General features: G+C 46.6%; 38 protein-coding genes. 5 read left to right on the forward strand and 33 right to left on the reverse strand.

Translation table 11 applies throughout. The features are described 5' to 3' along the window. Window positions 1–258: IS3 family transposase (locus E1757_RS33710; RefSeq protein ID WP_165972235.1), on the forward strand; the 258-nt coding region annotated here is incomplete at its 5' end. A gap of 236 nt (window positions 259–494) precedes the next feature. Here E1757_RS33710 and E1757_RS33715 read toward each other — a convergent pair. Beyond that, a complete protein-coding gene (locus E1757_RS33715; RefSeq protein WP_133236557.1) occupies window positions 495–944 on the reverse strand; it encodes an NUDIX domain-containing protein in 450 nt (149 codons plus the stop codon). 405 nt (window positions 945–1,349) lie between these two features. Here E1757_RS33715 and E1757_RS33720 point away from each other — a divergent pair, with 405 nt between their 5' ends. Further along, on the forward strand, window positions 1,350–1,532 hold the full coding sequence (locus tag E1757_RS33720; RefSeq protein WP_133236559.1) for a hypothetical protein: 183 nt from the start codon (window positions 1,350–1,352) through the stop codon (window positions 1,530–1,532). A gap of 164 nt (window positions 1,533–1,696) precedes the next feature. On the opposite strand, the gene catA is transcribed toward E1757_RS33720, so the two are convergent. The 4 genes from catA to E1757_RS33740 form a co-directional block, all read right to left on the reverse strand. After that, window positions 1,697–2,356 (reverse strand): type A chloramphenicol O-acetyltransferase, encoded by a 660-nt coding sequence (gene catA / locus E1757_RS33725; protein ID WP_133236561.1) that lies wholly within the window; start codon window positions 2,354–2,356, stop codon window positions 1,697–1,699. Window positions 2,357–2,862: 506 nt separating this feature from the next. Further along, window positions 2,863–3,672, reverse strand: a complete 810-nt coding sequence (locus E1757_RS33730; protein WP_246079704.1) for a histidine phosphatase family protein — start codon at window positions 3,670–3,672, stop codon at window positions 2,863–2,865. 529 nt (window positions 3,673–4,201) lie between these two features. Next, window positions 4,202–10,480: a cadherin-like beta sandwich domain-containing protein gene (locus tag E1757_RS33735; protein ID WP_133236563.1), complete on the reverse strand. Its 6,279-nt coding sequence runs from the start codon at window positions 10,478–10,480 to the stop codon at window positions 4,202–4,204. 108 nt (window positions 10,481–10,588) lie between these two features. Then, entirely contained in the window at window positions 10,589–11,791 is a 1,203-nt protein-coding gene (locus tag E1757_RS33740) for a HupE/UreJ family protein (protein ID WP_133236565.1), read from the reverse strand. A 296-nt stretch (window positions 11,792–12,087) separates the two neighbouring features. Between E1757_RS33740 and E1757_RS33745 the strand changes: the two genes are divergently transcribed. Together E1757_RS33745 and E1757_RS33750 are read left to right on the forward strand one after the other, a co-directional pair. Further along, window positions 12,088–12,846 carry an SDR family oxidoreductase gene (locus E1757_RS33745; RefSeq protein ID WP_133236621.1) on the forward strand — a complete coding sequence of 253 codons (759 nt, stop codon included), beginning with the start codon at window positions 12,088–12,090 and terminating at the stop codon, window positions 12,844–12,846. 329 nt (window positions 12,847–13,175) lie between these two features. Beyond that, complete coding sequence (locus E1757_RS33750; RefSeq protein ID WP_342774632.1) at window positions 13,176–13,628, forward strand: TetR-like C-terminal domain-containing protein; 453 nt, start codon at window positions 13,176–13,178, stop codon at window positions 13,626–13,628. Here the strand turns inward: E1757_RS33750 and E1757_RS33755 are convergent. Then, on the reverse strand, window positions 13,564–16,407 hold the full coding sequence (locus tag E1757_RS33755) for an alpha-L-rhamnosidase (RefSeq protein ID WP_133236569.1): 2,844 nt from the start codon (window positions 16,405–16,407) through the stop codon (window positions 13,564–13,566). The genes E1757_RS33750 and E1757_RS33755 overlap by 65 nt on opposite strands. 184 nt (window positions 16,408–16,591) lie before the next feature. Next, the gene (locus tag E1757_RS36785) at window positions 16,592–16,900 is read right to left on the reverse strand and encodes a hypothetical protein (RefSeq protein WP_133236571.1); all 309 of its coding nucleotides are present in this window, start codon (window positions 16,898–16,900) and stop codon (window positions 16,592–16,594) included. Between E1757_RS36785 and E1757_RS33765 the strand changes: the two genes are divergently transcribed. Continuing rightward, window positions 16,799–17,563 (forward strand): AraC family transcriptional regulator, encoded by a 765-nt coding sequence (locus E1757_RS33765; RefSeq protein WP_425464883.1) that lies wholly within the window; start codon window positions 16,799–16,801, stop codon window positions 17,561–17,563. The genes E1757_RS36785 and E1757_RS33765 overlap by 102 nt on opposite strands. A gap of 4 nt (window positions 17,564–17,567) precedes the next feature. Here E1757_RS33765 and E1757_RS33770 read toward each other — a convergent pair whose 3' ends face one another. From E1757_RS33770 to E1757_RS36315, 26 genes are all read right to left on the reverse strand, one after another. Then, window positions 17,568–18,047 (reverse strand): DinB family protein, encoded by a 480-nt coding sequence (locus tag E1757_RS33770; RefSeq protein ID WP_133236575.1) that lies wholly within the window; start codon window positions 18,045–18,047, stop codon window positions 17,568–17,570. Window positions 18,048–18,244: 197 nt separating this feature from the next. Next, on the reverse strand, window positions 18,245–19,825 hold the full coding sequence (locus tag E1757_RS33775; RefSeq protein WP_133236577.1) for an alpha-N-arabinofuranosidase: 1,581 nt from the start codon (window positions 19,823–19,825) through the stop codon (window positions 18,245–18,247). 13 nt (window positions 19,826–19,838) lie between these two features. Further along, the gene (locus E1757_RS37390; RefSeq protein WP_220446576.1) at window positions 19,839–20,102 is read right to left on the reverse strand and encodes a DUF6171 family protein; all 264 of its coding nucleotides are present in this window, start codon (window positions 20,100–20,102) and stop codon (window positions 19,839–19,841) included. 19 nt (window positions 20,103–20,121) lie between these two features. Further along, entirely contained in the window at window positions 20,122–21,654 is a 1,533-nt protein-coding gene (locus E1757_RS33780; RefSeq protein ID WP_133236579.1) for an alpha-N-arabinofuranosidase, read from the reverse strand. A 55-nt stretch (window positions 21,655–21,709) separates the two neighbouring features. Beyond that, on the reverse strand, window positions 21,710–22,555 hold the full coding sequence (locus E1757_RS33785; RefSeq protein WP_133236581.1) for a carbohydrate ABC transporter permease: 846 nt from the start codon (window positions 22,553–22,555) through the stop codon (window positions 21,710–21,712). A 2-nt stretch (window positions 22,556–22,557) separates the two neighbouring features. After that, window positions 22,558–23,517, reverse strand: a complete 960-nt coding sequence (locus tag E1757_RS33790; RefSeq protein WP_133236623.1) for a carbohydrate ABC transporter permease — start codon at window positions 23,515–23,517, stop codon at window positions 22,558–22,560. A 67-nt stretch (window positions 23,518–23,584) separates the two neighbouring features. Then, window positions 23,585–24,901 carry an ABC transporter substrate-binding protein gene (locus E1757_RS33795; RefSeq protein ID WP_133236583.1) on the reverse strand — a complete coding sequence of 439 codons (1,317 nt, stop codon included), beginning with the start codon at window positions 24,899–24,901 and terminating at the stop codon, window positions 23,585–23,587. Window positions 24,902–25,074: 173 nt separating this feature from the next. Continuing rightward, window positions 25,075–26,703 (reverse strand): response regulator transcription factor, encoded by a 1,629-nt coding sequence (locus E1757_RS33800; RefSeq protein WP_133236585.1) that lies wholly within the window; start codon window positions 26,701–26,703, stop codon window positions 25,075–25,077. Continuing rightward, window positions 26,681–28,543: a sensor histidine kinase gene (locus E1757_RS33805; protein ID WP_133236587.1), complete on the reverse strand. Its 1,863-nt coding sequence runs from the start codon at window positions 28,541–28,543 to the stop codon at window positions 26,681–26,683. Before E1757_RS33805 ends, E1757_RS33800 begins: the two co-directional genes overlap by 23 nt. A 339-nt stretch (window positions 28,544–28,882) precedes the next feature. Next, complete coding sequence (locus E1757_RS33810; RefSeq protein ID WP_133236589.1) at window positions 28,883–29,899, reverse strand: zinc-dependent alcohol dehydrogenase; 1,017 nt, start codon at window positions 29,897–29,899, stop codon at window positions 28,883–28,885. Window positions 29,900–29,923: 24 nt separating this feature from the next. Then, window positions 29,924–31,051, reverse strand: coding sequence for an ABC transporter substrate-binding protein (locus E1757_RS33815; protein ID WP_165972411.1), 1,128 nt, complete (start codon window positions 31,049–31,051; stop codon window positions 29,924–29,926). Between the two features lie 456 nt (window positions 31,052–31,507). Next, on the reverse strand, window positions 31,508–33,088 hold the full coding sequence (locus tag E1757_RS33820; RefSeq protein WP_133236593.1) for a response regulator transcription factor: 1,581 nt from the start codon (window positions 33,086–33,088) through the stop codon (window positions 31,508–31,510). Continuing rightward, on the reverse strand, window positions 33,066–34,847 hold the full coding sequence (locus E1757_RS33825) for a cache domain-containing sensor histidine kinase (protein ID WP_133236595.1): 1,782 nt from the start codon (window positions 34,845–34,847) through the stop codon (window positions 33,066–33,068). Before E1757_RS33825 ends, E1757_RS33820 begins: the two co-directional genes overlap by 23 nt. Before the next feature lie 57 nt (window positions 34,848–34,904). Further along, complete coding sequence (locus E1757_RS33830; RefSeq protein WP_133236597.1) at window positions 34,905–35,750, reverse strand: carbohydrate ABC transporter permease; 846 nt, start codon at window positions 35,748–35,750, stop codon at window positions 34,905–34,907. Further along, complete coding sequence (locus E1757_RS33835; protein ID WP_246079705.1) at window positions 35,751–36,665, reverse strand: carbohydrate ABC transporter permease; 915 nt, start codon at window positions 36,663–36,665, stop codon at window positions 35,751–35,753. 18 nt (window positions 36,666–36,683) lie between these two features. Then, a complete protein-coding gene (locus E1757_RS33840; RefSeq protein WP_484217469.1) occupies window positions 36,684–38,612 on the reverse strand; it encodes a DUF8034 domain-containing protein in 1,929 nt (642 codons plus the stop codon). A gap of 469 nt (window positions 38,613–39,081) precedes the next feature. Next, a complete protein-coding gene (locus tag E1757_RS33845) occupies window positions 39,082–41,262 on the reverse strand; it encodes a carbohydrate-binding family 6 protein (RefSeq protein WP_133236601.1) in 2,181 nt (726 codons plus the stop codon). Between the two features lie 62 nt (window positions 41,263–41,324). Then, the gene (locus E1757_RS33850; protein WP_133236603.1) at window positions 41,325–41,837 is read right to left on the reverse strand and encodes a cache domain-containing protein; all 513 of its coding nucleotides are present in this window, start codon (window positions 41,835–41,837) and stop codon (window positions 41,325–41,327) included. Window positions 41,838–42,098: 261 nt separating this feature from the next. Continuing rightward, window positions 42,099–44,429, reverse strand: a complete 2,331-nt coding sequence (locus tag E1757_RS33855) for a glycoside hydrolase family 95 protein (protein ID WP_133236605.1) — start codon at window positions 44,427–44,429, stop codon at window positions 42,099–42,101. Between the two features lie 30 nt (window positions 44,430–44,459). After that, window positions 44,460–44,867: a Rieske (2Fe-2S) protein gene (locus E1757_RS33860; RefSeq protein ID WP_133236607.1), complete on the reverse strand. Its 408-nt coding sequence runs from the start codon at window positions 44,865–44,867 to the stop codon at window positions 44,460–44,462. A 5-nt stretch (window positions 44,868–44,872) separates the two neighbouring features. Beyond that, window positions 44,873–45,970, reverse strand: coding sequence for an amidohydrolase family protein (locus tag E1757_RS33865; RefSeq protein WP_165972412.1), 1,098 nt, complete (start codon window positions 45,968–45,970; stop codon window positions 44,873–44,875). Between the two features lie 55 nt (window positions 45,971–46,025). Beyond that, entirely contained in the window at window positions 46,026–47,108 is a 1,083-nt protein-coding gene (locus E1757_RS33870) for an amidohydrolase family protein (RefSeq protein ID WP_133236611.1), read from the reverse strand. Window positions 47,109–47,140: 32 nt separating this feature from the next. Continuing rightward, a complete protein-coding gene (locus E1757_RS33875) occupies window positions 47,141–48,022 on the reverse strand; it encodes a carbohydrate ABC transporter permease (RefSeq protein ID WP_133236613.1) in 882 nt (293 codons plus the stop codon). A gap of 28 nt (window positions 48,023–48,050) precedes the next feature. Further along, window positions 48,051–49,016, reverse strand: coding sequence for an ABC transporter permease (locus E1757_RS33880; RefSeq protein WP_133236615.1), 966 nt, complete (start codon window positions 49,014–49,016; stop codon window positions 48,051–48,053). A gap of 64 nt (window positions 49,017–49,080) precedes the next feature. Beyond that, the gene (locus E1757_RS33885; RefSeq protein ID WP_133236617.1) at window positions 49,081–50,592 is read right to left on the reverse strand and encodes an extracellular solute-binding protein; all 1,512 of its coding nucleotides are present in this window, start codon (window positions 50,590–50,592) and stop codon (window positions 49,081–49,083) included. A gap of 80 nt (window positions 50,593–50,672) precedes the next feature. Further along, window positions 50,673–50,896 (reverse strand): hypothetical protein (locus E1757_RS36315; RefSeq protein WP_220446560.1); only part of this gene is annotated, 224 nt, incomplete at its 5' end.

The following is a 50,896-nucleotide window of genomic DNA, read 5'->3' on the forward strand; positions in this document are numbered from 1 at the left end:
CAGGAGCGGCTTAAAACATATAAGATGAAAGGCAGCATGAGCCGCAAAGGGAATTGCTATGATAACGCTTGTATAGAGTCATTCCACAGCGTGTTGAAGAAAGAGCTCGTATATTTAGCGAAGTTCAAGACCCGCAAAGAAGCTAGAGAACGGATTTTTGAGTATATTACATGCTTCTACAATGGAAAGCGAATCCATTCCTCCATTGGGTATTTTACACCCAATCAGTACGAACGTATGTACCGCCTTGCTGCGTAATTCTCTCGATTCTATGTGTCCAATCTATTGACAGAAGTCCACTACATCTAAACAATATCCCTTTTTTCCTACTTTAACTGGTTAAGGTGTGAGGCATCGTTTAGGAAATGAACGACTCGCTCATTCTCGGTTATTTCAACGAAATGAATAGCTGTATCTCCACTCTAAAACGAAAACTCTCTTGTAATTGCCCATGACGTATTAAGAGAATCTGCATATCCACATTCCTTTCCTTGTTATAGACCAATGTTTCGCTTATGACCTTTATAATTTCCTGCATCGGGGAAACCGTTTTCAACTATTTCTATGAATTTTTCAGAAAAACCATATGAAACCAAATCATGAATCGGTACCATTTTTACATCGTGAATAGGTGTGGATTCATATTCGTTTGAGGGTAACGTCAATACACCAGATGTTTTTTCCAATAGGAATGTTATGTGGAGCACTGAAGGGTCAGCCTCGGGAAGATCGCATACGTAAAGAAGCTGTCTAACCTTTATCTCTAGTCCTGTTTCTTCTTTCATCTCTCTCATTATGCCATCTGCCAACGATTCACCACACTCCAGTTTCCCTCCCGGTAAGGACCATTTTCGGTCAGATGTGACGTTTTGTTTGACTAACAGAATTTCATCGTTTTCAATAAATAGTCCAGTCACTCTTACACATATGAGATTGTTATCCATCCTTGTTTACCCTCTCCTTCGATCCAGAAATATAGAAACAAAATATCATTATATCTAGTATTTCAAGATTATGGAAGGGAGTTGCCAACATTTTCGTGAACTATCATGCCCGTTAGTTTAATCCGTGATCCTCATCAATAATCCATGAGAACTCTTTAGCAATGGCGTGTTCTAATATGCCGTTTAACCAGATTCGATCTCCATGAAGTTCTTTGCAAAATGTTAGGTACCTGTCTTTTTCGAAACCCGGATTACCAATTAAGTATTGTTCCAAATACCCCGACTTTACATTTTTCGTGTAATCGCTTCAATGGATACTTAATGACTTTAAACATTCATTTGTCTATCGTATTACCAATCTTTCATGCATAAGCTAAGTATTATCGCTAGAGGAGGTGAAACGCTATGTCTAAGTTTCTGAACTATCTCGGCGGAGTCATTGGTGGTTTAAGCCTAATTTACGTCCTAGCTTCGGAATTACTGCAAGGCCTAGATCATCTGCTTAACATAATAGGCATCATAGTTGTGATTGTGTTCGCCGTTGCCTTAATCATTAATGGTGCGCGTTCCTTGATAAGCAAAGCGTAACTGGTTAGCTTGCTACTAAGATATAGAGATATCGGCATTTGATGGAAATAGGATGCCCAGAGAATCTGCCCGTTACTTTAATCAGAACAGGGAGCAGCTGCCGCGCGGCAATCTGCTCCCTAGTTATTACGCTATCGTACCCGTTAGCGGAATATGGTGGCTAATTAATTGTTTGGCAACCATTCCCTACAGGTATCTGCACGTAATTGCAATTCATTAAACAGCACGCTGGCGTGGTAGCCGTCGCAAACGGCATGGTGGAATTGGCCCGATAATGGCAACAGTATTTTCTTGTCATGCTGAAAATATTTCCCAATTGTAAAGATGGGTAGTAAATAGGTTCCCTCATTATACACGTTCAGGTTAAAGCCCGTGAAGCTGACCCACGGAATGCTAGAAATAGGGAAGGTGTTAGGTGGCTCGTTTGCTTTAGCAGCAAAATGTTTAACACTTCCGTAAATTTTCATATCATCAAGATAACGGCTATAGAAATCATTAAATTCTCCACTGTACAAAGTCCAGATACTTGAAAAAGTCTTATCATCATCATGAAAAATTGTAAAGCTGGGAGACAAGCAGTCCCAATAACCTAATCTACCGTCAGAATCAAAACAAGTGCGAAATTCACTGTGGCGGTTTACTACCTTAGTTATCATGTGGATTAATGCTGGGTACAGCTTAATCCCCTTTTTCTTAAGTTCTGACAGCAGTCGGGTAATGTCAATATTTGCCATCATGCTGTAGGTGCATCTGACATTGTTTAAATAATGTTCAAAATAGGGTTTTCTACTCCAGTTATCAATGGCAATCGGATTGAAAATCATTTTTTATAACCTCCTAAAATTATTGCATTTTTTATTTTAGGAGGTCTGCTCGACTGTTTTAACCATATCCACATCACATTCCTTGAGAAATTATTCTGTAACGATGAGTATACCATCATCATAGCCCAAACATCAAAAAAATTGCTTACAGCTGATTGCTATCTCTGAGCCAAACCTTTATTGCATTAATCCTGCCCGTTACTTCAACAAACGAAGAAGAAGGAGCTGCTGCGTAGGAAGCTTCTCCACTGTCGTGATCCGTTAGCTCAAATTGCAAATTTAATCCCAATGCTTCTTCTGTATTCCTGTTAAAATCCTTTCAACAGGAGCCCATCCAATTAATTGGGTTGGCTCCATCCCGGAGCTGGTTTGAGACTCTCAATTTCCAAGTAGTTATCTATTCTAACTTTACCCCAAGCGTGTATTACATCTCCATTTCCAAGAGATAAACCTACATGTCCCCAATGTTTAAATTCACCTTCGACCATACCGGAACAGGAATAAACTTATGACTTTAAATGTTCCACCGATGCAAAGACATCTAATTTGTAATTTCCGTTTTCATAAATTAGCTTTGTTATCGAGCACTCAGGAACCAGGTCGCTTTGTACTGCCACAAAATGAGGGTGCCAAACATTCAGTTGGTTTTCGGTAAATGTATGAACAAGAAAATCAGTTATTAATCCTCCATGTGTCACAATTACAATATTGCTTTCAGGCGGGTGTATCTTTGCCAATTCTAATAATAAAGAAGATAAACGTGCGCTTGCCTGCTTCGCATTATCGCCTACGGGCGGTATATAGTCGGGATCGCGTGTGCATCGCTCCCACATCGCGACAAATTCATCAAATGTTTGTTCAGGCAAATCCCCCCAGTTAGCGCGTTCCCGCAAACGACTATCCTCCGAAATAGTTAATTTTGTGTTTAATGCAATAAATTCGGCGGTTTCTTTAGCTCTTCGGAGCGGACTCGTAACTATGGTTGTTATCGGTAAGTTACATAAACTTCGAGCTGTCGATTGTGCTTGTAATATACCTTTGGGGGTAATCGGGACGTCTCCCATTGCCTTTTCTTTTATAGCATGCCTTACAAGAAAGAAAGTTGTACTCATCCTACAGGCCTCCACCGTTTTTTTATATGCACGACTATTGTAAGCCTTTACAACTAACCATAAGAGACTGTCGATTAATAGGGATAAGGGCTTGGAGAATGGCTTCAGGGCGAGTTTTTTATAATGATGAAAGTATAAGTTTTCAGCGGAGCTGAAGCTTTCTATCATTTCAAGAAAACCTTCATTTAAATCGCGGTCGCTCATCCTTGAAAGGCCTCGATAGAGGATTTCTTATAATGATGAAAGTATAAGTTTTCAGCGGAGCTGAAGCTTTCTATCATTTCAAGAAAACCTTCATTTAAATCGCGGTCGCTCATCCTTGAAAGGCCTCGATAGAGGATTTCTTATTGACTTGATACCGAAAAGTATAATGAAAGCACGGCAATAAAACGTGTTTGAGGTTCGAAGTCATCTCCAAAGCCTGTTCCCATCCTTTAATCGACAGTCTCCATAATCTCCCAAAACTCTTCCCTTCAATATTTTCGGGATCATACTGCGTTATCCTTCCATTCAACGTAATAAAAACCGCCAATAATTAAGTCAGCAGCCATGGATTGTTATTAATTGCGTTCTCGTATCTCGTCAGCTCAACAAAGGCGTCCACCGCGCGGCTTGAAAGTTGCTGTAAAGCCTTAATCATTATGGTTTTGCAGGATGAGAGCGTTTGACAGACAAGAAAAAGGCTGCTTCTCAGCAGATGTTCTGCTGAGAAACAGCCTGATTTAGCAGGTGTTTACTTCTTTAGCTGCAATGCCCTAAGAATGAGAGTGACCGCTTCGGCACGGGTGGAGTTCTCTTTCGGTTTCACCGTACCGTCTGCATATCCGTTGATCAATCCTTTCGCAGACGCCGCAGCAAGAGCAGGACGAGCCCAGTCGGATACTTGGCGGCTGTCCGAGAAGCTAATGCTCTGGTCCGCCGGATCAATCCGGGCGGCACGAACCACAATCGCCGCCATTTGTTCGCGGGTGATCAGGTCGTCCGGGCCGAAAGCGTCCTCGCTGTACCCGGTAACCACACCAAGCGCTGCAGCCGTCGAAATCGAACTCTTGGCCCAATGAGCGGAAGTATCGCCAAAGCTCTTGCCATCTTGCGCTGTGAGACGAAAAGCTTTTACGATGACGGTAACAAATTCGGCTCTCGTGATGCTGTTGTCCGGCTTAAAGGTATGATCCGGATAGCCGTTAATCGCTCCGCGACTCACCAGTTCCCGAACGCTCGCTTCGGCCCAATGCCCCTTCATATCGGCAAACTCCGCTTCCGTCGTTTGAGGCTGCCCAGTCTTCGTTTTGTCCGAAGCCAGCACGGCAAATTTCGTAAAATGGGTGACCGATCCCGACGCCGTCGCTTCAGTCTGGTCGACTTTCAGGTCATCCAGCTGTACCCACGTGCGGGTTTGTTCGTTCAACCAATAGAGGCCAACCGTCGACTCGTCAAAATTCACCTTCGTCTTGTCGAAAGGCAGCGTAATAACGACAGGCTTGCTGAAATCGCCGTCCTTGTCTTTCTTAATCTCGTAGACTTCGCTTAACAATCTGAATGCTTTGTCAACGGGCAGAAGCGAGGTGTCGCTGACTTTTTCCACGGTCACTTGAACGCTGCCGTCCATTGCCCCGGCCGGCACCTCGATTTTGACCCCGTTCAAAGAGAGCGTTCCGCCGCTGCTTGCCGCAATCGTTCCGGTGTTGGCAGGAACGCCGCCTCCGCCTCCGCTTCTTCTATTGTTGGACGTTTGGTTAACCTGCGTGTAGCTGACAAATTTGGTAAAGTGCTTCGTCCAGATTACAAGGTCATCGCCAACCGTAATGGCTGCGTCTCCGCCCGAAGCAATTTCACTGTCTGCCGCTGCTTGGGTATCTGCCGAGACCTTCCCCGTAATTGGTGTAAACACACCGTCTCGTATGTATCCGGCCAGCTTGCCCCCCTGGTTCGGGAGGAGCAGACGCACCGCTTTGTCGAAGGTCAACATTAGATTCGGGGAGCCTACTTCAATGACGGCACTCACGTTGCCATTGATGACCGATACGCTGCTATTGCTCAACAATTCCGGCAGTGTGATGAAGCCGTCCCAATCGGCTGGAGCCGTAATTTTCGTTCCGGCCGGAATCGTTACCGTCACATGGCCTAGTGAGACGGCAGCTTGCACTTCCACTAACGGGAGCGTAGCTTCCTTGTTCGATCCCGCCATTACCGGCGTTACCATAACCTTGGCATTTGTTACGCCGAGGGGAACGGCAATCGTTACCGGTTCATTCGTGATCTCAATCGGCGTCGTGGAATTAGCCGTTTGAACGGCGGCTCTTTTGATTCTGATGGTATACAACTGTGTCGTCGTGTCGTCTTGGGCTGTAACTTCTACCTTAACAAGAGTATCGCCGACATTTAATTGAATTTTTTTCGACGTTACTTCCTCCGAGTTTATCTTCACTTTAGCATGCGCTTCCTCGGGAACAGCCGTTACCGTCAGGACGTCAATACTATTGCCCACCTGTACGGTGTAGTCGGAGACCTTCTTGTTAAACTCAAGAGCTCCCGCGCTGGCTTGTAAAGATTGAAGGTACGCGTTGCTGCTGCCGGCGGCGGCCCGGTTCACTGTCACGCTATAGATTTTGCTCGTCCCGTTTTGAGCGGTGACCGTCAATTCAATCCGGTTTCCGCCTTCATTGAGCGGAAGCGGAACCGATGCCTGGCCTCCGGTTAAACTCACCGGACCGAACACGAGCGCATTCGCGTTGTTGTACACGCTCGCCGTTACACTGGAGCTGATATAAACGTTCGCCGTTACGGAAAGATTCGATACGTTATTCGCCACATTAGCCGTATAACGAAGTATCTCGGGTGTGAACGCCGGACTTAACGTGCCGCTCGACAGCATCAAGCCGCTCAATTCCGTTTCGTCGCCCAAATCTGTGTCGTTGCCCGACGCAGCCCTCGTCACCGTCACCGTATATGTTTTCGTCGACCCGTTGTCCGCCGTCACCTTAACCTTCACCGCGTTATCTCCCACGATCAGGCTTCTTCCGCCGGTCACTTCAACCTTGGCATTCGGGTCAATGGTCGTATAAGTGACCGCTACGACCGTCTTGCCGTTCGGTACATTTACCGCATAGTTCAACTGATTGGCGTTAAATCCGTTCACCGGTATGCCATCGATTCTGAGATCGGCCAAATCGGTGTTTTTAATTCTGAAGCGCGGGTAGTCTTTTCCTTCGTCGATTACCCATATATTGTTGAAATCCCAACCGGCATACGTATCTTTCCGTTTCATTTCCGCCGTTGTTTTCCCCGTCCCGAACGCGCTGACCGATTGTTTGGAAGTATTCGTATCCCAGTAGGAATTCGTGATGGAATAGGCTGTACTTCCGGCCATATAGCCGCCGACCAGTCCGCCGAAGCTGCTCGATCCGGTAACTTCTCCCACAGAATAACTGTTCGTAATTTTCCCGGCCGTACTGCCGCTAAAGTCCAAATACCCCGTAAGTCCGCCGACATTCTGATTGCCTGCTACTTTTACGTTGGCGCAGCTGTTGGAAATCGGCGATCGTTGACCGGCTCCCACCAATCCGCCGACGTAACTGGAGCCAGTGGCCGTTCCGGTTACGCAGCTGTTCAGGATTGTTCCGTTTCCGCCCATATAGGAGACCAGTCCGCCGACATAGCTCTTCCCTTTGATATCGACGCCTTCCAGCCGGACATTTTTGTAAACCGCACTGTTCGAGTAACTGAACAAGCCGACATGATCCAAGTCGGGACGATTAATGGTCAGCCCTTTGATCACATACCCGTTTCCATCGAACGAACCGCTAAATTTATCGCTGCTGTTTCCAATCGGCAGCCAGCCTTTGCCGTCGCCGTAATCATAGCCGGTTAAATCGATGTCCGCCCCCAGCTTGTAATAGACGGACAGGTTATTCCGAATAAAGTTAAGGTGCGTTGGCGTCTTGACGATATACGGATTGCTCTCCGTCCCTTCACCGTCCATTTTTTCTTCAGGCTTCGGCACATAGCTCCCGCGCGTAACGACCAACAGATAAATGTTCGTCGTACCGTCTTCTGCCTTCACCGTCACTTTTACGGTATTGTCTGCAATCTGCAGGTTGCTAACGGTGTTGCCTGTCAGCCTCGAACCGCCTATGACGCTTACAGTTGCCGCGGCCTTGGAGTCTGCGGCCGTCAAGGCCTCAACCTGCAGCTCGGTCGTTTCGTAAGGTACGTTCATCGAATAGTACCATTTACCCGGTGTGAATCCGCCAAGGGTTGCCTGATTTACTTTGAGGTCGCTTAGCTCCTTGAATGACGACTTGACCGTCGCATCCCGATTCACCGTGATCGTATACGTCTTCGTCGAGCTATCCTGCGCCGTTACGGTCACCTTGATCGTGTTCGAACCGGTTTCCAGTCTGCCGGTGCCGCTGATTTCCATCTTGGAATTCGGATCGGCCGCCAACGTTGCCGTTACATAGGCTTCCGACACATTATTCAGTACATTTACGGTATACTGTTCGGTACCGGGAGCAAATCCGGCTACTGTTGTTCCATTCAATTTCAAATTCGCTAACTCCGCGTTCGAAGCTGCCGCCAGTCTCGCATTCCTCAACCGCGGATAGTCGGTTCCCTCTTGAATTTCCCAAACCGAGTTAAAATCCCAGCCCGCAAACGTTTCTTTTTGCTTCATTTGTGCCGTAGTTTTGCCTTCTCCGCCCTTGGCACTTGTCGTTCGTACGGTCGTTTCGGTATCCCAATAAGAATGTTTGGCTGTCTGTGCGGAAGAGCTGCTATTGGCCGATCCGATCAGACCGCCGCCCCCTTGTCCGTTTTCGATCGAAACCGGTCCGGCAGCATAGCTATAAGTAATTCTGCCGTCGTCAGCCGAACTGGAGGATCTGCCTGCAAGTCCTCCCGTGGTCGAAGAGCTGCCGGGGCCGCCTTTAACTTCTGCGAAGGAGTAGCTGTTCGTAATGACGGAATGCTGGAGATCCCCCACAAAACCGCCGGTCATCGCCCCGCTGTCGGTTCCGGTGACAACGCCTGTGACATAGCTTCTATCAATCAAATTTAGAGTGCCGTTCGTTAAACCTGCCAATGCGCCAACATATTTCTTCCCTCGGATGGATACGTTCTCCAAATAAACATGTTTAATGACGGCACCGTCCACATAACCAAACAGACCCACATAATCCAGGCCGCTCGCATCGCCTCGATTTACGGTTAAATTGGAAATCTTGTAACCGTTGCCGTCCAGCGAGCCTGTGAATTTGGTCGAACTGCTGGTCCCGATCGGCATCCAGCCCTTGCCGTCTCCCGTAGGATCGAACCCGGACAAATCGATATCGGCCCCAAGCTTGTAATATGCACCTAATTTATTCCGAATTTTATCGAGATGCTCGACTGTCATTACGATGTACGGATCTGCCGCAGTCCCTGAACCCACCATGTCCGAATCGGGATCCGGTTCCGCATGTTTGATAACCGTAATCGTATAAACTTTCTCCGTACCGTCCTTCTGAATGACTTTTACTTTAACGGTATTGTTTCCTAACTGAAGATGGTCCCCGCCCTCTACCTGGACGGATGCCTCCGCGTTCGCTTTCAGTTCAGCAGATACGGTCACCTTATTCGCGAAATGACGCACATTCATCGTATAATTCAAAGTGTCGGTGCTGAAGCCGTTGATCGGTATGCCGTCCACCTTCAAGTCGCTTAAATCGGATGGGGCGTTCGGATTGGCCTCGCTGGTTCTGGGCTCAATTGTAAAAGAATCCAGAACGTCGCCGATATTGCATTGGACATCGTCTCGTCCATCCAGCGGTCCACAGACAAACTCGCCTTTAATTTTATCCGCTTCAAACGTCAGTTTCACTGCGCCATAATTGAAAAACCTTGCCGCCGACCATTCCGGCTGCTCGCAGATCTTCCATTTACAGCCGCTAGGTTCGTAAATATGTAATCCCGCTCCGCCTCCGCCGGCAATAATCGTAACGATATCGTCCGTCACCTTCAGATTCGAACGCTCGTAATGGTGATCATGTCCGTTTAAATTCAGCACAAATTTAGAAAACGACGCCGCCATTTTCTTGACCGCTGCCTGCAGATTCGGATCGCTGTCATAATAGCCGCTTGACCAAGTTGGCCTATGTACGAATGTGACGATAAACGTGATGTTCGGGTCGGACTGGGCCTGCTCGAAAATAGGTGTGGCATGCTCGGCCCAATCCGTCCATGTCGACGATGAAAAAGGCTCGGGCATACCGATAAACCGGGTATGTCCATAATCGAAGAAATACCAATCCTTCCCGCAGCAGCCAAGTGACGGGGCCGTCGGTATGGTTCGGGAGTATGGCAAATCAAAGCGGCCTTTATAATTTCGCAGATCATCCTTTTGCGGCGTTTCCCATTCATGGTTGCCCCAGATCGGCATAAACGGAACCTCGGTGCTCCACGGCATGACGTCATTGAAGTAAGCCGTAACGGCTTCTTGACCATGCGCGTTTGCGTAAGTGAAGTCCCCGAGACCGATATACAGATCGGGCTTCAGATCTTTAATCAATTGGTTCATCCCGGGAGCCGAGTTATAATTAAATGATGAACCGATATCGCCCGTAGTGACGAGCGTAAATCCGGAACTCCCGGCAGCCGGTGAGGTATGAAACGTATGATCCTCACCGTATCCGATCGAATAATGATAGGTCGTACCGGGCTTAAGTCCGGTCAATTTGGCTTCCCGCCATGGTCCCGCATCCGAAATAGGCTTAATGTCGGGTTCTCCGGCAGTTACCGTTCGACCATAAGAGGTTGTCTCCCCGAAACGAATAACATCGGAACCTTTGTGCCAGTTAAATGTTACCGAATCGGGACCGGTTAACGTATAGTGGATTTGATCCGCGAGTTCCGTTTGCTCTGCGGCATATGCTACCGCGGGGGATTCGAGCCATGGTGCTAATCCCGCCGAGTTTGCCAACAACGCGACACTCATTACGATGCCGGCCAACCATTTTAATGCGCGTATCTTCATGATTGCTAGAAACACCTCCAAATGATGTATTCCGTATCATTATAATTTTGGAATGTAAAATAAAATCGTTGATTGTGATAAGAATTTGTGGACGCTCAATACGATCTATCAAGAAAAAATCCGTTCTATAAACCAGCCCCCGCCTAGCAATAATGCAGCCGCAGAGCCTGCTGTCATGACGTTCCTCGAATATTTCCACCGTTTCAACAGATAGATAAGCGGCAAAACGGCCGAAACGATCATGATTTGCACCGCCTCTATTCCAAGGTTAAAGCTTATTAAATCGACAGCAAGTTCCTTCTGGGGGATATCCATTTCCGTCAAAATATCGGCAAATCCCATGCCGTGAATCAAACCGAACACAAAAGTGAGCACCCATCGGAAGGTGACCTGTTTGCGAATCATATTTTCAACCGCGACATAACAGATGCTCAGCGCGATCGCAGGTTCGACAATCCAGGCGGGCACATGGATGATGTCCAATACGGTTAAGGTCAGCGTCAAGCTGTGAGCGATCGTAAACGAAGTAATGAGTGACGCATATTGCCTGAACGTTTGTCTGGCGAGGAGCAAGGATAAAAGGAATAGCAAATGATCGTAGCCGGATAAAATATGCCGCATTCCGAGTTCAAAAAACGTGTACCAGCCCGAAGCTGGTTTCTCGTGCTCCACATCGGATAATTGCGTTTTCTGCCCGTTAGTTTGCAATTTGTCCGTGTTTGGCTGTTTCTCTATGTCGTTTTGCAAGCCGGCGTAGTCTGCAGCAGTCAGGGTCATGGCCCATGCCCGGTCTTTACCGGCGATTGCCGCTGAATTTGACTGCGAACCGTAATTTACAGACAGCAGGTTCACATAATTGGTCAAAGGATCATGCAAATACAGATTATCGATCATGGATATCGGCTCGTAAGCGGAGACAGGCGGAAAAGCGGCTTTCAATTCGACTTTTGCCCCTTTGTCTGAACGTACAAGCTCAAAGCTCTCCACATGTGTCCATGGGACGGGTTTGTCGTTTATATGCAACGTTAAATTTTCTTTAATGACGGATTCAAGACGATCTCTTATCGCATCGAATTGTTTCTGATCCAGCCTGTCTCTTTTATATAAATCGCCATAAGTCAACTCCATTGCCGACAATTCGTCGATCGCGAATGTCATCCACGTATGCGATTTCGTTAAGGTTAATGTCGTAAAGCTGGCGCTGTAAGTGTGAGCATGGACGGGCTGGCTGAACGGAAAAAACGCCATCGTTAGCACGGCTAACATGATAAATACGGCTTTACACGCGGCAATACATTGACTATGCATCATTTTCCCCCTGGTCAAATAGGTTGATCTTCAATTGGCGCGGATCTTTCCAGACGCATGCATGTCCGGGAAATCCTCGTTTCTTGACTCATAGTCATTGTACTTACGGTATGTAAATTCATATGTTGATAATTATTAGTACTGTGTTAAATATGCTTCATTAGTATTTGGTGGCAGCCGATACGTTGTAAATGGAGAGACCGGGGCAGCCTCGGTGCGGGTCATTAATTGACAATGTCTCAAAAGCTCTTTATAATTTAAATGAACAACTGTTCAATAAATGTCAGGAGGGATATATTATGCGTTTGGAAGGTAAGGTAGCAGTCGTTACCGGTGCTGCATCGGGCATGGGCAAAGCAATTGCAGAGTTATATGCAAAAGAAGGAGCTAAAGTTGTCGTCTCAGACTTGAATATCGAAGGTGCGGAAGCAGTTGCAGAGGGCATTAAATCAAATGGCGGCGAAGCAATCGCTTTGAAAACGAATGTTGCCGACCCGAATGACATTAATGCGATGATTGATACGGCTGTCAATGAATACGGAACGCTTGATATTTTGGTTAACAATGCCGGCATTGGCGACAATATGGCACCTGCCGGAGAAGTAAACGACGATAGATGGGATCTAATTTTCGATATCAATACGAAAGGCGTTATGCGTGCGATCCGCAAAGCGATTCCGATCTTCCTGGAGAAAGGAAAGGGCGTTATTATAAATACTGCCTCTACAGGTGGTTTCAATGGCGCGCATGCGGGTGTCGCGTATACGGCTTCCAAGCATGCCGTTATTGGTATTACCAAAAACACGGGTTTTATGTACGCGCAAAAAGGCATTCGCTGCAATGCGATTGCACCGGGCGGGACAGCTACGAACATCGTTTCAACGATCAATAATGTGAGTGAGTTTGGCTTTTCGCGAACGAAGGTTATTCAAAGCGCTATTCCCCGCATCGGACAAGCGGATGAAATCGCGCAAGTGGCTCTCTTCCTGGCATCCGACGAATCAAGCTTTGTAAACGGCGCGGTTATAGTTGCCGACGCGGGTTGGACAGCAGGCTAAAACACTGGCGATTGAAGGCAATTCGAATTTGAGCGTTAGCCGAGTACTTGTTCGACTCCACAAGCTGCAAGCAGCCCGACTGTTTGCAGCCTTTTTCTTTTCAGCTGTCTTCTTCCTTCGATCAATCGCAGTAAAGTATACATTGCCCGGATCATAATATATAATTAACGCGAGGGGATAAGGACATGAATGAGAATGATTTAAGAGTCATTAAAACAAAAAAAGCATTACATCGAGCGCTCCTGTCTTTATTAAAAACAAGAACGCTCGAATCGATCTCCGTCTCCACCCTTTGTCGTGAGGCTGATGTAAATAGAGGCACTTTTTACTTGCATTATAAGGACATCGGGGCTTTATTTGACGAGCATCTCCATTATTTATTCAAAGATTTGGAGGAATCGTATTACGAGCCTTACCGTCATGTATCTCGCCTGGTTCCTCATCAGCTCGACCCTTCGACGATTCGGATCTTCCATCATGTGAAGAAATACTACCAATTCTATGAGATTGTGTTTGATAGGAAATCGCCGCTTTCATACTACTACTCGTTGTTTGAGAAAATAAAAGGCTTGATACGGGAAACCTCCTCGGACTATCCCCCGGGCGAAAGGGATCTCTCCTTGCTAATCGCTTATCAGGCCAATGCGATTATGGGCTTGCTCATTCAATGGAGCGAGGAAGGCTTCGTGCGCAGCCCTGAATCGATGAATGAACAGCTTACTTCTTTCTTGAAGCTGCAGGACTTGGAGTCTCCGCAGAACCCGGCTGATAATCATAAGTAAACCGGTAACTCCCGCTGCCAAGTTGTACCGATACATCGAATTCGTTTTGGTGATACGAAATAACCCCCGCTGCTTCATTTAAGGGCGTACCGGATTCTTTCACAGTTACATGTTTTGCATTCGGAAGTACTACAGTACCCGTTGTATTCGGCGGTATGACGGCTGTAACAATAAGCTGTCCCCCCTGTTTGCTCCAGCCTGAAACAATGGTTCCGTACCGGGATTCATATTTCGCCGATGCATATGACAGCCCGCAATCAACGGCCGGCCGGATGTTAATTTTCTTATACCCCGCCTGCTCCTTCCGGAGACCGGCAATTTCCCGGTAAAGCCAATCGCCGACGCAGCCGAACGCATAATGATTGAAGGACATCGAAGATACGGTACCATCCGGTTTAATTGCGCTCCAGGATTCCCATATGGTAGTTGCGCCCCGTTCCACTTCATAGAGCCATGACGGACATTCCGTTTGGTATAACAGTTTATATGCTATATCCCGTTTACCGTATTTACAGAGAACATCCAACAGGAAGGGAACGGATACGAATCCCGTATCGAGCCGGTAGCCGTTACCCTCAATAAGGCGGGCCAATTGATCCGCCACTTGGCCGCGGGCCTCTTCCGAAACAAGCCCGAACTGTAACGCCAGCACATAAGCGCCTTGGAAATGAGCGGACAATGTCCCGTCATCCTGCAAGTATTCTTCTGCATATGCTTGCCGAATACGCCGGCTTAAATCCGAATATGCCTCTGCATCCGGGTGCTTGCCAAGAATGGCGGCTGTTTCGGAAAGCAGCGCCGTAGAGTAAGCGTAGAAGGATGTCGCTACAACTTCTTTTGTCCTCATAGCGCTCTCCGTCGGACTGGAGGCGCTTGGCATTAACCAGTCGCCAAAATGAAATCCGGTATTCCAAAGATATTTCTGTCTTTCCTTTTGCACATCATCCATTTGATCATAGTTGTCCGGAAGCTCATTTTCCGCGGTCTGACGAACATAACTTATCCATCTAACCATGGAATCATAAAATTCCTCAAGCACCCGGACATCGCCATATGCTTGATATAATGCCCACGGAACGATGATCACCGCATCGCCCCAGCCTGCCGAAGAATCTTTTCCCATCAAGGTGTGGCCGATATGTCTAAAGCTTTTATGATAAGGAACGACATTCGGCACCTCGCCGTTTGGCAGCTGCTCAAGCGCAAGATTGCGAAGCCAACGTGTTAAAAATACGAGTACATCCATATTGAATGCCGCGGTGGGAGCAAATACTTGAATATCTCCCGTCCAGCCGGCACGCTCCCTTTGCGGACAATCCATCGGGATCGATAGCAGATTTGTTTTCTGACTCCACACAATGTTTTGCTGCAGCCGGTTTATTCTCTCATCGGAGCACTCAAAAAAGCCCGTGTATCTCATATCCGAAGACAGCACCATAGCCGTAAAATGTTCGGACCGAACGGTTCCCGGATATCCTGTCACCTTCACATAGCGGAACCCGTGAAAAGTGAAGACAGGTTCAAAAGTTTCGGGTCCTCCGCCGCGAAGAATGTACATATCCTTTTGATCTTTATGCCGCCCCATTATGTTGTTGAGAAAATTCCCGTGTTCGTCTAACACTTCGGAATGCTCCAGTATAATTTCGGTGCCCTCCGGCCCTTCCACTCTCATGGAAACGCGTCCCGCTATCACCTGCCCGAAATCGACAACCGTTTCTCCTTTAGGAGTCGTTATCACTTGAACAGCAGGTAATTTACCAGCAACCCGGACGGGCTCTCCATAATGGGCCACCAGGTTGGAGATATCGAAATGTGTTTCTTGGGCGGGTTCCCAGCCGGAATCGTCGTAATCCGGAAGTGTCCAGCCGTCCTTGATCCGTCTGGCGTCCACTTTCTCGCCAATAAATTGATCCGAGTAAATGAGATGACCGGTCGAACATTTTACTTCGTGATCGGAGACAACGATTTCTTGTGTGCCGTCTTCGTATTCGACTTCCAGTTGAAACAACAGACCTAGCCGGTCCCCATATTGGCAGCTGTTTCCGGAAAGACCGATTCGTCCGGCATACCAGCCATCCGACAAAATGGCGCCTATCGCATTTGCCCCGTTCTTCACCAGATCTGTTACTTCATAGGTTTGATATTGAAGATATCGATCGTAGGATGTGAACTCGGGTGCAAGTTCCTGGTTGCCTACTTTTTGTCCGTTGATCTGAAACATATAAGTGCCGTGTGCCGTCGCATAAAGTCTCGCCTTACGTACGGTGGATGAAATAAAAAATGATTTTCGCAGCAAAGGGCATGGGTGCAAAATGGACGTGTCCGTCGGTTTATTGTATTGCAAGGCTTCACGCAAGCTAAGTACAGGGTCTTCAACCACTGGTTCTTGTATGGGTTCGATCCACAGAGCTTTCCAATCTTCCCGCTGCAAAAGCCCCGTTTCCCAATAAGAGGCCGTGCTCCATTCCGATTCTGCTCCTGTCCGGTCCCATACTTTCACACGCCAGTAATACCTTTTTCCGGATAGTAACGGTTCGCCCTCATAAGCGCAAAATACCGATTCGTCTGAATGTACTTTACCTGAATCCCAGATTAGGCCGGTACCTTGCCATAGTTTTTCTTCGGTATCGGCAACCATGATGCGGTAAGCCGCTTGAAGCACCCCTCGCCTGACTGATTTCAACTGCCAGCTAAAGCGCGGGACCCGAATATCGATTCCGACCGGGTTTACCATTGACTCGCATAAAAGCTGCTCCGCCTCTAAATCCCCCAATGCCATATTGCTCATCCTCCCTGTTAAACCGTTTTCAACAAATTTCATAGCATTATTATCCGAATCAAATATAGACTTTTATCTTATATATCCTTTATGATACGATAGTCTAAACGTCATTCAAATAACCATACCAAGTTTGTTGATTAACCATATCAAATATTCATGCACAAGGAGAGATTTTGTGGACTTACACGAGGTGGATCCGTTCCTCCGGAGTATTAATGAGTTTGAGCGCAAACATTGGGGTCTGCCTTGGCTGCTGCAGCATGCCGTTGACATATCCGCCGGCAAAACAATTAGCGAGAGCCACTTTTTTAAAACGGACCGTTACATCGTCATTAATAAACATCCCCGGTTCGCCATTATTCCGGAGCATCGGCATGAATTCATTGAAATGAGTTACGTCTATTCCGGAACGCTTACTCAAACGATAAATAACAAAAAAATAACGTTGTCGGAAGGACAACTCATTATTTTGGATACCAATGTCGCTCATTCCATCGAAGCAACCGGCGAGAACGATATTATCATTAATTGCTTGATGAGAAGAAGCTATTATGACAGTCATTTAATCCATAGGCTGGCCGGCAACAATTTGCTCTCCGAATTTTTTGTCAATGCCGTATATAAAAGCCAGGAGCAAAGCAAGTACTTGATATTTCCGTCAGAGCGCAGCTCAAAGGTTCGCCATTTCATGACTGAACTGATCTGTGAATACTATAGCTCCAACATTTGTTCCGAAGAAGCAATGAACAGTTACCTGGGGCTGCTCTTCACTGAATTGCTGCGTCTCTATAAGGATACCAAGTACATGAACGAAACCGGCAGCGGCAAGAGAACGGCAAACATGGCGGATATCCTCCATTACATGGAGATGAATTATCAAACGGCAAGCCTGACTTCAGCGGCAGAGCACTTTCATTTTCATCCGAATTATTTAAGTAAAATCATAAAAGACTATTTCGGACATAGCTTTATCAAAGTCATACAGGATATTAGGATGAAAAAGGCGTGTCTGCTGCTAAAAAACACAGATCTTAAAATAGTTGAGGTCTCAGAACATGTCGGATACAAAAACATCCGTTTTTTCTATAAAAATTTTGGAGAGCACTTCCAGATGAGTCCCGCGGAATTCCGTTCAGTTCATCGAAATAATTGAAAAGTTATAGAAACCGTATAATATCCGTGTCCGGGGGAGTGTGCCCGAGCATTCTACCCATGGTCATGATCTGCCCCTTATGGTGAAACTCATGTGTCATTACATGAGTAATCAATTCTAAGGCCGTAGGGTAAAACTCTTCGCTGCGCCAAGAAAGCTTGCCGCTAATTCGATGGTTCAAATTTTCACCATGTTCCCGCAGAAAAATGTCGACCAACGAATCAATTCTTTGAAAACAATATAAAATCTCCTGAATATCCGAGATATCCTCTGGTTTGCTGTAAGGGTCTGACGACTTCAATGCAAACTGTCCAATCCATGATTCATAAACATTTGCAATATGAACGAGCGTATTCCGGATACTGCCATTTCCAAAAGATTCGATTTCCATACAAATCTCCGATGGATTCATTTTTTTACAGTATTGAAATACAACTTCCCTCGAGCTTCTAATAAGTTCATACTGCAATTTGATTAGTTCCATGATACTTGCCTCCCTCTTTAAAATCCATATCACAAACGTATGTTCCTATATATGAAATAATATTACCATTTATTCATTCTTTTTGCATCAAGCAGTTAAATGTTATAAATACAAAGAAAATCTTGAATGGTATTAACCATCAAGATTTCTTCGAGTTAACCTGACTCTAATTTAAACAAGCGTAATGCAAAAGTTTGTTACGAATTACGTTTAAGCTCATTTGAAAGTTGCTGAGCGGGCAGATTATCATTATACGAAACGTTCAACCTTACCAAAACTACAGACGCTTTAGGAATTGTAACTGTAAGCTCCGAGCCTGTTTGCGCTATGAACTGTTCCACGGGTGTAACTTTATATGGATCCTCGAAAGAATTGCCATTCTTATGGCTGGAGGAAGATAATACGACTATCGTCCCCTCTCCCGCATATTGGCCACCGTAAAGGTTGAGCGTGACCTCCTGGTCCTCATCGACGGCTATGTTCGCAAGCGTAACCGCCAGTATGCCGTCTTTGATCGATGCCGAACAGGAGATGCTTGGAATGCAATGTGTCTCCCCGTCTATTGTAAAGGTTACGCTCTTGCAATCGATTTCCGTTTTAAGACTTGTTGCATTCTGGTGAATTTTGTACATATCGAATACGTAGTAGGTTGTAGTAGCCACACAGGTACTGCCCTTGGCTAGAAACAGGGAATGGATACAATTTACAAGTTGAGCCACGTTGGCCATGATCACCTTATTGCAGTGATTATTGAAAATGTTCAAAGAAAGTGCCGCCAGAACCGCTTCTCGCATCGTGCTCGGCTGTTCAAACAAATAGTTGCCCGGCAGCGGATGCCTGCCATTCTGCAAATGCCAAACGCCCCACTCATCGACAATGAGCCCAACGGATGTTTCAGGCATCGCAGCGCGAATCATCTCGTACTGGGATTGGATAAACGGCTCCATATCCAATCCAATGCGCATCATTTCATACCACTGTGTATCGGTGTATTCAAGCTCCGAGCCCATTGTTCCTGTATTGGTCACATAATAGTGAAGGGAATATCCGAACATGGGAGGAACTCGTCCAACCGTATACATCTCATTATACTTGTCAAAAAACTTTTCTGTCCATTCCGGAATACCTTCGTACGGTCCGCATGCGATAAAATGAAGATCCGGCCCGACACTTTTGCTTATTATGCCATATTTTCTGTAAATATGGCAGTAATCCTCGGGCGTCATGCAGCCGCCGCCACCCCAGCTTTCGTTGCCAAGGCCCCAGTACTTGACGTTAAACGGCTCCGGGGCTCCGTTCTTCTCCCGTTCCTGCGCAAGTGTGGTCGTACCCTGCGGCATATTGCAGTATTCAATCCAGTTTCTTGCTTCCAATACGGTTGTTGTCGTAGCATTTACTGCAAAATAGGGTTCGGCATTCACGAGCCTGCAAAACTCGATAAACTCGTGGGTACCGACCTGGTTAGTTTCAAGCTTTCCATCGTTCATATACCACCAATTAACGGTTGTAGGGCGCTGCTCCCTCGGACCTATACCATCTCTCCAGTTGTACGTCTCCGCAAAACAGCCGCCTGGCCAACGGATAACGGACGGTTTAATTTCCTTCAGTTTCTCCACGAGCTCCCGTCTGAATCCCTTTATATTAGGGATTTCCGAATCCTCGCCAACCCATATCCCGTCGTATACGACTCCGCCCAAATGTTCGATAAAATGACCGTAAATATTGGGATTAATGAGTCCTATTTCATCTTTCAGCCTGATGTCGATTTTAGTCATCATTTTTCTCCCGCCCTTACCATTTAGGGGATAAAGGATAGGGGCATTCCCTATCCTTTATTTTAGTCCGAATCTGTACAAGGCAGCCGCAATATTTGCATGTCCCTCCGTAGATGTAACCCGTGCAGCTCATGCATTGGGCAAGGCGCCTTTCGCTGGTTTCCTCATCCGCGAGCTCGACATTCCGTGAATCTATCAGCATTTGAAGCATAGCCTCGATTTTCTCCGGTGTGACTTCTATCGATTCCGAGCAGCCTTTGCATGGACCTTGTTTTGCCATCGGGCATCATCCTCCCGATTTATTGGATCGTCAGCACAACAACCGACATCGGCGGAATATCCGTCTGAAATCCTTCTTCATTCATCTGTATGCCGGTAAACGCCTCCGGCTTGATTTGATTCGGATTTTCAAACGTGTTATGGCTGTTCATGGACGACGAGAGCAATATTCTGCCCGTTACCTGCTTACCGGCAAACTCTCCCGTGTTCCAATCCACCGGCGCGGAATTTTTCGGATCCGTATTGCAGATGGTGATGTTCAGATTGCCTGCCGCATCCACGGAAGCGGAAGCGCTAAGCTGTGGAATTTCTTCCCCATTCAGCTTGTAGGTGCCGCATTGAAGCTCAATCGGTTGCAGGATGGCATCCTGGTGTACCTTAAACATTTCAAAGACATGATAGGTAGGGGTCAGAATCATTTTTTCCCCTTCCGTTAAGATAACCGCCTGCAGCACATTGATCGTCTGGGCAATATTCGCCATTCTCACGCGGTCGCAATGATTATTGAAAATATTCAAGCTGATTGCCGCAGAAACCGCATCTCTCATCGTATTTTGCTGGTACAGGAAGCCGGGATTGGTACCGGGTTCAACGTCAAACCATGTCCCCCATTCATCGATAATCAGCGCCACTTTCTTCTCGGGGTCATATTTATCCATAATAGCCGAATGCTTCGCCACAAGCTCCTCTGTGAAATAGGCCGCCTTCATAATGCCAAACCATTCGCTCTCGTCGAAATCGACAGCCTGGCCTCTTACTGCCTCCGGGTCCTTCAGATAAATTCTGTTCCCGTCGGGATTTTCTATAACGATGCTGTGATCTCTCAGCCTTGTGTAGTAATGAAGCGCCAGTCCGTCCATGAAATGCCCTGCCTCCCGCATCAGCACTTCCGTCCAATGATAGTTATCCCCTCTTGGGCCCGCAGCAATTTTATAGATGGAACCTTCTCCATAATCCCTTACATATGTGCTGTATTGTCTGTAGAGGTCCGCATAAAATTCCGCTCTCATTCGGCCGCCGCAGCCCCAGTTTTCATTGCCTATGCCGAAATAAGTCAAGTTCCAAGGCTTTTCTCTGCCGTTTGCTTTCCGCAGTTCGGTCATCGGCGATTCGCCGTCGAAGTTCATATATTCGACCCACTGCTGCATCTCATAGACGGTTCCGCTTCCGACATTCCCGCAAATATACGGCTCGGTCTCCAGCATTTCGCACAAGTCGAAAAATTCGTGGGTGCCGAAATGGTTATTCTCAACCACGCCGCCCCAATGATTATTAATCATTCTCGCTCTCGATTCCTTAGGCCCGATGCCTTCCTTCCAGTGATACTCGTCGGCAAAACAACCTCCCGGCCAGCGCAGGATTGGGATTTTCATATCCTTTAACGCCTGAACGACATCATTTCGGATTCCTCGCGTATTGGGAATATCGGAATCTTCGCCGACCCAAATTCCTTCGTATATGCAACGGCCCAGATGCTCGGCAAAATGTCCGTATATGTTTCGATCGATTTTGTGAACCGCCGCTTGCGTATTGATTTTAATGCTGTTTCTCATAATCTTCAGCCTCCTGATTGTAGTGGTATATAATGGTGTAATGGTATATAATGGTCTAGCCTTTAACGCCGCCAGTAGACAAGCCTGAAATAAAAGCCTTCTGATTTAACAGGAACAAAACAATAACAGGGATGATAGCAAGCACGGCTCCTGCGATCAGCATATCGTAATTGTTGCCATAAGGCGACATCAACGAAGCCAGTCCTATAGGAATCGTAAACATCTTATTCGTACGCAGCACAATCAACGGCCATATAAAGCTGTTCCAGCTCTGCATCGCCAACAGAATCCCCATTGCTCCGTAAGCCGGTTTCATCAAGGGCGACATAATCCGGAAAAATATGCCGAACTCCGAGCATCCGTCGATCCTTCCCGCATCCATAAAATCTTTGGAAAGCCCCGTCACGTACTGCCGAAAGAAAAAAATCGCCATAGGTGAAACAACAAACGGTAAAATAACTCCGTAATAAGTATTGATAATGCCCATCTTCACAATAAGCTTATAAAGAGGAAGCATGAGAATTTCAAGCGGCACCATCATGACAAACAACACCAGCATAAAAATAATGTTTTTCCCTTTAAAGTTATATGCCCCGAGGCCATAGCCAACTAATGAGGAAAGAAACAGTGAAAATGCGGTATGAAGTGCAGTTATGCCCAGGCTGTTTCCGTACCAGTACAAATAAATGCTGCCTTTACCTGTGAACAAAAGCTTATAATTGTCAAGACTCATCAAGCTCGGTATGATCCTAAAATCCATACCGTTCCGAAATAATTCTTTGGAACTCTTAAAAGAAGCCATAAACATGTAGTAAAGGGGGAACAGGACGATAAAGCATACGATAAGGAAGAAAGCGATCATCGCTACTGTCAATAACTTCCTTCTAAGCTTGGCACTCATTGTCAGTCCTCCTCCTTTTTGAAGAGCCCGAACATTTTTAACTGCACCAGATTAACAGTAAGTACGATCAGGAGCAGAGTAATACCGATCGCCGATCCCATACCCATATCATTTCGTTGAAATGCCTGCTGATAAATAAACCTTACGATGGTAAGCCCGATATCCCCCGGCATTCCTTCATTCCAGAACACATAGCTTTCTCCGAACATTCTGTATCCTTCAAAGATGCCTATCGTCAAGGTATAAATGATGATCGGCTTTAAGAGCGGCAACGTAATCCAATAAAACTTGGTAAAGACATTGGCGCCGTCCATTTCAGCAGATTCATACAGTTCCTCGGGAATGCTTTGTAGACCGGCAAGGTAATATACCATATTAATACCGGCTACTCTCCACGTATTGAGAATCACCATCAGCATCATGCCCGTACCATAGTTAAGAACCCAATTTTGCGGTGAAATGCCGAATTTAGCGATAAAGGAATTGATCAAAGCCGTATCCGCTTCCCCGAACATAAGCCTAAAGGAGACACCGGCTACGATAACAGACGTCAATGCCGGGATGAAAATAACGGACTTAAATAATGTTTTTCCCTTGATCAACTTTGAATTCAAAAAGACGGCGAATATAATCGGAACCGGAATTAATAACATCAGAGATAAGATCGTGTAGATCGTATTGGTTTGCAGCGCATTGAAAAAATGCTCGTCAAACATTCTCCGGTAGTTGTCCAGACCTATAAACTTTGTGCTGTTAAGCCCTTGGACCTCCTGAAAGCTCATCGTGATCGTGGACGCTGTAGGATACAAGAAAAAGATGAGAAACGCTAGGATAAATGGCGATACAAAGAGATAAGGCGCGAACTTTTCCGAATAAAACATCCTTTTAAAGCTGAAACCGCTCCTTACCTTGGGCTTTTGGCTATAAACCTGTTGAACCAAATAGTACACCTCCATATGCATGACTGCGACCGAAACCGCTTCCACACCTTCGTTTCTTCGGCCGTCAGTCATGCCGTCTTCCCGGTTGCTATTTCTTCTGCTTACGGAGCTCGTCTGCGGCAGATTTTAACGCTTGTTCAGGAGTTTGCGATTGATCCTTCAATGACTTGAACATGACATTGGAATTGACCAAGTCCTGGGAAGCTGAGCTTAACTCGCTCATATTCGGAGATTTGATTTCGTCCTTCATGTCCAGAAGTATATTGAATATTTTCTCATTGTTGAAATAAGGATCGGGCTTCTGCAGCTCCGGATCATTCCAGACGTCCCATCTGATCGGATCGAATTTCAGTTCCTGCCATATCCTTATATTCGATTCTTTGCTTAGCTTCGCATACGCAAGAAACTTCGTAGCTATATCCTGATTTTTGCTCTGCTTGGTAACGGCCGTACCTGTTCCGCCCATTCCTGCGGATCTTACGTCGCCCTTTTCCCATACAGGCATTGGCCGTACCAATATTTTCCCTTTCAAATCGGGCATGTACTCCAAAAATCTGCTCATGTACCACATCGGCATGATTAGGGAAGCCGCTTCTCCCTTATTCATATAAGTGAAAAATTCCTCAGCGCCGGTATTCCCCCCAGGCATGGGAACCGCGATTTTATCCTTGTAAATCATATCCTTCATGGTCTGCAGCGTCTTTACATTGATCTCGTTATCAAGAGTGACGTTTCCGTTCTTATCCAAATAGTCGGAGCCTCTTTGAACAATCATCGGCCAGAACGGTCTTTGTCCGGTAACTTCGAAAGCGGTCATCGCCTTTCCTGTCGCAGCGACAACTTTCTTTCCTGCCTCGGTATAATCGGCCCATGTTTTAATGTTATCCGCGTTCACGCCGGCTTTATCCAGAAGCTCTTTATTGTAGTAAACGACCGTAGCGCCCACATGAAAATCAATGCCGTAATATTTTCCGCCTTTACTGTAAATATCGAATCTCGACTGGATAAACTTGTCCTTTTCGGGCTCGATTACTTTGTTTAATTCCACAAGCTGGATATCGCCTTTTAGAAAGTTTTGGAAGAAGTTTATGTTGATATCGGCAATATCGGGCGCACCCACACCGGATTGAAGGGCGATTAACAATTTATTATGCATTTCTGCGTTTGGATAAGTATCGATCGACAATTCAATTTGCTGATCGGGGTTGTTTTTATTCCAAAGCTCGGCGGTTTTTTCGTAATACTTCTTATGCAGATCCTGGAATGTCCACAACGATAAGTTAACCGCCTTTTTTGAATTTTGGGTTTCCCCTTTTGACGACTCCGCTCCTTCGCCCCCGCAGCCTGACAAAACGGAAGCCAACAGGAACACGGAAGCAGCCGCTGCAACAGATGCTTTTTTCATACATTCTTATCCCCCTTATAATAATTTAATGATGATGCAGGTAACCGGGTATGCCCTGTCCTTTACCCATTACTCATTATACATAATACATAACGTAGCCGAACTCCAATATTTTGTACTCCACTACAACATTTTGTACTCCACTACAATGCTTTGCTATGTCCGAGTAACGTTTACTTCCTGCAAGTCTGTTCATATTCCAGGGGGGTCATGCCTGTCATCTCTTTGAACACCTTAAAGAAGTAGTTATAATTGTTAAACCCTACATGGCTGACGATTTCCTTCAGCTTCAGCTCGCCGTGCTCAATATAGTGCTTGGCATGTTCAACCCGCACATGGTTCAAATATTCGGTGAATCCCATCCGGCACTCTTCCTTGAAAAGTCTGCTGATATAAGAATTGGTTACACCGACTATATCGGAGACATCCTGAAGCGACACATCGTTTTTATAATTACGTTGTATATATTCCATAGCCTTTTGAATAATATCGCTATACGTGCCACGGCATTTCATCCGCTGCAAAATTTCTATAAACTTATGGTATAAGTTCAAAATCCAAGATTTAATATCCATAAGAACCTCATATTTCTGGATCAGATTATATGGAATATCCCCTGCGGTATACAGCTTCGACATCTCGATGCCGGCGTCCTTGGATGCTTTATTCACGATATTAATTAATTCTGCGCAGATCATTTGGGTTGATTTGCTGCTCAGCCTCAATCTCGAAATTTTATTAAATACGGCATCTATCAAGCTCTTCACGGTTTCAAAATCCTGGTTTTTCAGGGCCGCGTAAATCGCTTTCTCATCTTTGATATCAAGACAGAAAAATCCTTCTTCGTGTTTACTGCTTGTGCTTTCGATAAATATCCCGTTCTTTCCCTTGTAGAACTTGTCCTTCAGAATTGATGCCGCTTCGGAGTATGCATGGTGAAGCTGAGACATTTCATTGCATACACTGCTTACACCAAAGCTGGCCGTAATATTCAAATATTTTTTGATCTCTGTTCTTATTCGGTTGAGAAAGGTATATAGCTGGTTGTACACATACATCCTGCTATGGATATGCCCAAGTGAGAAAATGATCGCAAATTTCTCTCTGCCTTTGTGGATAATAATGGATTTCTCCCAATCGCTAAGAATTTCGTTGGAAATATCGAGCAAAGTTTGAATAAACACATCGACTTCCTTTGAACTGAATCTTTCCTCAATGAATCGAAAATCGTCGATCTCCGCAGCTGTCACCAACAGATTTTCTGTGTCCATCGCTATATCTAACGATTCGAGTTGGCCTAGCATTTCATCCCGATCCGACACACTGCCCTCCAGAAGCTTTTTAATAAACTCCTGACGCAAACTATCCTTGCGGATCTTAAGCTCGTGGTACATCTCATTTTGTTTGTCGCGTTCGTTTCTAAATACAAGGATAGAGCTTTCGACGGTTTTCAAAATATCGAGCAAAACGGAGGCGCTCAGCCGATGCTTCAATACATAATCCATCGCTCCCCTCTTCATGCTCTGACGTACATAATCAAAGTCGTCATAAGCGCTCAACACAACAATTCTAACCTGCGGATACTCCCTCTCCAACTGCTCTATTAATCCGAGTCCATTCATTCCCGGCATGTTGATGTCGGTAATGACAATATCCGGAACATCCTCTTTTATGAGCTGTATGGCATGAATTCCGTTATACGCTTCGCCGGAAATATAAAAGCCGCAGTTTTCCCAATCGAGCATCGTTTTCAAATCCGTTCGCGAAACTGCATGGTCATCAACTATAAGCACCTTCAGCATATTGTCCGCTGTCCTCCTCCCCCACGGCAGGCAAAGTGATCTCTACGGTGGTGTACAAGTTGGGAATGCTTTGAATGGCAATTCCGTATTTTTCTCCGAAATAAAGCTTGATTCTCTCGTCCACATTTCGAATGCCGATCCCGCTAAGTCCGATATTTTTGTTTGCCGATGCTTCTCGCATGAGATTGTTTAGCGCATTGTTGTTCATGCCCACCCCATTATCGGTTATAACAATTTTCAAATCCTCTCCGATCCTGTAGCCTTTAATGATGATCATGCCCTGGCCCTCCATAGGCTGAATCCCGTGAATCAAACAATTTTCCACGATCGGCTGAAGAATGAATTTCAGAATATGAGAGTCCAGAATGCTTTCTTCCATTTCATAATGTACCTTGAACTTGTCGTAGTCCCGATAAGCCATTATGTTTAAGTAGTCTTTGACATATTCGATTTCGTCCCGCATGCTGATCAGCACGCTCCCTTTTCCCATACATCCGTGAAGCAGCTGCATCAGGGAAGTAATGATGCTTGAAATACTCTCTGCCTTTTGAATATTGGCAAGCCACCTGACAGTGTTCAGAGAATTGGAAAGAAAATGCGGATTAATCTGGGCTTGCAGTGTGTTCAGCTCTGCAACCCTTTTCAATTTTTCTTTCTTTTTCACCTCGTCGATAAGAAATTTAATCTCTGTCACCATATGATTAAAATTTGTTGCGGCTTTCCCCAGCTCATCACTGCTGTTGTCTTCGATTCTTGTAACTAAATTGCCGATTTTCACGTTATTCATTGAATCTACCAGGTGCTTTAACGGTTTGGAAATGCTTTTGGATACGTAGTAAGACAAGATCAGCGCAAGCAAGAAACAGAAAATTCCCAAAAATATAATATAGATACTCGTCTTAGCGGACTCATCGTTCAAATAAGCAAACGGGATGATACTGACCACGTACCAATCCGCACTGGGGATATAATTGTAAGCAATCAAATTTCGTTTTCCTGAAACGGTACTGTTGAATGAGAACGAATCATTTTCTTTGTTTTTTTTAAGTTCCTCAATCAGGGAATGATCGCGGTATGGCTTGGCCGAAATAATTTCCGGGTTTTGACTCGTGATTACCGTCCCGTTGCCGTTTATTATGAAAATATCCGAGCCTTGACCAAGATTTGTATCTTTAAATTTCTTTAAGATATGCTTTTCATCGATTCTCATAATCATATAACCGATCGGAAGCCCGTTAAACGATTTAAAGCTTCGAGCCAGTAAAATTCCTACTTTTCCGTAATTGGTGATTCGATAGTTTGAATTTCTTACATTTTCCTCGTCATCCCTGTTTTCGATCGTCCATAGAGGAGCGCCGTTATTTAAGGCCGTTCTTTCAAAAATATCGTTTAAAAAATCGAGGTTAAGATTATATTTGAAGTTGACGTCCCCATAGGCAATGATTTTTTCCTTCTTCCTAGTATAAACAAGCACATCCGAAACGCTATGAGTAAATGAGAACCTTTTTGCCAGCATAGTTTGCATTTTTAACTCCGCATCATTTCTCCTCCACTCATCCATCATATCGAAATCAGTCAACGTATTTTGAATAATATCGGAGAATGCGATGTCCACACTGTCATTTTCGAGCTTTGAAAGTTCATTTTGAATATTTTCGCTGACCTGATTCATTAACTCGATGGAAGAGGTGCTTATTTTTGTTTTTATAGCTTCGCTTGAAGTATAATAGGCAAAAATTCCTGTAATCGATAATGGGATCAAGGAAAGAATGGCAAATGAGATAACCAGTCTGTTTAGAATTTTCATTTTACGGATCAAACGGTTCAAGCTTGTACCCATAATCTACCCCCTTACGAAATTCATTTCGAGAAATTTCAAACCTATGACATCTCGAGAGCGGAATGAAGCTTTCCCCAGTCATCGTCATCCCGCTCTTTCACGGCCGTCTATATGCCCGGTTTTTGAAATTTTCCCGAGGTATGTCGATTATGAATTCAACAAGTTGACCTTTTAATCCTTGTTATTACAGCAGTAATTTTTTTGAAATCATGCAGACCTCTTTCCAGTCGCACTGCGGAATGAATCCGTAAAAAAAGAGAAGCCGTGCTTAGAGCACCGGCTTCCGGACGAATCAGTTTGAATCAATGCTTGAATGTGAACTGACCATTTTATTGCTTGTTAACTGCAGCGAAGCATAATTTTCATAGCGCTTCCTCCGCCCTCCATTTGTTTAAAGCCCTGTTCCAATTGCTCAAGCGGAAGAACGTCGGTAATCAATGCATCAAGCGGCAGTCTTCCAGAAGAGGCAAGCTCAATCGCCTTAATAAAATCCTCTCTTTCATATACGCGTGCGCCGGACATTGACAGTTCTCTCCAGAAAAACCGGTGCAGGTCGACCTGCGGCGGTCTGCTGAAAATACCGACTACGACAATACGCCCTCTTGTCCGGGGAAGCTTTGTCATAAGCTCTGCACCGGCTTGAGAAGAAGTAACCTCAAAAACTACATCGCAGCCGGCGCCGCCCGTTTGACTATTCACATACCCTGCCACGTCCCGTTCCTTAGGGTTGATGGTATCAAACCCAAGCTGCTCCAGCAGCTGCAGACGGTGAGGATTAATTTCGGAAACGAGTACCTTGGCCCCTGCTTCTCTTGCAACTAAGGCGATCAGCGCGCCGATCGGTCCTCCGCCTAATACAACTGCATAATCCTCCCGACCTACCTTCCCCCTGCGGATATCATGACAAGCAACGGCGAGCGGTTCTATCAGAGCGCCGTGCACCAAAGGGAGCTCCTTCGGTAAAGGCAACACCGTGTGAACGGGCACCGTCCAATAGCTTTGGAAAGCTCCCGGGGTTTCTATTCCGAGAAATTTCAGGTTATGACAAATATGGCCATACCCTGCCTGGCATGCCGGACAGTTGCCGCATGAATTGAGCGGCATAACAGTAACCGGATCACCTGCGGCAAATTCCGTAACCTGATCTCCGACCGCATGAACGGTACCGGACATTTCGTGACCCATAATTTGGGGAAAAGAAATCCTGCTGTCCATATGTCCGTGATAGATGTGCAGATCGGTACCGCATATTCCCGCATGGGATACCTTAATTTGAACTTCATCGTACCTCGGCGCCTGCGCGGGAGATTGTCCCGCACGAAGCACCCGGTCGCCTTCATAATATACAGCTTTCATATCCTTTGTCTCTCCGATTATTTTTTATTTGATAATTTCATCCCATTTTTTCTTCAGCTCGTCGAAGCCTTGCTCCGGTGTCATTTTACCGAAAGCGACAGTTTGGGAAATCTTTGTCCATTCGTCGGTCCAAGTGCCGTATCCCTTAGGTCTGCTTGAGAATGGATTTGCCTCAGGAGCGGTACGGTTAATGATGTCGACCTGGGCTTTGTCCGCATCCTTAAGATCTGGAAGAAGCGTGTCCAGAACAGGCTTGGCTACCGGAACGCCGCGTACCAGATTTAGCGATTTCCCTGCCTCTTTATCGTTAACAAACCAATCGAGGAATTTTATAGCTGCTTCCGAATTTTTCGAATCCTTGCTTATTGTAAAAAACTGGGACGGCAGAAGGAATGCTCCCGATTGCTTGGCATGAGGCACTACAGTCATCGCGTACTGCCCCGGGTGCACACTGTCGAATGCCGGGAAAGCAGCCGCATATTCGCGTTGAATTAAAATGGTGCCGTTCAAGAAGTTGTCCAGCTTGGGATCGTACTGCTTGTGCCCTGCCGTAACATCAGCCGGAGGTACAATTCCTTCTTTGCGGAGATCAGCAAACAGCTTGTTAAAGGCCACATACGTATCTTTGTCGATGTTAAATTTCCCTTCGGCTGTATGAATATACCCTTTGCCCTGAGCCAATTGATACATCTCATATTTATCGGACTCGGATGTACCTGTCGCTATGGAAAGATCCTGCATGAAATATTTCCCTTTTTCCAGCTTTGGCTGGAGTTCTCTGCCCAACTTAAGCAAATCGTCCCACGAAAAGCCCTTGTCGGGTACTGTTACACCCAATTTGTCCAAAGCCGCTTTATTGTACATCATCGTCAACGTGTTGGCGCCGATCGGCAATCCGTATTGCTTGCCGTTCACTGTACCTGCTGACAACAGCTTCTTTTCGATTCCGTCAACATTGATGCCCGAAAGCTCTGCAAGCTGTCCGCGAACGGCGTAATCCATCAAATTTCCTGTGTCTATCTGCATAATGTCGGGCAAATTTCTTGCTGCGGCCAAAGTAGCCAGCTTGGTGAAATACGTATCGAACCCCATATATTGCGGTTCGAACGAAACAGCAGGATTATTTTTTTTGTATAAATCCAATGTTTTCAAAGTTGCGTCATGCCGTGCCTGGGAGCCTGCCCAGGTAATACCTAGCGTTACCTCCTTATTCTTTACCGAAGCTTGTCCGGTTGTACCCGATCCGGCAGCAGGAGCAGAGGGTTGACTGCCTGTCTTACTGCCGGAACTGCACGCGGTCAGAGTCAAAACGGAAAGTACTATCAAACTCGCAGTCCATTTTTTTGTTTTATGCATCTGTGAATCCCCTTCCAAAAGATTGGTTTTGTTTTTCTTGCTCCATTATATGATGTCGTGAATTCCCCTCCAATGAGAGAAATCAACAAAAGATTCTACAAAATATGAAAAGCTAAAACCAGATCATACCGGCGGCCTCGAATTCACAACTTTATACCTGCGACCCGCGTGTTGATGATACCGGTCCCATGCAAGAAGGGCATTGGCTGCCAAACACTCCTGGTTGATAAGTAAAATCAGATTCGGAGGACGTTACTCCTTGTTTCTCATCAAATCCGTAGGGTTAACCCCGATATACTTTTTAAATTGGCTGCTGAAATAGGGAATGTTGCTGTAGCCTACTTTTTCGGCAATTTCATAAATATACAGCTTTCCTTCCAAAATCATCCGTTTTGCTTTTTCCATCCTGATTCTGGTCACATACTGATTGAATGTTTCTCCTGTTACATTGCGAAAAATTTGGCCCAGGTAATTTTTGGATATTTGAATTTCGTCAGCCAACAAGCCAAGCGTAATATTTTCCTCATAATGCTCATGCACAAACCGGATAATAAACTCGGCCATCTGTCGGTGTTTACTGTTATCGCTCAAATGCTGATTGTTAATGATTCCGGCTGCGGTCCGTTCGAGCCAGCTTTTTAGCGCAGCCGGTGTATAAGCTCCAGCGCCGGTCATGTCCTCATACGGAGTAAATTTAGGAATAATTCGCTCCAGCTCGATCCCGACATCATACAACGAATAGGCAATAATCGCCCATAGCTCACTCGCCCATATTTGTAGCGTCTGTTCATGACACACAAGCCCGGCATCGAGAGTATCTATATAGCCGGCGATAATTGTACCGGCTTCCTCTTCACGCCCGTTGCGGACGGCATCGGCAAACTCATGATAAAATTTGACCGAACGAAGCGGTGTGTACTGTTTGTAATGATCCGCATCCTCATTCAGAAACATCATTTTAAACGACTCGGATATGAGCCGCCAATCCTCAACGACATTTCCAAGCTCTGCTTGCGCGGGCAGCTTCAATTGATGATTCAGACAGTCTCCGATCCGCTGTTTGAGCTCACTGGCCAAACCAACAAAATGATCTCGTTCCAGGTCCCTCGCTCCGGAATGTAGCAAAACTGCAAACCGGCGGCTGTGCAGTTCCATATATTCAAAGTCGGAGAACATGCCGGCCGCAAGCTCGCTGATCACATTATGGACAGCAAACCGCACCAGGTTACGCCCCTTATCCCACGGCTCCCATGACAGGCTGTTTTGCAGCTCGACACAAAGGAGCAGGTGGAGCTTGCCGGACCATGCTTCAATCTTCCCGTTGATTTCCTTAAATCGGTCGGAATGATGATGCAGGTTGCCCGTTACAACGGACTTCATCCATTCCTCCATGACAAGAGGCTCGTACAGCTTCAATTGATCCTTCAGCACGTTATATTCATTTTCCTTCAAATGCTCTTTTTCAAGCTCTGCCGTCACCCTGGAAAGCACTGCTTTCAAATTATCAATAGTAATCGGCTTGGTTAAATAATCATCGACTTGCAGCCGCAGCGCCTGACGGGCATACTCGAAATCAAGATAACCACTGAGTATAATAAACTTCCCCTTAAAGCCGCGCTCCCGCAAAAGACCGATCATATCCAGTCCGTTCATAACAGGCATGTTGATATCTGTAAGAATGATATCGGGCTGAAACCTATCAATAACGAGCAGCCCCTCCTGGCCGTCAATAGCTTCCCCGACCCACTCAACTTCAAGCTCTTCCCAGGGGATTGATTCCCTCATTCCTTCCAGCAGGTTAGGATCATCATCAATAATGACTATTTTCCACATCGGTCCTGTCTCCTTCCAGGATCATTCCGCTTCCTTCAATCAACGGTATACAAATAGTGACAAGAGTACCTCCTTCAGGGCGATTTTTAATATCAATACGGTACCCGTCAGCAAAAAAAGCTTCCATCCGTTCTCTCACATTACGAATCCCGTAACCGCCCTTTGTCTTCGTTCTATACTGCGCGCCACACTCCTGCAAGCCCCTTCCGTTATCCTCGATTGACAGAATCAATTGTTGTTGAACAGCTTCGCCGTGAATCCGGATTCGTCCTTCAGAACGTCCATGGAAGCCGTGGCTGATACAGTTTTCTACAAACGGCTGCAGCGTCATTTTGGGTACATAATATCCCTTTATATCATCCGGCAATTCTATTGAATACTTGATACGGTCTCCTAACCGGATTTGCTGAATCTGCATGTAGCACTCAATATGAATCAATTCCTCAGATAAAGGTATTAATGATTCGCCGTTTGATAAACCGACCCGCAGCATTCTACCGGTCAGCTCCAACACCCTGCTCATTTTCTCATTGCCGTCCTTGATTGCCATCCAATTTAGCTGATCCAACGTATTGTACAAAAAGTGGGGATTGATCATCGCCTGAAGAGCTTTGATTTCCGATTCCTTCTGCTTCTGGTATTGATTTCTTAACGATTCGTACAGCTCTTCAATTCTGTTTATCAGCTTCCGGTAACCTTGGAACAACTGGCCAAATTCATTCTGATAATCCGTCGGCAGTTGGTGGTCCGCTGCATAAGCCGGGTACATTTTCATCGCTTGAAGCAGCAAAAAAATGGGCCGTGTGAGTTTGCGGTTTAAAAACAAAAAAATGAACAACAGCACGAAAACAGCGGCAATTCCTACAGTGAATAGCACCTTTGCCATGAAGGCGCTCCCGGCAACCAGCTGTTCCCATGGAGTAAACTCGATCAACAGCCAATTGGAGCCCGCGATGTTCGTCCAAACAACCAGATATTGGGACGGAAACTGCCTATATCCTTTAAGCGCTAACTGGCCTGCTTCCTGTAAGCTTCCTGAGATACTGCGCAGATTTTCGTTGTTTTCAACCAACGACTGTTCGCCCGTCTGCGTAATCACCCTTCCGCCCGAATCCAGCAGCAGCCGATTCGCCTCAAAGCCCTGCTCCCGCAGCAGCGTCTGCACATCCGAAGCCTTTATGTTGATCAGGACAAAACCCTGGTAATCGCCGGCGTTCGAATATATTTTTCGCACGAAGCTGACAACAGAGGCGGTTCCTTGGTATGAATCGGTTTCATGCTCTCCGATCCATACAAAATCAGACTGCGCAACAGAGGAAAACCACGGCATTTCTTCCCCTGTACGGAGGTCAAAAAAACGAACCAACTCTTGTTTACCGCTCTGCGGGGCATTTTTCACATACAGGTCGATGCTATAAATTACAGGAGTACTGAACGTCAATGTATTCAGGGAAGCGACCACATTCCTTAATGTAACGATATTCTGGTATGTCTCTTTGGGATTAGTGAGCAGATCCAACAGCTCCGTATTTCGCACGATTGATAACGAAACGGATTCGATTGCGCCGAATTGAGTTTGCAGCCGCTGATTTAACTCCGTAAGGATTCTTTCCTGATAAGAGGAGGTGGTGCGGATAATTCCTTGAACCGAAAAGTAGTAGCTGGCCCAGATTACAATTGCAAACAAGATTACAACGAATATGGAAGTGCTCCAAAAGTAAAGATGGCTGATATGAAGTTTTTTAAATAGCTTATCCATGAAGAAGGCCCCCTATACTGTATACAAACAGCTGGGGAGCCCAAACAGGGTCCAAATCTATCCTTTCAGGCCCGTTGTTGCAATCCCCTCGACGATATAGCGCTGAGTGAAGAAAAAGATGATCGTCCCCGGCATAACGGATAGAAGAGACATGGCAAACAATTGTCCCCACGGCGTCGCCGACTGGGAGTCGACAAAAAGCTTTAATGCCAGACCGACCGTATATTTGTCAATAGACTTAATATAAATCATATGACCGAAAAAATCATCCCAGTTCCATAGAAAGCAAAAGATCGAGACTGTCACAAGGGCAGGCTTGAGAAGCGGTAAAATAATGCGGTAGTAAATTTTGAAGGTGCTGCAGCCGTCCATTTTTGCCGCCTCATCCATTTCTTTGGGAATGCCGCGAATAAACTGAACAAGCAAAAAGATAAAGAAGGATCCGCCGATACCGCCGGCCAATGCATGCGGCACAATAAACGGCAGGTACGTGTCCACCCAACCGAATTTATCGAACATGACATATTGCGGTACGATAGTGACCTGATTAGGAAGCATAAGCGTTAACAGTACGATCGAAAACCAGAAATTTTTCAGCGGAAAATGCATTCTGGCAAATCCGAACGCAACCAGACTGCAAGAGATCAGGGAAGTGAACAGAACGCCCGCTATTAATTTAAACGTATTCCAGTAAAACACGCTAAACGGATATTTCGTAATTGCAAACCAGCCCTGAGTAAAATTTTCGATCGTCGGACTGCTCGGAAAAAAATTGGCTGACGACAGCTCCGCATTCGTTTTAAAAGCAGCGCCAAACCACCAAAACACCGGGTAAATCATAATCACGCATAAAGCAATCAAAAACAGATTGGGGACGATTACGTTCCGGATTACTTTCGTCATCTATTTTCCTCCTTCCGACTCGTAATGCACCCAGGCTCTGGAGGTGGCGAAAATCAATGCGGTAACAACTGCGATCATCACCAACAAGATCCAGGCCAAGGCGGAAGCATATCCCATCTGAAAGCGGGCAAACGCCTTATCGAATAAATACAGGGCATACATATAGGTGCTTTCTACTGGCCCGCCCTTCGTAATAATAAAAGCCTGCGTGAACATTTGAAAGGAACTGATCGTCTGAAGCACCAGATTAAATAAAATGATCGGTGATAACAATGGCAGCGTGATGGAGATAAACGTTCTGATTTTTCCCGCTCCGTCCACAGCCGAAGCCTCGTAGTATTCGCCCGGTATCTGCTTCAAGCCTGCCAAAAAAATAACCATCGCGGACCCGAACTGCCAAACGGCCAATACGATCAACGTGCCTAAGGCCGTCTCCGGCAACGAAATCCAGTTTTTCCCTTCGATATGAAATATGGAAAGCATCTGGTTCAACAGACCGCTTGTTCCGAAAATGTTGCTCCACAATATGGCTACCGCCACACTCGCCCCGATAAGCGACGGAAAGTAAATAACCGTACGGTAGATATGCATTGCCCGCAGCTTCATATTTAATACAACGGCCAACAGAAGGGCTACCGCCATTTTTAACGGAACGGAAACGGCGACAAACCATAAGGTGGCTTTGAGGGAATTCGTAAAAGATGTATCATCCATAAATATTTTTTCGAAGTTTCGCAAGCCTATCCATTGCGCCGGTTCAAGCAAGGAATAATCTGTAAACGAAAAATAGATCGATTGTATCATCGGCCAGACGGTTAGCAGGAAAAATCCGAGCAGCCATGGGGAAATATATAAGTACCCGTGCAAGGAGATGTCCTTTGCTATTTTTTTATGCGTCTTCGTTTGTAGTTTCAAAGCTGACCTCTCCTTTATTTAAATTTCCCTTCCTTGAATAAGATTATCTGGATCTGCTTGGCTCCAAGGCGTTTCGTACGTCGGTTGATTCACGTACCTGCTCATCGACATCTGCAGTTTAACCCCGGCACCTTTGCCAAGACTCACCTGCAGCCATTTGCCGTCGACGGATAAGCTTTCATTCATTTCTTTTTTTCCGGACCCTGAAACAACCGCTTCATGGAAGCAATGCTCGCCGAAGCCGCCGGCTTGTATAATGACTTCCTTGCCCTCGAACAGGTCGAGATTGATCAAGCTTAACGTAACAGAATTGTCCGTTAATGCCTCTACCAGCGCGCTGACCTGCGGCGGAAGACCCGGCCTTTGCGCCGCGGCATCGTAATACCGGACCCGCGCATGCTGCAGACCGCCGTGGGATATATGCATAGGAGCGCCCAAAGTCAGCTGCAACAGACCTTCTGGATAAACAGGGCACATCTCCTGCCATTTATGAATACTGGATAAGTCGCCCAAACTGTAGCCGTCGGAAATCCACGACTCCGGGTTGCCTTCCGGAGATCTCATCTTCTCCAACTGCTTCGTAACCAACGTGTAGTTGGCTTTTAATATGTTCTCAGGATAAGAACGGTCATTGCCGCGGATAAATTCAAACCAAGGAATCGTATTGGCAATATAATGCTTTGTTTCTTTACCGGTATTCGGATTACGCCCTGAAACGATCGGAACCTCAATTTCCTTGTAGAAGTCCGCAGCCTGTAAGCGCTCGTACCTTTCAATATCCCCATCTTCCATCGATACGGTCCATAAATAAATAGGGTACGCAGGATTAGCCGGTTTGTAGTCGGTCCAGCCGCTGTCCAGATGCTTATGAGGCACAACCCAGAGGTTGCCTTCCTGTCTTCCCAAGCTGTAGTTGATATCAAGCTGCTTTCTGATCACATTCAACCAATTTTTATCTCCTGTCAACAGTACGGCGTTCATAGCTGCATTAGTGAGCGGCTCAACAATCGTAAACAAACCGTGCGACCACCGCCAGCCGTAATAACCGCCCCACCATTTCCCGTCGTTATACTCTCCGATAATGCCCGATAAACCGACGTTATCCGGCATGATTCCGCCATTAAGAACTGCCCTGTCTCTCCATGCGGCAATATATTCCGTTACCCATTTACGAAGTTGTTCATCTCCGCTGTACATATAGGCGTGGGCAATCAGGCTGGTTGCGTTAAGATTTAACGGCACATCTCCTTTGGCCATGCGTTCGTTCATTTTCGCAATAATTTCACGGTACACCTCATCATTGGACCAAGGACACTTCCCGCTGTTGATATCCACCCCGGTCAAATCCTCGAATGGAGCCAGATAGTCGTCCAAAATGCCCCTGTGCGTCATCCAATCTTCTTCAGTCATAACAAACCGCGGTCCCCGGCTTCCATTAATAGGAGACCGGATCAATTTCTTCTCTTTGTCATAATTTTGCGCTTCACTGTCTTCTCCGGTATAGAAGCTTGCGAATCTGCGCGCTCGCTGTCGGTCCCTCAAACTTTCGGGATCGGCCAGGCCAAGGAAATAAAAGAACAAATATCCTTCCCCATGATGCATCCAATCGTAATAACCGTCGAACTCGCGGTAAATCTGGCCGTATTCGGTCCATTGCCAAGTAATGCCTTCCCACACTTTACGGGCGTGACCGTACAATTCTTTTTTTCCGCCCAATACATAGAGCAGGGCCAGGTTCATAAAGCCTTCGTACGGATCGTCGGAGCCGTCCATGCCCGGCCACACTTTTCTCCAAACCAAGGTGCCGTCCGGCTGCACGTAGCGCTCTACAAATTCCTCAGCCGCTTCATTTAAAACTGTCATCAATTGCTGCTGCAGCAATGCCCATTCGGGCGGAACGCACATTTCGTCTATCCGAAGTTTTTGCATATCCTTTTGCTGTTTCATCACGCTCTAACCACCTTGTATCGTCAATTTGACTTTATTGTAAAGTGAAAGCGGCAATTAAAAAAGAAGGGAAATTAATAAATGTTTTCACTTTTTAAGAATGCCATGTATGCTTTTTTCCAATTGTTCTCTACTTAAAACTTGCGTCCGGCAGCAAACTCTGGATTGCTGGTGCACCACATGCTGAAAGGAGCCGTTTCCTCCTGTTTCTTCCTCGTACATTTCCAAAAAAAATGTGGACATCCGCTTCTCTAAAACGGATGTCCACATAAGGCATGCAGCACTATACTCTGGCCGTTATTCATGATCAAAACAAGCAGGCTGATGCTGCTGAACAACGGATCGTGACGCTCATACCGGAAGTACAGTTATATAGGTTGTCGTCATATAAAACTATTATTCGCCAGCTTACCTGGAGGATCTATATACTATCATGTCAGCGATATTTCATCGTTACTCCCAATATTAATTACACTTTTTGTTGCAGAGCTATGGTTATATCCCGGTCTACCTCAGCCTGAAGCGCCGTTACATCCACGATGTCATATCCCTGGCGAGTTAAATATTGCGGTATATATTGACTCGCGGTTTGAGCCGCATAAATTCCCCAATGTTGGGATGCCGCTTGCAAATGCTTGACCGCCTGCATCTGATGGGACAACTCACCCGTTTTTTGATACAGACATAGCTGCACTGCGCCCAATATTTTGGAAGCGTAATATCTTCCCAGGTAGGACATGGCCCTCAGATCTCCTATTGTAAGCCGCAGTTCCTTATCCGTCGCAGTATATATCTCCTCTATGAGCCCTAAAGTACGATCTGCGTAATTGTTCAGATCTTGTGCGACTCTGGACGGAGATTTACCCGAAATGAAGCTGCTTTCGATTATCTTCTCGCAATAATCCGGAATACTCACAAGTCCGCTTTCAGGCATTGGGGCATCGTCGATAAAATGCTGTACCGTATGAAAACCTTTGGCTATTCCCGGATGACTGTAGCAGGCTTCGGGATACCATTGGAAATCGAGATGATTCTCCTCCCAATGAAACGTGGTCACCAGCGGTAAAATTTTCGATGCCGTCGCCCAGGCTTCAAAGAGTGTGCGGCTAGGAGTCTCGGGGAAACGGAAGCCCAGCTGCTTCTCAAAATGCGTATCCGGAACGGTCGGGTCATATGATAACCGGCCCCACAGCATAAAACCGTACCATCGCTTCTTGATGATAGTTTGGCGTGGCGAATCGGGTTCGGTACTGATAAATTCCCGTCCCCATACAATTCCATCCGGTCCCATATAGAAGCCGGCCAGTTTCTCATTGGATGGCATGTTTAAAATATACTGGCGGACAAATTCGGGATCGCCCCATCGAAAATAGTAATAGTCATCGTCCCGAACGGTGAGCCACGTTTTCTTTCCTGCCGGCAGTTCGTTCAAAAAACCTCCCTGCAGCTCCTTGTAACCGTTCGTCTGGTAAATAAAGGGGGGATGGACTGAGGAATACATATGCGCGAGTGAATATTTGTAGCTGAAATCAAACGTGTCGGTGTAATTCGAAAATGCCTTATCGATTGTAGATAAAGCAGATTGATGCGCTCGGTGGATGAACCTGATTTTACGCTCCGGATCTTTTCGTTTAACATCCATGACCCCTTCCCCATAGGTCCGCCACAACCATTCCTCATTGAGCTGTGGCTGATTATGCAGCATGTTTTCACCGGCGGTGACACCGATACCGGAGAGAAGAGGGTAAGTTTCGAGCAAACAGCGGACACTCGCCCGGAAATAGTCGATGGTTATTTCGTTATTCTGGTCACAAGTAATGCCGTAACGGTTACCCTCGGTACCGTATGTGAAAATATTCCACGTTATTATATACACATCGATCCCGCGTTTTTTTGCATGCAGCATTACCTCGCGCCAAAAAGATACTTTCTCGGTAATTGTCATCTCCCGAACCGTTTCCAAGCTGGCAAGTGTCGACGCTGTCGACATCTCGGTTCCTCCTAGTCTTGCCCGGATTGGGATGGTCGTTTTCTTCACGTCATTCAGGGCAATCTCCGGATACTCGGGAACCTGAACCATGGATGGGAACGGATGCAGATTCCATAGTGACAGGGCATTATACCGGTACAACGCCATGTCGTCCAGAAACTCTCGCCAAAAGTCCAGACTCCACATTTCCTCGATGTTATGTTGTGCGGCATCCCCGTTATCGGAATAGCTCGGTGTACGCGCGTCCAGGGGAATGTTGAATTTAATGCCTCGATTCGGTATATGCGGATTGCAAATCTTGTTGCCGATATCCTCGATATTCCGTCCTGTATTAACGGCATCCGCAACCTCCAGCCCTCCATACATCGCCCCCACCGGGTCGGCGCCTGTAACCCAACATAGCGTATAACCGTTTCCTCGCTCCATTCTTATTGCGAAACCTTGCGGCGAAAGAGACGGTCCGGAAGAAATGCCTGATTCAGCTCGCACTTCTACGGTTGAAGCAAGTACGATTCGAATCGGTTCGCTCAGTTCGGTTATTGCATCAAGGGGAGCATATGCAGCTATAATATTCCTGCTTGCCAGAGCCTCCTGCAGTTTTCCGGCAGCGAAGGCTATTGTTGAAATCGTCTCGTCGAATACAATGACAGCTTGATTCATTTTTTCATCCTCCTGTAATTTTAATACGCCCCCCGGTATAGCATGTCGGATCAGACCCTCGTCTAGCTTATAACCGGTTGTGCATCCTGATTTGTAAATTCCTTATACGGCCTCACACTTGTCCATTTATTAATATAAGAAGATTCGTTTATTTGCGAAATGAACGGATAATCGGCAAAATTGGAGAAGGTAGTTATGTTGCCATTGTACACGATTTTATCTCTAAACCTCACCAGATAGATCGAATCGATAGCCGGAAATTCATGCTTTATTTCCTGCAGCCGATTGAAAACCTGGTAATTTAAATAAATATTTCGATAATTGCTTTCATCAAAAAATTCATTTATCAATTTGTTGTAAAGAATCTCGTTAATGATCATATAATCAATACTTTTTAAAGAAAGATCGATAGATTTCATGATTTGCCTTGCATAGATTTCATTTGCTTTGGCCGCATCCTGTTTCTTCTGGACAATAAGGTTTTGGAAGAAAACCAGAAAAACAACACCGAACAGGATAAGAAAAACGGGAATATAAGACAGCAGCATGCGAAAAAACCAAGTGTTTTTTATCATTCTCGCCTCTACATCCTTCAGTTTTAGATATGAGCATATCTCCTTCAATGAAGACGCTTGCAAGGAGCGGTTCAACGTAAACCGGGTTATACACAACGTGTGCGCACACGGTTTAAATATAACATCTCAATTTTTTACATGTCAACACGATTCCTGCTTTTTACATCCCCGATATTCTCAGGCGGCATTCAAGGAGCTTTGCGGCCGAACAAAATGTGTCACTTCCACCAAAGGAAGTGACACATTAAACATTCGGATGAATCATCCAGAGATGATATAATGACCATTAGGCTCGGTCGAGAACGAGACGGTAACGGCATCCGGCCGTTCGATTGCGACAGGTTGTCCGCAGCTTGTTTTGACAGACATTGTTTGACCCGATCGCACCCTGCACGTGCGGCCAAGCGTGGAACGTATAGTTGCCGAGCAGAGCCGTCCGTCCTCCCAGGTTATTCCGACTTCGAAGCCCCCTCTCGCCCGTAAGCCGCGAACCGTCCCCGCCGCCCAATCCGCCGGAAGCGCCGGCAGTAGATGCAATTCCCCGTCGTGGCTTTGTAACAACATTTCCGCAATGCCTGCGGTCCCCCCAAAGTTGCCATCAATTTGAAAGGGGGGATGATTGTCAAACAAATTCGGCAACGTCGAGGAACGAAGCAGAGCAAGGACATTGTCGTACGCTTTCTCTCCTTCTTCAAGGCGTGCCCACATATTGATGATCCATGCCCGGCTCCATCCGGTATGCCCGCCGCCATTGGCCAAACGACGCTCCAACGTTACCTTTGCCGCCTCTGCCCAGTGTGGCGTTCGCTTCACCGTAATCTGATTTCCCGGATGCAAGGCGAACAGATGGGAGATATGCCGGTGTCCGGGCTCTTTCTCCTCATAATCTTTCAACCATTCCTGGATTTGGCCGAATTGACCCACCTTAATCTGCGGCAGACGAGCATGAACCGACCGCAACCGGGAAAGGAAATTTTCATCCATCCCTAAACTCTCTCCGGCCTCCAAAACGGCGCGGAACAGAGCGTGAAGGATTTGATTATCCATCGATGCGCCATAGCATAATTGACCTGTCTCTCCGTTAGGCAAGACATACGTATTCTCAGGCGATACCGATGGGCACGTAACGAGGTATCCGTCCGGTCCCTCTACCAAAAAATCCAGGAAAAATTCAACGGCTTCTTTCATGGCGCCGTAGCTTCGCTCCAGATGGGCCCGGTCGCCGCTAAACAAATAATGCTCCCATAGATGAAGACAGAGCCAGGCCGCTCCCAGCGGCCAATACGTTGCCGGCAAATAAATGTCCTGCGGTGCCGTATCCGCCCATATGTCCGTATTGTGATGCGCGACGAACCCGCGGCAGCCATACATCTTTTGGGCCGTAACCCGACCTGGCTCGCGCATGCGCTCGATCAGCTCGAAGAGCGGCTGGTGGCATTCCTGCAGGTTGCATGTTTCGGCATGCCAATAGTTCATTTGCGTGTTAATGTTGATCGTATATTTGCTGTCCCAGGGCGGCCGCATCTGTTCATTCCAAATCCCCTGCAGGTTAGCGGGGAGCGATCCGGGGCGGCTGCACGCAATCAATAAATACCGGCCATATTGAAAATAAAGTGCGACAAGACCCTGATCCTTCTCTCCCTCTCTAACTCTTCGCAGCCGCTCATCCGTAGGAAGCTGTCGATAGCCGTCGTCTTGAAGCTCGAAGTGGACTCGTGTGAACAGGGAAGCGTAGTCCTGCACATGACGTTTATAAATCGTTTCAAACATGCGGGCGGCAGCGGACTGAATAGTACGGAAGCAGGCTGCTTCCGGATCCGATCGACGAAACGTCGTTTCGGCGGCAAGCAGCAGCATCACGCTGTCCGCTTGTTCCACCTGCAGATGTTCGCCAATCGTACGTACCGTTCCCCCCTGCGGAATGGCTGTCAGCCGGGTGCAGAAGTCAGACCCTCCCTGTCCGCCGCAATTCCCTTTCGCAACAATGGAATTCCCTTCAACTCCGAACGCTTCATCCAAATACCGGTGTCCGCCCCTTGTCAGCCTCGCAATGAAGGAGACACTGCCGGGCCTATCGGCCGTGAGCCTGATCACAATCGCCTGATCGGGAAAGCTCGAGAAATACTCCCTTGTATAGACGATGCCGTCCGCTTCATAAGTTACGGTCACAACCGCCTTCTCCAGATCAAGCTCACGCCGGTAGCTGCGCGTTTTTCGATGATCGAATTGCAGGAACAAATCGCCAAGCGGCATGTAGTGGCGCTGGCTTTCCGGCGTGCCGGATAAAGCCATGGCTGCCAGCTTATGGGCTTCCTTCAGCGTCCCTTCCATCAGAAGGCGGCGGATATCCGGCAAAAACTTGGCGGCATCCGGATTATTCCTGTCTCTCGGTCCGCCATACCATACCGAATCCTCATTCAATTGAATGCGGTCCGTACCAGTAAGTCCGAAGATCATGGCGCCCAAACGGCCATTTCCAATCGGCAGCGCTTCGTTCCATTCTTCCGGCTGTTTGTTGTACCATAACTTGGAGTTCCCCACAATGTTTCCCCCAATCCATGACAAATTCAATCGGAGCCTGTTGTCTGACATAGGGACATTATAACCGATATACGGACCTAATTAAACGGTGACGACGATCCATCCTGATTCGATATCGATCGGATAGGTTTCAACACTGTCGATCTCGCCTTCAGACTCATTCATGATTTCCACATCGTACGTTTTGACCAGGCATTTGAACGGGTCAAAAACCGATTTGCCGTTGGTAATGTCAAATTCCCAGCCGTGCCAAGGACACCGCACAATCTCCCCGTCTCTGCCATATCGGTACTCTCCCGGTTCCGACGGTAGCATGATGCCTTGAATCTCACCCACACACAGCTCCGCTCCCTGGTGAGGACAACTGTTTTTTAAAGCGTAGAATTGGCCCTTCACATTAAAGACTCCAATAGAACGACCCTCGAGGACGACGAGTTTCCGGTCTCCGGGCCGCAGTTCCTGAACAGGACAGATGGCGTGTTTACTCATGATTTTCAATGCTCCTTTGACTGAGATTCTCCCAAACGATACAACTGTCTCGCGTTATCGGACAAAATTTTTTGTCGTGAATCCGAGGGAAGAAATGAAAAACTATCCGGCGAAGCATAATGCTCGTCAGGGTAATCGCTCGAATACATGAGCAAATTTTCATAATCGAACATGGATAGGACGTCCATCAGATCTTCGTCTTTCAGGGGACGCTCCAACGGGCTGGCTGTAAAGCGAACGTGCTCGCGCAAATAATCGCTAGGCCGTTTTTTAACCCAAGGGATTTCCGAACGCAGGCCCTTATATTCTTGATCCAGTCTCCACATTAACGCCGGAAGCCAAGCGACTCCGCCTTCCGCAATGACAATCCGCAGATTCGGGTAACGCTCGAATACCCCCTCCGTCAGGATACTGAGAAGATGAACCTGCATGGCAAACGACAGACCCGCGTAGTACTCAAGGAAATGAGAAGGATACCCCTGGGAGGCCAAAATATTGATTCCCATTCCGTCGGTGCCCGGGTGAATGACAAGCGGAAGCTCGTGGCGAACGCAGGCATCGTAGATGGGGTAATACTGCCGCTGACCCAAAGGCGCTCTCGCGCCCGAGTCGATTAATACCTGCACGAAGTGCGCATGACCAGCCCATCGGTCAATCTCCTTGGCTGCCGATGCCGGATCCTGATGGGCGATAGTGATGGAGCCCTTAAAGCGGCCGTCTGGATTATACTCCCCCAGCCAGCTGTCGGAAAGCCATTCATTATACGCAGTCGCCACGGCGGAGGCGTAATCCGGGTCGTGGTGCATACACACGTGAGAGCGTGGCAACAAAATTGCTGTATCAATCCCTTGAACGTCGAACAATTGCTCGCGCAAGAATTCCGGTTCCGAACCAGGCTTTCCTCCTCCCGAGGGAACTGTCCGCTGCGGCGATATCGGATTTTTGTAAAAATTGTTTGTCCATATACTGAAACGATGTTTCCACGGTTGCGACAAATACGCTTTGATTTCTTCCGGGTTGCGCGGGACGACATGCACATCGCAATCTACGACTCCAGTCCGTGCGGCGCAATCTCCCCGGTCTAACTCGGCAACAGTTTTCATAATTATCAGCCTCCAGTTGATGTTGATGATGCAATGCTTCCTTTCTAGCGAATGGTTATAGGCCGTACAATTCCTTGGCATTTTCGAAATAAATACGCCGGCGCATTGATTCCGGTATTCTGGGGAATGCGTACCGCGGGTTATCGAAATCCCAATGCGGATAATCGCTGGAAAACATCAGGATGTTTTCTGCATCCATCAATTCGAGCATGCGTACCAGGTGCTTATCCTGATCCGGGCGTTCCAGCGGCTGCGAGGTAATGCGCACATGATCGCGAATATATTCGCTAGGTTTACGTTTCAGCCACGGCACCTCGGAACGATACCGTTCATACAGAGTATCCAACCGCCATAACAATGCCGGCATCCAGGAAACTCCCCCTTCGACAAGGACGACCTTTAGTCGCGGAAATCGCTCGAAGACACCTTCAATCAGCATACTTACCAGATGTGTCTGATAGCCGATGCAGTGGGCTGTGCTCCATTCGATGTAGTGTGTGGGGAAGCCGCTGGAAGCTTGAAGATTGATTCCCATTCCGTCTGTACCGACGTGGGTGGAGAACGGAAGATTATGCTTTTGGCATGCTTCGAATATTGGGTCGTATATCGGATTCCCGTACGGGGCCCGCGATCCGGAATCAGACAAAACTTGGACAAAATGGGGATGTCCAGCCCATCGTTCGATTTCCCGGGCGGCGGCGACTGGGTTTTGATGCGCAATTTGTATGGAGCCCTTAAAGACACCGTCCGCATTATATTTGCCAAGCCAGGTTTCGTCCAACCAATTGTTAAAAGCACTCGCCTTGACAGTCGCGAACTCCGCGTAGGGCAACGGATTACAAAATGCTCTGTGGAGCAATATCGCATGTGTAATTCCATATTCGTCGATCAACTGCTTCCGCAAAAAATCGGGATCCGACGCAACCGGCAGACCGTTGGGAGGTTTGGCGTCCGTCCGGTTCACATAGGTTGGGTGTGCGAACAAATCGCGGCCGCCCACAAGAGGCCTCCAATGCCATTTCGGATCCAGATGTGTACGAATCTCATCCAGGCTTTGGGGGCTGACATGCACATCGCAATCGATAATGCCGTATTTGTTTTTCTTCGGCTTGCGCTCTTCCTTGGTTTGCTGCAACATTCGAATTCTCCTCTCGGCGATCGTAATTCGGGTCAGCCTTTAACTGAACCCAGAAGCACACCTTTTGCAAAATATTTTTGTAAAAACGGATAAACGACCAATATCGGCAACATCGCCACCACCACTGCAGACAATCGGATCGTTTCCAGTGGCAGAATAAAATCGTTGTCTGAACGAGTACCTTCAATGCTTGTTGAACTGGCATCCACAATAAGAGTTTTCACCAGCAGTTGAAGCGTCCATTTCTTAGCGTCAGACAAATAGATCAAGGCGTTGAAATAAGTGTTCCAATGAGCTACCGCAAAGAAAAGCGTGAAAGCCGCGAGCGCTGGCTTAGACAGCGGCAGAATGATACGAAAGAATACCCCCAAATCGTTACAGCCGTCAATCTTACCCGAATCCTCCAGCTCCAAGGGAAGCGATTCGAGGAAGCTTTTCACCACGATCAGGTTGAAAGAGCTAATCATCGCCGACCATATAAGTGCCCAATAGGAATTAAGCAGCCCTAAACTTTTGATCAGCAGAAAGTTCGGCACGATACCCGCATTGAATACCAGGGTTAGAATTACGACACCGATAATCCAATTTCGATGCGGCAAATTTTTCTTGGTTAAGCCGTAAGCCATTGTAAAGGTAAAGATGATATTGAGGATTGTGCCTATTATCGTAATGTAGACGGTACTATAAAGCGCATTCTTGAAATTGATAGAACTGACAATGTATTTATAACCGGCGAGCGAAAACTTCTGCGGAATCAAATAAAAAGAGAATGGTTTGTACACTTCCGGATCGGTTAAAGAAACGCTTGCGACATAAAGAAACGGCAACAGGCACATCAGTGATATAAGCAAAATCAATCCGTAAATGATAGCATCAAACAACGTCATCCTTCGACTGGCCCTAACCGCCTTCATTACTCTTGCCTCCTATCCTGCGCCACAATCAATAGATACCTTCGTGACCTAATTTTTTGACGATCTTGTTGGCGGCAATGACGAGGACGAGGCCAACGACGCCTTTAAACATGCCGACTGTAACCCCGACGCTGATCTGCCCCCGCTGTACGCCTTGGGCAAAGGCATAGGTGTCAAAAACATCGGCAACATTTTTAACTAACGGGTTCATCATCAGCAGCAGTTGTTCAAAGCCGACATCGGCCATATGTCCGAGCCGCAAAATCAGCAAAATGACGATAGTCGGCCGGATTGCCGGCAACGTGATGTGCCAGATTCTTCGTATTCGGCCCGCCCCGTCCATTTCCGCAGCCTCATATAATTGCGGGTCGACACCGGCTATGGCGGCAAGGAAAATGATCGTTCCCCAGCCGACGTCCTTCCAGACATTCTGGGCCGTAAGCAATCCCCAGAACAAGTTAGGGTTTGTCAAGAATGAAACCGGTACCTTCCCCAGTGAAATAAATAGTTTATTAATGACGCCGATATCCTGCGACAGCAAAAAGAACGTGAGGCTCGCTACCACTACCCATGACATAAAGTGAGGCAAATACAATATGGACTGATTTATCTTCTTGAACCATTCGTGCTTAAGTTCATTAAGCATCAGTGAAATAACAATAGGTAGCGGAAAAAAGAAAACGAGACTATACAAATTGATAAGTAAAGTATTGCGAAGCATGATATAGAAATACTCGTAAGTAAACAAATCAATGAAATTTTCCAGACCTACCCACTTGCTGTGAAGGATGCCAAGCGCCGGGCTGTAATTTTGGAAGGAAATAACCAGGCCCCACATTGGCACGATCTTGAACAGCAAAAAATAAAAAAATCCGGGCAACGTCAGCAAATAAATATAGCGAAAATTTTTATAGAGTTTCCAGCGGTCACGCCAAGTTATACGAACGCTTTGCGTTCTCAATGGTTTCATGCCGACTGTATTGGCCTTTATCATGCTGCACCTCCGCTCGCGATACCGGAAAATCAGGCAGACAGGGAGCACCTCCTGAACCGGTACGTTATTTCATCATGATCTTATAGTTTTCGTTGAATTCCTGATATGCTTTCTTGAAATCAGCCATGTTGTTCAGCTTATCAATATACGCTTTGAAATCGGATATGGAAATATCTCCGATTATGGCCTTAGTTCGCATGGTTATGAATTCATCGGAATATTTCGGCCATACTTTAAGCCATGTATCCGAAAGCAGCAGCTCCTGCAGAGGAACCTTGCCTACCTCCTCTGCTTTAAATTGCTTCATTTGCTCGATTTTCGCATCGTTCCATGCTTTGGAAGCCTGGGGAGAGACAACTTTCAGCCACGGATCCTCCGCCAATACCATAAATTGGTTGACATCAACGGTAATTTCCTTCTTGCCTACGTCAGTCAACTTCCTCTCGTTGTTCTCGATCTTGTAATGTACCCCTTCCATCCCATGGCTGACAATATCCGTCATTTCCGAGGAGGCCATCGTATCGTACATCTTTAAAATTTGTTTAACCTTCGCCTCCGGCACCTTCTTGGGTATCATAATGCCCCCTGTTGTCAGCTTCGTATGAGCCAGAGCGTACCCTTTCGGACCTTTAATCAGAGCGGCGTCGACGATGGCACCCGGCTGCGTCTTCTTTATCGCTTCCGTAGCATCCCAGGCGTGGTAAATATTCCAGACATAGGCCGCGAGAACCCCCGAATTAAACAAATCCTGCACCTGCGAAGCCTTCATGACCGAGAATTCTTTGGCCATGACGCCGTCGGCATATCGATCCCGATACCACGAAACGAAGTCCACATAGTTGGGTGTCAGAAAAGGATATACCATGCCGCCCTCGTTATTGTATATCGGATCCCACACGCCAAACATTCCCGCGTAATAATCATTATAATCCAGTCCTATCGTCGTTTTCTTGCCATTGCCAGCCGGATCGCTATCGACGATCTTTTTCAAGGCGATGTTGAACTCCTCCAGAGTTTGCGGCACCTTCAGACCTGCCTTTTCCAACCAGTCCTTGCGGATCTGTACAATCGAGTCCAGCTTCCCCCGCGTTCGCGGCAATGTATAAAGCTTGCCGTCGATCCGCAGATACTTAGCGCGCTCCGGAATGATTTTTTTCAGATTGGGATAATCACTGTAATCTCCAAGAAGGGGTTCGAGATCCCAGAAAACCCCTTGTTTGGCGGCATTGACGACCGGCAAATATTTTTCGGACGTAACCGTCAAGATATCCGGCAAATCCCCTGAAGCCAGAACCAGATCAAGCTTGCTGTTATAATCGGGAGCAGGTACCCAGTCGACTGTCAGCTTTGTATTCGTCCGTTTCTGGATTTCCGTCCATACAGCATTGTTCATCTGCGGCACTTCAAAATACAGCGAAGACATGACCTTGAGCTCCAGCGGATTGCCCGCATCGGCAGAGGAGGGCGCCTCCCCTTTGGAATCAATGGCGCCGCTTCCGCAGGCCGAGACAAACAACCCAAGCGCCAACGAGGAACATCCTGCAAAAACCAGTCTTGTGATCGTATGCGTTTTCAATAAATATCCTCCTCGTATAGTATTTCTTGAAGGTTGTTGTTGGGCTAATTTCCAGTACCCTAGGGTACTGGCGGCCGCCTTCAAAATTTCCAATTTGATCTTTGAAAAATAAATGAAAATCTTAAATTGGGACTGGACTTTTCGTGATGCTTCCAGACAATGAATCTTAGGGTCATTCGGGGAAATTCTTTTTCCTCCTGTAGTTCAACTACTTCATAAGTCTGTTTCCCTGGCACTCGTGCGGCACTTCTTACCCGCTGGCTGTTCCCTCCGGCAACCCATGCCCGAAGATAGCAGCTTCGGG

The sequence above is a fragment of the Paenibacillus piri genome, from assembly GCF_004354045.1.
GTDB classification, from domain to species: Bacteria; Bacillota; Bacilli; order Paenibacillales; family NBRC-103111; genus Paenibacillus_S; species Paenibacillus_S piri.

Coding starts and splice junctions, on each gene's coding strand:
- E1757_RS33820 (WP_133236593.1), bottom strand. CDS start 33,088: ATGTGGAAAATAGTCATTATTGATGATGATCCTAACCTGCTGGAAGGA.
- E1757_RS33790 (WP_133236623.1), bottom strand. CDS start 23,517: ATGCATATGGAGGTGTACTATTTGGTTCAACAGGTTTATAGCCAAAAG.
- E1757_RS33855 (WP_133236605.1), bottom strand. CDS start 44,429: ATGTCAGACAACAGGCTCCGATTGAATTTGTCATGGATTGGGGGAAAC.
- E1757_RS37390 (WP_220446576.1), bottom strand. CDS start 20,102: ATGGCAAAACAAGGTCCATGCAAAGGCTGCTCGGAATCGATAGAAGTC.
- E1757_RS33800 (WP_133236585.1), bottom strand. CDS start 26,703: ATGCTGAAGGTGCTTATAGTTGATGACCATGCAGTTTCGCGAACGGAT.
- E1757_RS33765 (WP_425464883.1), top strand. CDS start 16,799: ATGAGTTACGTCTATTCCGGAACGCTTACTCAAACGATAAATAACAAA.
- E1757_RS33785 (WP_133236581.1), bottom strand. CDS start 22,555: ATGAGTGCCAAGCTTAGAAGGAAGTTATTGACAGTAGCGATGATCGCT.
- E1757_RS33775 (WP_133236577.1), bottom strand. CDS start 19,825: ATGATGACTAAAATCGACATCAGGCTGAAAGATGAAATAGGACTCATT.
- catA (WP_133236561.1), bottom strand. CDS start 2,356: ATGATTTTCAATCCGATTGCCATTGATAACTGGAGTAGAAAACCCTAT.
- E1757_RS33875 (WP_133236613.1), bottom strand. CDS start 48,022: ATGAAGGCGGTTAGGGCCAGTCGAAGGATGACGTTGTTTGATGCTATC.
- E1757_RS33850 (WP_133236603.1), bottom strand. CDS start 41,837: ATGATAAAAAACACTTGGTTTTTTCGCATGCTGCTGTCTTATATTCCC.
- E1757_RS33745 (WP_133236621.1), top strand. CDS start 12,088: ATGCGTTTGGAAGGTAAGGTAGCAGTCGTTACCGGTGCTGCATCGGGC.
- E1757_RS33825 (WP_133236595.1), bottom strand. CDS start 34,847: ATGGATAAGCTATTTAAAAAACTTCATATCAGCCATCTTTACTTTTGG.
- E1757_RS33795 (WP_133236583.1), bottom strand. CDS start 24,901: ATGAAAAAAGCATCTGTTGCAGCGGCTGCTTCCGTGTTCCTGTTGGCT.
- E1757_RS36785 (WP_133236571.1), bottom strand. CDS start 16,900: ATGAGCGACATTGGTATCCAAAATAATGAGTTGTCCTTCCGACAACGT.
- E1757_RS33740 (WP_133236565.1), bottom strand. CDS start 11,791: ATGATGCATAGTCAATGTATTGCCGCGTGTAAAGCCGTATTTATCATG.
- E1757_RS33845 (WP_133236601.1), bottom strand. CDS start 41,262: ATGAATCAAGCTGTCATTGTATTCGACGAGACGATTTCAACAATAGCC.
- E1757_RS33735 (WP_133236563.1), bottom strand. CDS start 10,480: ATGAAGATACGCGCATTAAAATGGTTGGCCGGCATCGTAATGAGTGTC.
- E1757_RS33865 (WP_165972412.1), bottom strand. CDS start 45,970: ATGAAAACTGTTGCCGAGTTAGACCGGGGAGATTGCGCCGCACGGACT.
- E1757_RS33730 (WP_246079704.1), bottom strand. CDS start 3,672: ATGAGCGACCGCGATTTAAATGAAGGTTTTCTTGAAATGATAGAAAGC.
- E1757_RS33860 (WP_133236607.1), bottom strand. CDS start 44,867: ATGAGTAAACACGCCATCTGTCCTGTTCAGGAACTGCGGCCCGGAGAC.
- E1757_RS33720 (WP_133236559.1), top strand. CDS start 1,350: ATGTCTAAGTTTCTGAACTATCTCGGCGGAGTCATTGGTGGTTTAAGC.
- E1757_RS33880 (WP_133236615.1), bottom strand. CDS start 49,016: ATGATAAAGGCCAATACAGTCGGCATGAAACCATTGAGAACGCAAAGC.
- E1757_RS33805 (WP_133236587.1), bottom strand. CDS start 28,543: ATGGGTACAAGCTTGAACCGTTTGATCCGTAAAATGAAAATTCTAAAC.
- E1757_RS33770 (WP_133236575.1), bottom strand. CDS start 18,047: ATGGAACTAATCAAATTGCAGTATGAACTTATTAGAAGCTCGAGGGAA.
- E1757_RS33715 (WP_133236557.1), bottom strand. CDS start 944: ATGGATAACAATCTCATATGTGTAAGAGTGACTGGACTATTTATTGAA.
- E1757_RS33810 (WP_133236589.1), bottom strand. CDS start 29,899: ATGAAAGCTGTATATTATGAAGGCGACCGGGTGCTTCGTGCGGGACAA.
- E1757_RS33755 (WP_133236569.1), bottom strand. CDS start 16,407: ATGGCATTGGGGGATTTAGAGGCGGAGCAGCTTTTATGCGAGTCAATG.
- E1757_RS33830 (WP_133236597.1), bottom strand. CDS start 35,750: ATGACGAAAGTAATCCGGAACGTAATCGTCCCCAATCTGTTTTTGATT.
- E1757_RS33840 (WP_484217469.1), bottom strand. CDS start 38,612: ATGAAACAGCAAAAGGATATGCAAAAACTTCGGATAGACGAAATGTGC.
- E1757_RS33870 (WP_133236611.1), bottom strand. CDS start 47,108: ATGTTGCAGCAAACCAAGGAAGAGCGCAAGCCGAAGAAAAACAAATAC.
- E1757_RS33780 (WP_133236579.1), bottom strand. CDS start 21,654: ATGAGAAACAGCATTAAAATCAATACGCAAGCGGCGGTTCACAAAATC.